This is a genomic window from Methylomonas sp. LWB, from assembly GCF_001856095.1.
Classification (GTDB): domain Bacteria; phylum Pseudomonadota; class Gammaproteobacteria; order Methylococcales; family Methylomonadaceae; genus Methylomonas; species Methylomonas koyamae_A.
The window spans coordinates 1-46,588 of the sequence record NZ_MKMC01000021.1; the positions used below are offsets into that span (position 1 = coordinate 1).

Genomic DNA, 46,588 nt, shown 5'->3' on the forward strand with positions numbered 1-46,588 from the left:
GGCGGGCCGAGCAGCCGGATGCGCGCCGATGCCGACCGCTACCCGCGCCCGCCATCAAGCCGACCGGCGTCGGCCGGGCAATCCGACGAATCCCAGCAGCGCGCCCGCGAACATCCATAGCGAAGCCGGCAGCGGCACCGGCGCGACCACGGAATAACCCAGGTCGCGGAACGACTGTATCGTGGTATTACTCAAAAAGGCAGGCGCATTCAGCCAGCCGGTCATCAGTTCGTAACGCATGTCGTGGCCTTCGGTATCGACGATGCCGGTATTGGCGGCACCTTTGTCGACCTCGTTCCAATGGCCGTCGGCGGTACCGCTGCCGCCGCCCTGTTCCACCGGCACGTAAGTCGCGCCGGCTTGACCGAATTCGCTACGGTAGGCCGCCACCCCATATTCGCCGGTGTATTGGCCGCTGCCGCTGGCGTATAAGCCATTGGCTTCCCACAAGGTACCAAAGCCCAGCACGTGAGCCATTTCGTGCTCGATCACCGATAAGAACGTGCCGTTGCTGATCATATTGGCGATGTCGGCGGTATCGAATTTCATGTCGCCAAGCCGGGTAAGCGAGTAGCCGCCGGTGTTGTAACGACTGCTTTGCCAGGTCTGGGTAGGTCCGGCCGAGCCGAGGGTTCCGCCGCTACCGTCGATGGCCGCCGCCGAGGCGCTGATCGTGACGCCGTTGATGCGTTGATCAGTTACCGCGCTATCGTAGCCGGTGATAATGGATTCCCAAAAACCGGCGGCGTCTTGGAAATAGCTTTCCTGTTCGCTGGTCAAGCCGCTAAAGTTCAAATTGATCTGAAACGACGCGGCGTCGGCCTGACCGGCCGCCAGCATCAAACCGGCGGCAACTCCGGCCCATTTCCTTTCACTGCACATGCTTCCTCCTGATTGTTAAAGTCGATCGCAAACGCCGCCCCCTGAATATCCGCTACGGAGCGACCGTGGATGAATTTTAACCGGCAAGGCGCGTAAAACCATGCCTGGAAAGGTAAATTTTGGTAAACGCGGCGCTGAAAAGTAGCCCGGTTGGCGAAAACCGTCCGGCGTGCCCGACCAGTGCCGCGATTGCCGGGTTTATAGTACAATTTGCGCCCGATTCTCGCCGTAGCGGCGCGCTAACACTCAACAACACAGCAGGTTCAGACGATGACAACGATGGATGACAGAGACGGTTGGATATGGCTAGACGGCCAATGGGTCGCTTGGCGCGATGCGAAAGTGCACGTGCTGACTCATACCCTGCATTACGGCTGCGGCGTGTTCGAAGGTTTGCGCGCCTATAAAACCGACGCCGGCACCGCGATCTTCAAGCTGGCCGAGCATACCGACCGTCTGTACCGTTCCGCGCATATCATGAACATGAAAATGCCGTACGCCAAGGACGAGATCAATCAGGCCCACAAGGACGCGGTCGCCAAGAACAACCTGGACAGCGCTTATATCCGCAGCATGGTGTTCTTCGGCTCCGAAGGCATGGGTTTGCGCGCCGACAACCTGAAAGTCCACGTCATGATCGCGGCCTGGACTTGGGGCGCTTACCTGGGCGCGGAAAACATGGAAAAAGGCATCCGCATCCGCACGTCCTCCTATACCCGCAATCACGTCAACAGCACGATGTGCAAAGCCAAGGCCAACGGCAACTACATCAACTCGATTTTGGCGTTGCAAGAAGCCCTGTCCACCGGTTACGACGAAGCCTTGTTGTTGGACCACGAAGGTTTCTGCGCCGAAGGCAGCGGCGAGAATTTGTTCATCGTCCGCAACGGCAAACTGTACACCCCGGAAACCACCTCGGCGCTGGAAGGTATCACCCGCGACACCTTGATCACGATCGCTCGCGAGCAAGGCTACGAAGTCATCGAAAAACGCATTACCCGCGACGAAGTTTACGTGGCCGACGAAGCCTTCTTTACCGGCTCGGCCGCCGAAGTCACGCCGATCCGCCAGTACGACAACCGCGACATCGGTTCCGGCAGCCGGGGACCCGTCACCGAAAAACTGCAAGCCTTGTACTTCGATTACGTTCACGGCCGCCGCGCCGACCGCAAGGAGTGGTTGAGCTTGGTGTCCTAAGCCGACGTGCCTTCCCCGCATCGCATCCTGGTCGTCGGCCCGTCCTGGGTCGGCGACATGGTGATGGCGCAAAGCCTGTTCATCGCCCTCCAGCAACAACACCCCGAGTGTCACATCGACGTCCTGGCGCCGGCCTGGTCGCTGCCTCTGTTGGCGCGGATGCCGGAAGTGCGCGCTGGCATCGCGATGCCGTTGGGGCACGGCCAATTCGGCTTGGGCGCGCGTTTTGGTTTGGGTAGGCAATTGCGGGGGCGTTACGATCAAGCCATCATATTGCCCAATTCCTGGAAATCGGCGCTGGTGCCGTTTTTCGCTGCCATTCCCCAACGCACCGGCTATCTCGGCGAACTGCGCTGGGGCTTGCTGAACGACGCTCGCCGGCTGAATAAGCGCCGCTTGACGATGACGGTGCAACGCTTCGTCGCGCTGGGCCTGCCGGCCGACGCCGAACAACCGCCGGCCTATGCGTTTCCGAAATTGGCGATAACCGCCGAACAACGACAGCGAGTCGTAGACCAGTTTGAGGTGGCGACCGACACTAACATCTTGGCGCTCTGCCCCGGTGCCGAATACGGTCCGGCCAAACGCTGGCCGGCCGAGCATTTCGCCGCCGTCGCCAAGGCCAAACACGCGGAGGGTTGGCAGGTATGGCTGTTCGGATCGGATAAGGACCGCGAAGTGGCTAACGCCATCAACGATCTGACCGGCCAAGTTTGCCGCAATTTCGCCGGCGCAACCGCGCTGGCCGAAGCGGTCGATTTACTGTCGCTGACCGATACGGTCGTCAGCAACGACTCGGGCTTGATGCACGTCGCCGCCGCCCTGGACAAGCCGGTCGTCGCGCTGTACGGCTCGTCCGATCCGGGATTCACGCCGCCTTTACACCCCAACGCACGAATTCTGACCCTGGGCCTGGATTGCTCGCCGTGTTTCCAGCGTGACTGCCCACTCGGTCACACCCGCTGTCTGGCCGACATCGCGCCGGAGCGGGTATTGGCGCTACTCGCCCCCTGAGCGGATGAAAATCGCCATCGTCAAACTGTCCGCTCTGGGCGACATCGTCCATGCGATGGTCGCGCTGCAATTTATCAAGGCCGCCCTGCCCGATAGCGAAATCGACTGGATCGTCGAGGCTGGCTTTGCCGGCGTCATCGAGCACAATCCGCACGTCAACCGAGTCCTGACCGTCAATCTGAAAGCGCTGAAATCGAACAAAGCCGCGATTTTTAGCGAAATTGCCAAGGTGCGCGGCTATGCCGCCGCGAATTACGATCTGGTCATCGACGCCCAGGGGCTGATCAAATCGGCGCTGGTCGCGCGCCTGTTGTCGGCCAACTGCGTCGGCTTCGACCGGGATTCAATTCGGGAGACATTCGCGGCCTGGTTTTATCGGGAAACCGTGGCGTTTCCCTACGATGCCAACACGATAGACCGCAACGTCGCGGTGCTGACCCAACCGCTGGGCCTGGACATCGGCCCCGAGCGGATTTTAGCCAAACAACCCTTTCTGTACTTCACGCCGCCGACCGCCGAGTTGAACGAGTACTTCGCACCGGACCAAGCCAACGTCATTTTGGTGATCGGCTCGACCTGGGCCAGCCGCAATTATCCGCTGGAGCAGTACCTGCGGGTCATTTTCGGCCTGGAAGCCAATATGCTGATTTGCTGGGGCAGCCAGCAAGAACACTGGATGGCGCAATGGCTGGCCGAACGCAGTCTGGCGCGGCCGCTGCCGAAACTGAGTTTTAACGACCTAAAGGCCGCGATTGCCCGTTGCGACCTGTTGATCGGCAACGACACCGGACCGACCCACATGGCCTGGGGTTTGAACCGGCCATCGATTACGCTGTTCGGACCGACGCCGGTCAGCCGGGTTTACCAAACGGCCATCAACAAGGTGTTGAAGTCGCCGTCCGTCGTCGACCCCTTCAAACTGAACAAGCTGGATTTCTCGATCAATCAAATCAAGGCCGACAGTGTCGTGGCGTTGGCGAGAAGCTTGCTGCCGGCCCGCGCTAAAAGCCAGCCGGGCTAAGTTTCGCCGGCGGCTTTAATGGCCCCCGCATTGCCGCAGGTAATAGCGGACAAATCGGGTAATCGGGTCGGCCAACGACAGTATTCGGACGATTTCACTCGCCGATACCCTCACCGTGCGATCGGGATCGGCGGCAAAATCAAGCAACTCCTTCGCCGAATTGGTGACCGGCCTTAGGCTAAGCGCGCCGAATTCGGATGCCGGAATGTCCCCAACCACGGCTAACTCGCCGCCGGCCAGTTCGACCAAACAACCCGGCGGCCAAACGCCTAGCGCCCGCACGAAATCGGCCGTCAAATCGCCGTCGAATAGCCGCGCTCCGGCGTTATAAATGCTTGCCAAGGCTTGTAAACCGCTCATCGCCGGGCGACCGGCGTGTTCCCAGCACAAATCCTCGCACTCGGCGGCCATCGCCGCGATTTGCCCCGCTCGGCTCAAATCTCCCCCGCCGAGTCCGCGCGGATAGCCGCTGCCGTCCGCTCGTTCATGGTGATTTAGCACGATGTCCAATACCTCGATCGGTACGTCGGAAGCCGCCAGCAACATATCGCGTCCGCATTGCGGATGTTGCCGAAACAAAGCCGTTTCGTCGGCATCGAAGGGCCGCTCGGCCGTTCGTATCGCGTCCGGCAAACGTTGTAGGCCAATGTCGAGTAACAGCGCGCCGCTACCCAAGTGTCTTAAGGCCTCGGCCGACAGTCCTGTCGCCAGCCCCCAAACCAACGCCAACGCGGCGGCATTGACCGCTTTCGCGGCCGGGTCCGGTTGGGTAGCGCGCATCAAGCCTCCCCAAACCCGCCCGGAGCCCGGCGAAATCCCCTGCTCCAGCTCCGCCGCCAGCTTATCAACCGTCGCAAAATCCAGCGTATTTTCCGCCGCCGCGCGCCGCAAAACGTCGGCGTAGCCGAGACGAACCGCCGCGTAACAGCCTTCCCAAGTCGTCGTATCCAGATCCGCGCTCGAGGGAATCGCGCCGGCCGGCGGCGAATCGCTAATATCCTTGCCTTTGGCGGTGTCAATGCACACAAACCGGCAATACTCGCGCAAGGTCGCGACTTGTTTGGCCGAGGTCACGGCAAAGCGGGTTCGAAAAAACGGCAAGTCCAACCATTTTCGATCGGTATCGACGATATACATCCCGATCTCCAGCTGCTCGGCGTTAATTTTTTTTATCATGCCAGCCGTCCGCCGCGCCCCTAGGCTCCGACTATGGCGTAGTCCTTGACGAACAAGCCATCCCGGTAATATTCGTTCAAATCCAGCTGATAATCCTTGGCTCGCACCACTTGCTTGACGGCATAGCGGTTTCCCTGTGGATCGACCACCGGTTTGGCCAAGTCCAGCAACCGGGGCTCGATGTCGTTGCGCTGGCTATCCTTGACGATCAATATCTTTGGTTTCAAACGATCGGCCTTGTTTTGTTCGACCACGATGCCGATTTCGCCGCTACTCAGTTCGACGGCATTGCCCTGCGGATAAAAGCCGATACAGTTAATGAAATGCGTGACGTAATGGGCTTCGTAACGTTGGCTCATCCCCTTGACCAGCGTGCCCAACGCAATCAAATGCGGTTGACCGTGCTGATAAACCCGGTCGCTGGTCATTGCGTCGTAGGTATCGACGACGGCAACCATTTTGGTGAAATCGGACAACGCCGATTTATCCAAGCCGCGCGGGTAACCGCCGCCGTTTAGTTGTTCATGGTGATTGTGCGCGACATCGACCGCGCCGGGGAATGCCCCTCTGGCCGACATCAACACGTTGCGGCCGTAGACCGTGTGATTGCGCATGATGTCCAGTTCGAACTTGTCGAGCTTGCCGGGCTTGTTCAAAATCTCCAACGGCACCTTCATTTTGCCGACGTCGTGCATCAACCCGCAAAAGCCGATCTTGTTGAGGTCTTCGACCGAATACTTCAATTCCCTGCCGAGCAGGATCGCCAAAATGCACACATTCATACAGTGTTGAGCGGTGTATTGATCCTGGTCCTTCAACTGGGTCAGCAATAACATGGTTTCGGGATGTTCCAGCACTTGGTCGACACATTCGGCAACCGCTTGCTTGACTGCCTCGGTATTGAATTGATTGCCGAAGCGAATATCGTCCAGCACGGTCTTAATCAAATTGCCGACGCGCTGAAAGGTGACGGCGGTCTGTTCGAAAGAACGGGCAAAACTGAGCTGTTTGCGCGCCTCGGTCGAGCGAGTCGGAATGGCTCCGGTATGGTCTTTTTGAAACTTGACGTCGATATAAACGTAATCGCAAACCGCCTGTATGGCCTGAATATCCGCATGGCTTTCGATGACAATGCGATCCAGCATAAACGGATTTTCGCCTTTCGGTGCTTCCAACTCGCATACGCACATTCCGACTCTGAGTTCGTAAACATGCATTCTGATTATTCCAGCTTTATTCGCAGACATAGACCCCACCAAAATCGAGCCGGCATTGTGCAATAGATCGACCGGCCTAACACGCTTGGATGCCACAAAATATTGATTTGTCTCGCACATTTTGCGAATCCGCCGCCGTGCTATTCCAAGACCGCTCACATCGCGGCGCACCGTGGGCGAGCCAACGCTTCTCCCCTTTCCCCATCCACCGCTATTCCCGGCGGCGCGCAAACGCCCATCGCAATACATGAATAGGACTATAGCCGACGCATGTCGCCCGACAACCTGGAAAACCCGATTACACTCGCCGCCGATTGCGTTACACTGCGTACCTCGGCGGACCTCCCTGCCCTTTCCAGCCACGCCGGCGATCTTCCGGCGCCTTGCTTCGGCCTAGCTCCACCGCACGGTCCGGCACATGCGCCGACCGCAAGAACCACCGTAATTTGTGCCGACATGAGGAGAACACAGCGATGTTTCTCAAATCGTTCCGACAATACGCTAACGCGTACCCAACACCGCCATTAAGAATTCCGCAGCGCATCAGCTTGTTTTTGCTGGCCTTCCTGCCGTTGTTTACGATTTCTCAAATTCTGATTTTTATGCAACCGGCCATATACCGTAGCGAGGCTTCGGTATTGACCAGCGAATCAGCCCAGGTCGACCAAGCGCCGGCCGAGGCCGATCCGCAACAGACCGGCATCCAGGCCCAGGTCTTGCTCGGCCAGGACATCCTCGAAAAAACCGCCGCGCATCTCAGCGAGCGGTCCGCGCCGACAGACGTCGCGGATCTGCATAAGATGCTGGGCGCCACGCCGGTGGCCGACAGCAATCTGATTAAATTACACGCCGAAGGCTACGACCCTGGAAAACTGCAGGTGATTCTGAACGCCTGGATAGAAACTTATCGACAACTCCGCGAAGACTACATTCGCCAAGTCACCGCTCAATCCACGGCGACTCTGGACGGCGAACTGGATCGGGTGGGACTATTGTTGTCGGCAAAACGCCGCGAATTGGATCAGTTCCGACTAACCCACAATATTCTGTCCCAAGATAGTAGCGACAACCAAGCCCACGCCCGCCTGCAGGGTCTCAACGCCTCCCTGAATAACGCGCTGGAAGAAGAAGCCAAGGCGAAAGCGAAAGTCGGAGCGATCCGCGCCGCGATCGAAGAAGGTCGGCCGGTAATTCCGAACCAAGACAGCCGCAGTTTGGCGGTTCTGCAAGAAACCGCGGAGCGCTTGCGCGACAAACTGGAAAACCTGCGCGGCCGCTACACCGAGCATTACATCGATTTTCATCCGACCATGAAAATCGTCAAACAGCAGTTGAGCGAACTCGATGCCAAGATCAGCGAAAAAGAGCATAGCGGCACCGATTTCATGTTGCAGGAAGCAAACACCGCCTACGTGGCCGCCCGACGCACCGTCGCGGATTTGCAAAAGCAACTGGCTCAACACAAGCAAAAAGCCGCCGAATACACTGGACAATTCGAAAAATACCAAGCGATGCTGCAAGAACTGGAAGGCCTGGAAAAACTGCAGCAAGACACCAAGCAGCGCTTGGCGGACATCGAAGTCAAACAGCGCCAGACCCATCCGCAATTGAGCGTGATCGATTGGGCAACCCTGCCGACCGAACCGATTCGACCGGATTATTGGCTGGCCGCCGCGATCGCGTTGGCCGCCAGCGTGGGGGCGGGTCTGTTCGCGGTCTGGCTGGCGGACTATCTGAATCCCAATCCACAATTGCGCAACTTGCAAACGATAACCGGCATTCGGGTTTACCCGCACCGGCCGTCTCCAAACGATCGCCGACAATTGCTGGACAGGCGCCGACCGCCCGACGCACTGGGCTTCGATCCGCTACAAGCCATTAACGAATCGCCGCGCGAAGACGGCGAGGACCGCCGCCGCGACCGGCGCTAACCTAACGGTCTCGCCCCCTGCATCCCCACGAAAAATGAAAGCCGGTGGCGTAGGCCGGGATTTAGCCGTGCTGGAAGGCTCTCCGGCACCGGAAGAGTTTTGGTCTTTCCGACGAACGCCGCGCACGACAAGTGCCCTTCTCCCTACAAATCCTGCCTTTTCGAGCGGTCTCCGCTGCCGAGCGAGTACCAGAACCTTGGTCAAGATAGAGTCGGCCGCCGACAGTCTAGCGTCAGGCACTCGCCAATTGATAGTAAGCCTCCGCGCGCGCCGCCAACTTGCCGACTACGTCCGGGTCCAGCTTGCCTTCCGCGACGCGCCGGCGCAAATCAGCCAAAGCCTCTTCCGCCGTCACGCTGGGACGGTAAGGCCGCACTTGAATCAAGGCCTGAAAAATATCGGCCACCGCGATGATCCGGCATTCCAAATCCAATTCCTTGGGCTGACTACGGAACGGATAACCGTCTCCCACCAGGGTTTCATGGTGATAGCCGGCCCAAATCGGGATTTTGGAATCGGCGAACACCCGCAGTAAAATCCTGAAGGTATCGTAACTGTGCCGGTGCATCGTCGCCCGTTCGGACGGCGTCAAGCCTCCCGGCTTATTGATGATGTCCTCGGACACGCGCAGTTTGCCGATGTCGTGCAGCAAGCCGGCGATTTCAATCTGCTCCAGATGGCAACCGGATAATCCGAAATCGGCGCCCAATTCGCGGGCTATCAACGCCACCCGTTGCGAATGCTCGTCGGTAAATGGGGTCTTGGCGTCGACCACGCGGGAAAACAAAGTCGCCAAATCTTTAAGCTCGGCCATGTCCAGCAACACCGGTTCCAAACCGGCGCCGATCACGCGCAAGTCCTCGTCGAGGTATTCCGGCTCCATCGCCAGCCAGAACGCCTCGACCTCCGCCAACTCGGCGAACGCCTCGACCAATTCCGGGCAAAACAGCAAGCCGGCCAATCCGCGAATCCGGGCGATGATGTTCGAAAACTCGTTCAGAATATGCTCGCTATTCAAGAACGGCGCCTGCAGCACATCAATACGATCGGCCAGAAACAGCAAATTGGTCCGCAAGCGCAAGTCCGGCGCCAGCGGCAATTCCAGCAAGGTCCGCCAACGGGTGTGGTGATAACGAATGTCGTCGGCCAGATGGGCAACCGGCCGGCAGGCCGCCAAATACTCGGCGCCGCGGATGCAATGATCTTCCGCGCCGTCCCATTCCAGCGTCTCGGTCAACTGACGGTGCTCGTGAATCCGCGACACGCCGCAATCGTGCAACATGCCGGCATGCAACATCGCCATCCGATCGGTGGCCGACCAACCCAGACGATCGGCAACGCCGCGCGCGATCATCGCCACCCTTTTACCGTGGCGGACTTCGTCGACGCCCACCAGGTCCAGAGCGCCGCTCAACGCGGCGATCGCCTCGTGCATATTGACGTGTTGTAGAGTCTTCAAAATCGGCCCCCGCCCGAAATGTGCCGGACTCGAACTGTGACGCCCGGCCCCGCTTGACTAAAATTACCGAGCCATTCTAGCACGCGGCCGCGTGGCCCCGCGCCGCCGACAATGGTAGAATCAAACCCTCTTACCACCCGAACCCGAAAGGAAGTCATGAGTCAGATTATTATCGAACACAATCCCAGCGAGGAGCGTTTACAGGAATTGGGCGTCTCCGAATGGCCGATCTGGGAAAAAGAAGTATCCAAATTCACGATCGATTTCGACGAAACCGAAACCGCCTACGTCCTGGACGGCGAAATCTTGGTCACGCCGACCGGCGGCGAAGCGGTGCGCATCGTCCCCGGCGATCTGGTGATCTTTCAAGCCGGTTTGGACAGTCATTGGGAAGTAGTCAAACCGCTACGCAAACACTATCACTACGATTAAGGCGCGGCCGGCCCGAGGTTTGGAAAAGGCATCCACCGGATGCCTTTTTTATGACAACGCCTCGAAGTCGCCGGGCCACTCCGCCCCGCCGACAAGGACACCACGGTAAGCCCGCATGGACAATCCACGACCTCCCGAAACCCGTTCCGCCGGCCGGTCAGGTTGGCCGACCGCCGCGCTGCTGTTCGCGCTGACCGCCGGCTACGCTTACTGGCGCCTGCACGCCACCGAAGAGCCTAGCGAGCGACCCGGCTCGACCGGCGCTGGGGACACACCAGCGGCCAGCGTCACCACCGCCACCGTCGACCAAGGCGACCTGCCGATTTATCTGCACGGCCTGGGCACCGTCACCCCGCTACAAACCGTGACGATCAAAAGCCGAGTGGACGGCGAACTGGTCAAGGTAGCCTTCCGGGAGGGCCAAACCGTACAAGCCGGCGAACTGCTGGCCGAGATCGATCCCCGCCCTTATCAGGTGCAATTGCACCAGGCCGAGGGCCAACTGATGCGGGATGAAGCGCTGTTGAGCAATGCCGAGCAGGATTTGCAGCGCTATCGTACCCTGCTGGCACAGGATTCAATCGCCGCCCAGCAAACCGCCACCCAGGAGGCACTGGTACGCCAATACCGGGGCACCGTCGAAATGGACCGAGCGCAAGTCAACAACGCCAAGCTCCAACTCGACTACACCCGCATCGTCGCGCCAATCGCCGGTCAAATCGGCCTGCGGCTGGTGGATAAAGGCAACATCGTCCGCGCCGGCGACACGACCGGTCTGGCCGTTATCGCCCAAATTCAACCGATCACCGTGCTGTTCACGCTGCCCGAGGATCAGGTGCCGGCGGTGATGCGCCGCTGGCGTAGCGAACGCAATCTGACGGTGGAAGCCTTCGACCGCTCCGGCCTGCGCAAATTGGCCGACGGCAAATTGCTGGCGGTGGACAACCAAATCGATACCGCCACCGGCACCCTGAAACTCAAGGCCTGGTTCGACAACGCCGAACGCGGACTGTACGCCAACCAGTTCGTCAATATCCGGCTGCGGCTGGACACCTTACCCGCCGCGACGCTAGCCCCGGCCGCCGCCATTCAGCACGGCGCCAACGGCGATTTCGTTTACTGGGTTAAACCCGACCGAACCGTCACGATTCGGCCGATCAAGACCGGGCCGGTCGACGCCGACCGCGTTGCCGTTTTGGAAGGCCTCGCTCCCGGCGATGTCCTGGTCGTGGGCGGCAGCGACAAATTACGCGAGGGCAGCCGAATCAAGCCGGCCGACGCCGCCGCTTCCCCAGAGACCGCGCCGGTTCCGGCCCGATAAGCCTCTCGGTCCAATGCACACCCCGGTTTCCAAATATTTAAACGGTTATCCGGCCGAATTGGTCGAGCGCGCCGAGCAATGGCTGAGCAGCGGCAAGCTGGGCGACTGGCTGGCCGGCAAATACCCGCGGACTCACCACGTCCAGACCGACAAGGCGCTTTATCACTACGTGACGGACTTGAAAAGCCAATATTTGCGCCAATCCGCTCCGCTCAGCAAAATCGTCTACGACGACAAACTGGACATCGTTCATCAAGCGCTGGGTTTGCACAGCGTCGTCGCCAGGGTGCAAGGCGGCAAACTCAAGGCCAAAACCGAAATCCGCATCGGCGCGGTTTTCAAAACCGCGCCGGCCGCCTTCCTGCGCGCCATCGTCGTCCACGAGTTGGCGCATTTGCGCGAAAAAGACCACAACAAAGCCTTTTACCAACTGTGCCGCCACATGGAACCGGACTATCACCAACTGGAGTTCGATCTGCGCCTGTATCTGGCGTTTCAGGAAAGCCGGCGCGGGAACTGAATCGCGAGCCGCGACTTCGAGCGGTACGCGGTGCGTAGCCGGTCCAAGCCATTCCGCCCCGTCGCTATTGAAGATTCAACACGCCGCCGGTACCGGCACCGCCCTTGATTTCCTGCGCCTTGTAGTTTTTAACCGCGACGACCAGTTGATTGTAGGCATCCAAAAACGCCGCCGCCGTGGACAAACCTTCGGGCGTGTTTTTGAAACTCGCCAAGCCGACCACCGCGCCAACGCTGTCCCCCAAATAGCCGCCCCAGCCGTTGGTTTGCAAACGGTTGGCGGTGGCGCTGCCTTGCGAGATGCCGATCTGCACGGTCGAGCGAATATCGGTCAAGGTCAGGGTCACATCGGTGGTCCGTTTATCGGCGGCGTCCGCCATCGTGGCGGCCAGCGAGTCGGCCAGAATGCCGCCCAACGAAATTTGCCCCGGCGGCGAGTAATGGCGGTAGCCGGCGCCAAAGGCGCCCGCCCGATGCCCTTCGGTCGATTCGTTCAGCACGATCACCTGCGGTTCCATCAGATAATCGGCGGCGACCCGTTGGCCTTTATGCTGTTTGGAGCCGGCCCGGTATTCCCCGGAATTGCGCTGTTCGCCGACGATTTCGTTAATCAATGCTCGAGTGGCGGTGTTACCGATCGCGGTGATCGCAAAACAGTTCGACTGTTGCACCGCCAAGCGGATCAACGGATCGACCGTCGTCACCGCCTGAGCGCCGGTAATACGGCCATCGCTGACCGCCAAAGTCCCCATGGGACTGGCGCAGCGCTCCAGCGATTTATTCGCATCGACGCTGGTCCCGCCCGCCGCCGATCCGGACACCAGATTACCGCTGCCTCCGGTCTGCAAGCCGGGTTTAGCACATCCCGACAGCAAGACCACCAAGCCGATTTTCAAAGCCATACCTCGATTCATCAGACACCCTCGCCGAAAGTTGGAGCTTGATCCAAGCGCGAGAATCATAAGACAATTTGCCGCCGACGTCTGCATAACAAATACGCTAGAAAGCTTCCATTGCCCACTAGCGCCACAAGCGCCTCGGACCGAGTCGGCGTATGCCCCCTTGGTCCGGACAACCCGCACAGCTCGGAAAACCGCATTGGCGTGAGAATCGATGTCGGAATCGGCTATCGCGACGTTGAGCATCCACTGATCGGAACGGCGCCAAATGCCTTGCTCTTAGCGCATTGAGCCTAGTTTCGTCCGGTCCGGCCGGGTGGGCGACCGTCAAGTCGCGGCATCGATGAAGCGCTCCGCGTCCGCGGCGACCTGTCGCAGCAGCGGCTCCGGAACCCAAGGGCTTAAGCTTAGCGATACGGCTTGCACAATCAACGCAACCTGTTCGGCCGTCAGCGACGCGCGCGGCACAATGTCGGCGTAAAGCCAGATCGCCGCTTCGTTGGGCGGCGGCGCGCGGTCCGCCCCGGCCAGCGCGGCGACCTTGTCGAGCAGGGCTAACGCCAGCAAATCCATCACGCCGGCCGTGCATTGTTGTTCCAACAACACTTGCGCCGAGCGCAGTTTTTGCAAGGCCGTTTCATGCAACGGATTGACGGGCGCGGGCTCGGCGGCGGCCTCGTACACGGCCCGCGTTTCGGCCAATGGCGAGGCGGAGCCCAACCGCTGCAAACTACGCCAGGTACGGCGGTCGATCACCGCGACCGGCAAACCGCCGTCAGACACGTTTTCGGCGGCCTCTTCGTCGCCTTCCCGCCAGCTTTCGACCACGACCAGCAAGCCGCCGGCCTTGGCCAGCACGCGTTCGATGCGCGATCCAAAGGCGGTCTGGATGCCGGCCACGGCCAGCCTTACGCTGTCTTCGTCGTCGGCACCAGTTTCGAGCGGCACATGGACGGCGGCCGGACGCGGCGGTTCCGCTTCGGTTTCCGGAACCGCCCGCGGCTCGGGCGTTTCCACCCTCGCCGCATCGTCGGCCGGCGGGCCGCCCGCCAGATCGTCGATCAGGGTTTCCAGCATTTTCTTGGTCAGGCCGACCACGTCCTCGCTGGCGTCCGGCTCGATGACGTTGTCGAACAAATCGCGTTTGCCCTTCACCAATTGCGCGACGCGCTGTTCGTAAGAATCCTCGGCCAGTAAAATAAAAATCTGCACCTTGTGTTTCTGACCCAGGCGGTGAATCCTGGCGATGCGTTGATCGAGGATCGCCGGGTTCCACGGCATGTCCAGATTGATCAGCACCGTGGCTTCCTGCAGATTCAAACCGGTGGCGCCGGCATCGGTGGAAATGAACACCTGCACGGAATCGTCGCTACGAAAACGCTCCATCAACTCGCCGCGCCGGTTGCTCGGCACGCCGCCGTGCAAACGCACGCAACCCAGGCCCATGCCGCGCACCAGCGACTCGACCATCTCGGTCATCAGCGCCCATTGCGAAAACACCACCGCCTTGCGGTTGCTTTGCAGACACAGCTCTTCCAGCAGCCGCGCCAGTTCGTCGAGTTTCGGCGAACCGACGGTTTCCTTGTCCACCAGTCCCGCCGCGTTGCAAGCCATCCGCGCTTGTTGTAAGGCCGCCAGCATCCGATTGCTTTCGCCCGGCGTCAGCGGCCGGCGCTTGGCGATCTGCGCGATCTGGCTGGCGGCTTGCAGAGCCGAACCGTGCAGCTCCAGTTGTTTGTCGGTCATCGCAATGTCCAGCGTCACTTCGGTGCGATCCGGCAACTGGTCGGCGACCAGTTTGCGGTCGCGACGCAGCAACACCGGCGCGATGCGGCGGCGCAGCTCCGACAGGTTGCGGTAGCCGATGACCTTGCCGCGTTCGTCGGTGACGTGAAAATCCAGCAGACAGCGCCACAGCGGCCCCAACACTCGCGCGTCCACCAACTGCAGCAGACTGTACAAATCTTCCAGGCGGTTTTCCAGCGGCGTGCCGCTGAGCACGAACACGTAGCGAGCCGGAATCAGTTTGACGGTCGAAGCCAGTTTGGTACGCCAATTCTTGATGCGCTGGGCTTCGTCGAGGATCAGCAAATCCGGCTTGAGCGCTTCGCCGATCAAGCTCAGGTCGCGCAGCACCAATTCGTAATTGAGGATGAAAAAGCTCGCATCGGCGCGGTATTGCACGCCGCGCTGCTCCGGGCCGCCGCTGACGATTTGGGTGGAAAGTCCGGTGAACTTGGCGATTTCCCGCGCCCACTGGTGTTTCAACGACGCCGGGCAAACCACCAGGATGCGTTTGACGCCTTCATGCTCGGCCAACCAACTGCCGGCGGCGATGGCTTGCAGCGTCTTGCCCAATCCCATGTCGTCGGCCAACAAAGCCCGGCCGCGCGAAGCCAGAAACGCCACGCCGTCGACCTGATAGGGAAACAGTTTGACTTTCAACCCCGGCAGCACCCCGTTGCCTTGCTTGATTTGCCGAATGATTTCCTGGCCGCGCAAGGCTTGCGCCGCGTCTTCCGCGACTTGCCGGACGTATTGCACCGTGTCGTCGCCCAGCAGGAAGTCGTCGCGACCGTAAACGAGTTGCGAGCAGCGGAAGAAATCCTCCGGCAAGCGCCCCGAGAAGCGGTCTTGTTCGTCGAAGAACTCGGCCAGCAACGCCGCCAAGTCTTCGGCCATATCGGCGCGGCGCTGCAGTTTCAGCACCGGCCGGGTCGCCGATTCCCAGGCCAAATAAACGAAGGACAGCGGGCAACCGGCGTCCTTCAAACGTTGGTAATGCGGTTGCTTGCGAGCATGATGCAGCACTGCCTCGATGTGCTTGCAGGTGCCGAGCCGGTTGCTGGCTAGATCGGGGCAAGTGCAGTAATTGACGCGCTGGTCCAGCGAGCGAATCTGCACCTGGTAGGAACGCTGCCAATGCGTCGCCGACACCAACGACGTGGCCTGCCAGATGCCGAAACCCAGATTGCCGCTCAGCAATTTGACCCTGACTTCGTTCCGGCCCTTTTTAACGCGCTCCTGTATCGCCTCGTCCACCGCGCTATCCAGACCGGTGGTGTCGATAGTCGCGAATTGGTCGGCATAGGCATACAACGCCGCGACGGCATGGACACAGACTGTGGCTTCGGGGTGGCAATCGCAACCCACCAGCAAATTACCGTCGGCATCGGCCGCGAGCTCCAGCCAATATTGCTCGCCGTTTTCGTCCTCGACCTGAGCCGTCAGCCGACCCTCTTCCAGTCTAACGCCGATCACCCGGTTGTCGTTGAAATAGCGCAAACCTTGCTTGACCAAATCCTCCGAGGCGATGGCGTGCAAACGTTCGGTGTCGTAAAGGTAAATGTCGTTGTCCATGACGGGTCCGCGGCTGGCAAAATTGCCCCGATTTTACCGCCAAGCGACAGAGAGGCGAAATTCAAATGTAGGGCACGCATCGCGTACCTTTTGTGACGTTGACGTTGCGAAACTCCGACAAGGTACGCGGTGCGTACCCTACGCTTTATTCACCGGCGGTCTCGATCTTAAAGCTTGAACCATCCATTACCGCTCCCCAATTGGCCATATAAACGCCTTGCTCGACCCAATGGTGAAACGATGAATACGGCCAGTCGGCGACATTTTTCACCAAGCCGTGTTTGACGGGATTGAAATGCAGGTAGTCGAAGTGGTTTTGGTAGTCGCGTTCGTCGCGCAGCAGATGATCCCAAAACCGCCGTTGCCACACGCCGCGCCGCCGGTAACGCAAGCGGGATGCGCTCAGGTTTTGCTCGGCGCCGCCGAGCATCAACCAATGTTGGGTGAAGTGTTTTTTGATAACCCCCCAGCGTTTGGAAAAATCGCCGTCGTCCGGCGGCAAAGTCCAAATGGTATGAATGTGGTCGGGCATCATCACCAAGGCATCGACGGCAAACGGCAAGGTTAGCCGGCAATGCCGAATCGCCTCACGCAAGCAATCCCGCGCCGTATCGTTCGCCAGTATCCCCTCCCGCCGTTCGGTGACGACGGTAAAGAAATACGATCCGCCCGGCACATAACAACGGCGACAATCGGCCATGTTTCCTCCAGGAAAATGTTGTCGTTATCCCGCGGGTACACATCGCGTACCTTGTCGGACGTCTCGATTGGTAATGCCGCAAAAGGTACGCGGTGCGTACCCTACGAGGCTACGCGGCTGTTTTAAATCCACGTGGGCACAAAAACCGTGCCCACCCTACGCCGCCAGATAGTTTTATCCCCTGATGCCGCGCCGAGCACCTGAGGGTTTGGACGGATCAGCCCGGCAGGGGCGCGGCAGGGATGCCGCGCGTTTTCGGAGGGCTAGGAAAGCCCTTCCGAAAACCCCGTTCAAACCCTCGGGAGCGCAGGATCAAAGCGGCATGGGGTGGCCTTTTCTTTGGATACTTTCTTTTGGTCAAACAAAAGAAAGTATCGCGGTTGCCGGTCCGCGAACCGGCGTTAAATTGGGCTTCGCGAAAGCGAAACAAATAAACGAAAGCCCAAAAAGGTACGCGGTGCGTACCCTACGAGGCTACGAGGCTTCGTTCGCGAGTATCCCCGCCCGTCGCTCGGTGACGACGGTAAAGAAATACGATCCGCCCGGCACATAATAACGGCGATAATCGGCCATGCGTCCTCCATGAAAATGTAGTCGTTATCCCGCGTAGGGTACGCATTGCGTACCTTGTCAGAGTTTCGTGTCACCAACGCCGCAAAAGGTACGCGGGCGTACCCTACGCAGCTAGATTGTATCTGTTGAGCCATGATTTAAGGGCTTCAAAGTCATATAACCCGATGCCATATTTCAGTGGCGATGCAAAAGCAATGGCATCTTTCGAGAACGAGGAAGTAGTCACAATTACACCTTTTGTAGCGCGTTCGGCATTTGTAACACCATGAATCGCTCGGACCACTTCTACTCCGACCTTATTCTTTGGTGCATATCGTTTGCACTCAACCAGATAAAGTAAACTCCCAAGTGCGTCTGATCTCGCGGCAAGGATGTCTCTGCCACCATCACGAGTTCGTGGGGTGAGCGTAGGCTCGAAACCTTGAGCCCGAAGCAGTTCAGCAACAAGTTCCTCAAATCTCCGAGGATGCAGCTCATAAAGAAGTTCGGGATGCTTGGCGAGGTAACGAATCAGTTCGTCATTAACTGCTGTTACTGTACGCACCAACTGTGGATTGGCAGCATCACTACCAACAGAATAGAGAAGCGGATAAACATCTGAAAGGGGTGCATAGGTCGTGTATCCCTGTGCAAAATTCTGCTTAGAAAAGGGATAACTAACAAAGCCTCTCGGTTTTCGCTCGCCTTTTGCTTCGCGTTCGTTTAGTTCCATATGCTCATTGCAAAGAAAAGGGCATGTGTAGTCTTGTTCGAAAAATTCCTCGTTTTGAAAAGGGTAAAAATCATAGAGGTAGACTTCATAGTCAGCCGGGAGAATGCATCCGTCAACGGAGCACTTTTGCCCGGCTTCATAGCTAATGTGCTTGGTAGGTTCGGTCATTGATAGGAGGCCCAACAAAAGATTAGATAATTTTTACACATCATCCTCGATCCTTCCCCATCAACACAACCCATCACCCAGCCAAATACTCCACCTCAGCCAACACCACCTCCCACCTCTCGCATCGCAAATCACCCGAGTCGCCCGGCTTACGATTCCTAGCCAAAATCCCCGCAACGCGAACCGCGACGATAGCGCCTTGCGGCGGAACAAAGGCTTGCGCCATGCGACTGACGGTCGTGCCGTTGGCGTCGGCCAGTTCCCAGCCGGGTTTGCCGTCGCCGCGCGGGCGCAGGGTCAGCGGATCGCCATAGTCGAGTGCGGCGATGGCGCGGTGGATAGTGTGGCTGGCGGCGAAGTAGCCGGGCCAGGATAGGAAGACGTGTTCCGGTCCGGCCAACCAGCGGCGCTGGCGGACTTCCGGTGGTTCACCGATTGTTTCGATAGTGCTGGTCAGGCACAGCGGCGCGCAGTCGGCGGCGAAGGCGTGGCGGCCACTCTGGCGTTGGCATAGCGTCAAGGTGTTGCGGGCACGGGTCATCGCCACGTAGAACAGGCGGCGTTCGTCGTCGCCGGCTTGTTGCCAGCCGCCGGCATCAAGGATCAGCACGTGATCGAATTCCAGGCCCTTGGCGCGGTGGGCGGTCAGCAGCAATAGCGGTGCGTGCGGGCCGTCGGCGAAACGGGCTTGGCGACCGCTGCCGAATTCGTAGAGGGCTTCGATCAGGTCGGCGGCGACTAAGCGGCCCTGCCCCCTCACCCCCGGCCCCTCCCGGCAACCGTTCCGGACGTTGCTCTCACTCCTGCTTCCTTGCAGTCGTCCCCCAGGGAGAGGGGAGATGAAAGGCACGTTGTCTGTAGAACTGACTTCTGAGTCTGCGATGAATTGTGCCAACATCGCCCGGTAGGGATGGCTGATAGCCTCGGTAACCGACTGGCCGTAGCGGCGTTTAAACCAGCGCGACAAGGCGCCATGACGAATCAACAGCCGCCGGCCACTGCTCTCCCGACGGTGCCCTGCTTTTAGCTGCCACCCTTCGCCGGGCCTGTCCTGAGCGAAGCCGAAGGGCTCAGGGCGAACGGATTTCCGGGACTGACCCGACAGCAAAGCCAACAACGCCGCCCCTTCGCGAGTGCCGTGCAAGGCCGGCAACTCGTCGTCGCGCAGCATTCGGGCCGGAATTGCCTGACTGCGGCACAGCGCTGCCAAGGGTTCCAGGGCTTGCCAGTGACGGGCGATCACCGCGAAGCGGCCCCAATGAGCTGGGCGTTCGCCAAAACGCAACGCGTTCAAGCGCTTCAATTCGGCCAGCGCTGCCGCCAATTCCGCGCCGGTTGACGACGGGGTTTTCAGGATATGCACCCGGCCCAGTGTCAACGGGTCCAGCGCCTCGAATTCGCCGCCGGCCGGCTGGTCGCGGCGGAAGTGGTCGATACGGATAAGCTGCTCGCGTTTCATGCGTTCCTTGGCGCCGGTGATGACGCGGTTGGCGCAGGCGATGATCTGCCCGGTGGAGCGGTAATTTTCCACCAGGTAACACACCTTGGCCTGATAATCGACTTCGAACTGGCGGATGAAACGCACGTTGGCGGCATTGAAGGCGTAGATGTTTTGATCGTCGTCGCCGACCGCCATCAAGGTCAATTTATCGTCGGCACCGCTCAAGGTTCGGCCGGCAAGAGCACTGATCAAGTCGTAATGGTCGGCGTTGATGTCCTGGTACTCGTCAACCAACACGTAACGCAAGCCGGCCAGCAAACGGTCGCGGCGCGCCGAGGCGCCGGCTTCTTCATTTTCATCGGCGCGGCGCAAGTTGGCGGCGGCGTTTTTGATCACCGCGGCAAAGTCCACCACTTCGCCGCGCTCGGCGGCCACCGCGCAACTGGTGCCGGTCAGGCGCAGGGCCAGCGTGTGCAGGGTTTGCACGGTGACGCCGGCGGCATCGGCGCCGGCCAAGGCCCACAGCCTGCGGCGTATTTCAACCGCCGCCGCCCGATTGTAAGTCAGCACCATGATCGCATCCGGCGCGACCAGCGCCTCGCGCAGCAGCCAGGCCACGCGATGGACGATAACCTTAGTCTTGCCGGCGCCGGGTCCGGCCAGCACCAGTAAATTGGCGTCCGGCGGCGCGGCGACGATGGCTTGCTGCTCGGGATTTTTCAGGTCGGTGAGGATGCGGCGGTGGGCGGCCTCGCTGGTTGCCATTTCCAGGATGTCCTCGCGGCCGGCGAAATAGCGGCGCACGAATTCGGCCCGTTCCATACCAAAGTAATCGACGATGAAACTCATCGCCGCCTGGATCTTGCCCAGCGCCAGCTTGGCGTATTCGGCCATCACGTGCACCTGGATGATCTTGTCCTTGTAATGCAAAGCCAGCTCGGCGTAATCGGCATTCTTAAACTGGCGGTGGCGCGCCTCGGGATTCAGTTGAATATGCATCGCCGAACGGAAAATCGCCTTGCCGCGCGCCAAGTGCAAGACCTCGTTGGCGTCCAGATACAGCAACGCGGCGGCCAGCGCCCGTTGCCAGTCGCTGATTTCCAGGTCTTGCAAGGTCAAATCGCTTTGCAAGGCGGCTTCCAACACGCCCTGTTTGCAGGTCACCAACAGATTGTTGCCCTGGCGCAGCCCGGCGAAATAGCCGACCAGGGCCTGAGCCAGCCGCATGCGCTTGGCGCGGATGTGCTCGATTTGCCGCCAGTCGCGCAACAGCTTGACGTAGCGGTGGTCCGGGCCGCCGGGGCGCAACGCAAAAAAGCCGCGCCGGGATTTGTCGCCGTCGTCGCCGAAAGTTTCGGCAAAAGCTTTCAGCAAGCGGGTCAAACGATCCGGTTCCAATTCGACGCCGGCGTCGCGGCGCAAGGTGTCGCACAAGCGGCGCATTTGCAGCATCTGCCATTGTTCCAGATCTGCATCCGGCGCGGCTTCGCGTAGGCAGTTGACCAGCGCGTCCTCCAGTTTGACAAGGTCGGCCAGCCTATCGACGGTGTCCGGGTCGCGGTAAAAGCTCACGCCGATTTCAGCGTCGTTGGACACCAGCTTGAAGCGATCCAAATCGCGGAGCAGGTTTTGCACCACCTGCGCCGGCTGGCCGGTGGCCAATATCAGGTCGTCGGTGCTGATGCCTTCGTCGTCGCCGGCGTTGAGCAATTCCGCGAGCACGGCCAGATAAGGTTCGGGATCGGCGTTGGGCCCTAGCTTTTGCTTCAACAATAATCCGGCTTCGTCCAGCGTCGCGACTTGCAAACAGCCTGGAAACACCCGGGTATGGTTTTCCTGGCGCTCCAGCAACCGCGCCTCTTCCAGCCAGGCCACGGCGATGCGCACCTTGGTGTCGGCATCGGCGGCGTCGGGGTCGATGCCATGCTTGTCGGGGATTTCTAAAAGGATTTCGCCGCTGGTGACGACTACGCTGCCCTCGCTCCTGTCCTTGCGTTCTATGCTGCGCAGGGCTTTGAGAATCGCGTAAATGTCCTGCTGGGTCAGCCTGGAATTACGCAACAACCGAAACTGCACGTCCAGGTCGGCGTCGTCGTACAGCAAGATGCAGCGCGCCGGCGCCTGATCGCGGCCGGCGCGGCCGGCTTCCTGCAAATAATTTTCCAGCGAGCCGGGGGTATCGAGATGAATCACCAGCCGCACGTCGGCCTTGTCCACGCCCATCCCAAAAGCATTGGTCGCGGCGATGACCCGCAACTCGCCGGCGATGAAGGCTTCCTGCATCCGCCGCTTGCGTTCGGGCGGCATGCCGCCGTGGAAGTGGCCGCAGTCCAGGCCGGCCTGAGTCAAGAACTCGGCCATTTCCTCGACGGTTTTATGGCGGGCGCAAAACACGATGGCGCCGCCGTCGCCGCGCAAGGCTGCTTCCAGCAAACTCAACACCGCCGGGTATTTGGCCTGGGCCGGCACCGCGTGGACTTCGTAGTTCAAGTTGTCGCGACTGACCCCGCCGCTCAGCACCGCCAACTCCATGTCCAGCCGCTGCTTGAAATGGCCGACGATGTCGGCGACCACGTCGGGCTTGGCGGTGGCGGTAAAGCAGAATACCGGCGACGGTTTATCCTTCTGCCGCGATTTGATGAAGCGCGACACGTACAGATAATCCGGGCGGAAGTCGTGCCCCCATTTGGACAAACAATGCGCCTCGTCGAACACCCAGGCGCCGACGTCGCGGTGAGCCAGGGCGTTGGCAAAGGCGCTGCTGCGGAATTGCTCGGGTGCGACGAAGATCAATCCCAAATCGCCCAAGCGCAGTTTGTCGAGCACGACCCGCCGCTCCAACGGGTTGAGCAGGCTGTTCAAATAGCCGGCGCAGGCGATGCCGCGCGCTTCCAGATTGTCGACCTGATCCTTCATCAACGATTGCAGCGGCGAAATCACCACGGTCAGGCTGCCGCTCCGGTAATAGCGGGCCAGGGCCGGCAACTGGTAACACAAGGACTTGCCTCCGCCGGTCGGCAAAATCGCCAGCATCGGCCGACTGGCGAAACCGTGCTCGACGATGGTTTGCTGCAAGGAGCGGCCGTCGGCGGTGGTGGGCGTGGCGCGAAAATCCGGGATGCCGGCGAAGTAGCGCGCCAGCAGTTTTTTCAAGTCGTGCTGTTCGCTGCACCACTCGCAAGCCGGGTCGCCGCAGGGTACGTCGCGCAGTTGCTTGATCAGGGTTTTGGTTTGCGGAAACTGGTTTCCGACCCAAGGCGGCAATACCGAATTGCCGCCGGCCACCCGCAGCCAGGCCAGCACGTAGGCCAGCGGCTTGTGCCAATTCGCATCGGGGAAACAATCTTCGGCGACGCGGTGTTGGGCGTTGCTGCAAACCTTGCCGGTGGTCGCTTTCAACCAAGCCGCCTGGGCTTGCGCCAAGGTCGGCCTTAGCGCATTGCGCAAGGTCGCGAAGAAACTGGCGACGCCGCGTCCGCTTTCCGGCGCCAACAAAAAATGCAGGCAGAGCATGTCGTCCGGCTGCTCGGCAACCCGCTGCAACAAGGCCTCGCGCTGCTCCAGAAACAGCTCGTAAGCCAGTTCGGCATCGCGTACCGGATCGTTGCGGGTGGTCGTGCAGAGTTTGTAATCCTTGACCAGGCGGTGGTAAGGGTTTTGCGGAAAGGCCAGCGGCGACAGTTCCAGGGTATCGACCAGCGGCAAGCTGTGCAGGAATAAACCCGGATGCAACAGCGCTAAGGCCGGCTGGTCGAAGGCGACAACGTTATGCCCCAGCACAAACGCCGCGCCTAGACTGATGTCGTCCAGCCGCGCGCTCAAGTCCTTAGCCTTGCCGGAAATGCGCAGTTTCGCGCCGGTATCCGGGCGGACGGCGCCGATTTCGCGCAGATGCAAGCTATCCTGGCGGGCGGTTTCGATGTCCAGGCACAGGCAGCGGGGTTTAAGAGGATGGGAAGCGAATGTCATCGGGTCGGATTGTAATAGACGGTTTCGGCACTACTTTAGTACAGCAACGCCGGTACGCGCGACAGTACCGGCGCACTCTTTCACACGGCCGGACAGACGCGCGCCAGCCGGAGACAGTTTTAGAGAATGCTTATTTTCTCTGAATTTATTGTATGATCCTGGCCCTTACCGTCGGCAGGACCGAGGAGCATCCGCATGATTGCCGCTAGAAATATCTTGAACGGACACGACGCCGGCTGGCTGATGGAGATCGCCGCCGACGCGATGTTGGTTGCCGACACGGACGGGCGGATTCTGCTCGCCAATCCGGCGGCGGAGCGCCTGTTCGGCTACGGCACCGACGAATTCACCCGGTTGACCGTCGAAGACCTGATCCCGCGCCGCTTCCGGCTCGCGCACACCGAAAAGCGCGCCGCTTACGCCGAGCATCCTGAATACCGCAAAATGGGCAGCGGTCTAACGCTGTGCGGACTGCGCAAGGACGGCAGCGAATTCGCCACCGACATTAGCATCACCCCGATCGAAAGCGGCCGCGTGCTGGCCACCGTTTACGACATCACGCCGCGCAAACAGCTGGAAGAACAAAAACTACGCATGATCCACGAACTGGAAAGCGTCAATGAGGAATTAAAGAATTTCGCCTACGTGGTCTCTCACGATCTGAAAGCGCCGTTGCGCGCGATCGGCTCGCTGGCCGACTGGATTGCCGCCGACCAGTCCGAACGCCTGGATGCCGAAGGCCAGGAACACTTGCGTCTGTTGATTCAGCGGGTGCGCCGATTGGACGGCTTGATCGACGGCGTGCTGCGCTATTCGCGCATCGGCCGTATCCACGAGGCGGTCAGCGCCGTCGATTTCAACGAATTGGCGCGCGAGGTGATCGATGCGCTGGCCCCGCCGTCCCACATCGCGGTCTCGGTCGGGACCGATCTGCCGACGCTGGCCGTCGAACGCACCGGCATGCAGCAGGTCCTGCAAAACCTGCTGTCCAATGCGATCCGTTATCTGGACAAACCCGAAGGCCGCATCGCCATCGACTGCGCCGAACAGCCGGACGCTTGGCAATTCAGCGTCGCCGACAACGGCCCCGGCATCGCCGAGCGCCACTTCGAACGCATCTTTCAATTGTTCCAAACCCTCCACCCACGCGACCGGGTGGAAAGCACCGGCGTCGGGCTGTCCATCGTCAAAAAAATCGTCGAACAAAGCGGCGGACGGGTCTGGCTCGACTCCGAGCCCGGCCAGGGCAGTATCTTTTATTTCACGGTACCCAAACAAGCACCCGCAACCCAATTGAACCCGTAACCATGAGAATCAAGAGCAATCCCATCCTTCTGGTGGAAGACGACAGCGTGGACGCGATGACGGTCAAGCGCGCCTTGAAAGAGCTGCATGTCTCCAACCCACTGACCCATGTCGAAAACGGCGAGGAAGCCCTTGCGCACCTTCAGGATGCCAGTCAAGAACAACCCTGTTTGATTCTGCTGGACTTGAACATGCCGGTGATGAACGGCATCGAGTTTCTGCATGCCGTCAAATCGCTGCCGGAACTCAAACGCATTCCGGTCGTCGCGTTGACCACCTCCGACGAACAGGAAGACAAGGTGGAAAGTTTCGAGTTGGGCGTGGCCGGCTACATGCGCAAGCCGGTCGAATACCAGCAATTCGTCGAGATCGTACGCGCCATCGACGCCTATTGGACGATCAGCGAGTCGCCGCTATGACCGATTTAAACGGTAAACCGGTCATCCGTCTGCTGTTGGTGGAAGACGACCAAATCGACCGGATGGCTTGCAAGCGAGCGCTGGCCCAACACCACGACTGCGAGTTCGTATTGTTCGAAGCCGAAACCGGCAACCAGGGCTTGAAGCTGGCGCGCGACGAGAAGATCGACTGCATCCTGCTCGACTACCATTTGCCCGATTTGAGCGGGGTCGAGTTTCTGTCCGAATTGGCCGAAGAATCCGGCGAACTGCCGATGCCGGTGGTGATGCTGACCGGCTCGGATAATGCCATGATCGCGGTGGACGCCTTAAAACTGGGCGCCCGCGATTACGTCGTGAAAGGCTCCAACGCCAACGGCGAAACGCTGCAATGGCTGCCGGCGGTGGTGATGCGGGCCATGCGCGAACAACAAGCCTTGCTGGATAAAACCGAAGCCGTCGAACAATTGCGCGAAGCGGAAGCCAAATACCGCTGCCTGATCGAGCAAATGCCGGCCATCACCTATATCGCGTCGCTCGACACGCCGGGCAAACTGCTGTACGTCAGCCCACAGATCCGGCAACTGGGTTTCGCGCCGGACAGCTGGCTGGAAGGTAGCGACGGCTTCTTAAAACGGGTGCATGCCGAAGACCGCGATGCCGTCGTCGAAGCCTATTCGGCGACCTACGAACACTACACCCCGCTGCATTGCGAATACCGTTTGCTCAACGATAACGGTCAAGCCCGTTGGTTTTTGGACGAAGCCAAGGTGGTCCGCGACGAAGCGCGCGGCGCGCTGTGTTTGCAAGGTCTGTTGATCGACGTAACCGCCGATAAGGAAACCGCTCAGGAATTGTATTACTACCGGCGCCGCCTGGAAGAACTGGTCGCGCAACGCACCGAGCAATTGGAAAAGCAAAGCGCGATTCTGGAGGCGGCCAATGCCCGCATGGACCACGAGCTCTGCGAACGCAAGCGAGCCGAAGCGGCGTTGCGCGCCAGCGAAGCCCGTTTCCGACTGTTGCTGGAGTCTGCCGGCGACGGCATCGTCGGCGTGGACGGCAAGGGTCTGTGCCACTTCGTCAATCCGGCGGCCCTGGCGATGCTCGGCTACAGTCAACAGGAGCTGCTCGGCCGGAACGCTTGTACCACGATCCACGGCGATACGTCGGTCGCCGAAGAGCAATGCGGCATTTACGCCGCCTGCCACGACGGCACGCCTCGCCACGGTACCGACCTGTTCCGGCGCAAGGACGGCAATACCTTTACCGTGGAATGTTCCGCTCACCCGATGCTGGTCGACGGCAAACTGGTCGGCGCGGTGTTGACCTTTCGGGAACTAACCCCGCCCGGCGCTTAGCGCCGATCCGGCGGCGCGCCTGGCATCCCAAAACGCTCCGCCACCGGAAACGCTCCATCCCGGCCGCCATAACCCGAATCCCTCCCAATTGCGGTATCATGGCCGCCGTTTAGCCGCCGGCCGGTTTGACCAATGCCGGCGCCGGAGCAGCGAACAATCTCTTCCCGCCAACGCCTTAATCGAACTCCTATGAAAGCAGTCATACTGGCCGGCGGCCTCGGCACTCGGCTCAGCGAAGAATCGCATTTAAAGCCCAAACCGATGATAGAAATCGGTGGCCGGCCGATACTCTGGCACATCATGAAGCTGTTTTCGCATTACGGCATCAACGAGTTCATCATCTGCCTAGGCTACAAGGGCTACGTGATCAAGGAATACTTCGCCAACTACTTCCTGCACATGTCCAACGTCACCTTCGATATGGCCGCCAATCGGATGGAAGTCCACCAACGCTACGCCGAACCCTGGCGGGTCACGCTGATCGATACCGGCGAAGCGACGATGACCGGCGGCCGCCTGAAACGGGTGCGCGATTACCTGGACGGCCAAGCCTTTTGTTTTACCTACGGCGACGGATTGTCCGACGTGGACATCGGCGCATTGATTGATTTCCACCGCCGCCACGGCAAATGGGCGACCGTCACCGCGATCCAGCCGCCCGGCCGCTACGGCGCGTTGGACATCGCCGACACCGCCGTGAAGGGCTTTCAGGAAAAGCCGGCCGGCGACGGCGCATGGATCAACGGCGGCTTTTTCGTGTTGGAGCCGGATATTTTCGAAGTCATCGATGGCGATCAAAGCAGTTGGGAAGGCCAACCGCTGGCCGATCTGGCCGCCAAGGACCAACTGCGCGCCTACAAGCACGCCGGCTTCTGGCAGGCGATGGATACCTTGCGCGACAAGACCCAATTGGAAGAACTGTGGCGCCTCGATCCGCCCTGGAAGGTTTGGGCATGACGCTGTTCAACGGCCAGTATCGCGGCCGGCGGGTGCTGGTTACAGGCCACACTGGTTTCAAGGGCAGCTGGCTGAGCCTGTGGTTGCGGGAACTGGGCGCCGAGCCGATCGGCCTGGCCTTGCCGCCGGAAACCGCGCCCAACCATTGGCAGCTACTCGGCCTGGACATGGTCGAATACCTTCAGGATATGCGCGTCAGCGCGGCGGTGGCCGAAATCGTCGCCGATGTCCAACCCGACATCGTCTTTCATTTGGCCGCGCAACCCTTGGTACGGCGCGGCTACCGGCAACCCCTGGACACCTGGACCAGCAACGTCGTCGGCAGCGCCAATCTGTTGGAGGCCTGCCGCCACGTGCCGGCGGTGAAAGCCATCGTCGTCGTCACCACCGACAAGTGTTATCAAAACCGCGAATGGCCGTGGGGCTATCGGGAAACCGATAGCCTAGGCGGCCACGACCCTTACAGCGCCTCCAAGGCAGCCGTGGAACTGTTGGCGGCCAGTTATCGCGATGCTTTTTTTCAACGCGCCGGTACGCCATTACTGGCCACGGCCCGCGCCGGCAACGTGATCGGCGGCGGCGATTGGTCGGAAGACCGGCTGATTCCGGATTTGGTCCGCGCCGTCGCTGCCGGCGAGACCCTGGAAATCCGCTCCCCGCAAGCCACCCGGCCCTGGCAACACGTGTTGGAATCGTTGAGCGGTTATCTGCTGCTGGGCCAACACTTGCTGGAGGAACGGCGCGATGCCGCCGACGCCTGGAACTTCGGCCCGGACGCCGAAGGCAACCGCAGCGTGGCCGACGTATTGACCGAGTTGCAGCGGCATTGGCCGGAACTGCACTGGCAAATCGGCAGCGATCCGCAACCGCACGAAGCCGGCCTACTGTATCTGGACAGCAGCAAGGCCAAAAGCCGACTCGATTGGCGGCCGGTTTGGCCGCTGGATACCGCGCTGGCCGCCACGGCAGCTTGGTACCAAGCGCCGCTGTCCGCCAAGCCGGCGGTCAGTCGGGCCCAATTGCAGGACTATTCGGCGGCGGCCAAGCAAGCAGGCATCGCCTGGGCACGCTCATGAAGCAGCTGCCGACCCCGCTGGCCGGCGTCGTCGTTGTCGAGACGCAAGCGTTTCAAGACTCGCGCGGCGGGTTCGCCCGCTGGTTTTGCGAGGACGAACTGGCGCAAGCGGTCGGCGCGCGCCGCATCGTCCAGATCAATCATTCGCTAACCCACTCGGTCGGCGCGGTGCGCGGCCTGCACTATCAGCGGCCGCCCCATGCCGAGACCAAACTGGTGCGCTGTTTGCGCGGCCGGGTCTGGGACGTGGTGCTGGATTTACGGACCGATTCGCCGACCTTCCTGCAATGGCACGCCGAGGAATTGAGCGCGGACAACGCCCGGATGCTGGTGATTCCGGAAGGCTGCGCCCACGGCTTTCAAGTCTTGGAAGCCGCCAGCGAACTGCTGTATCTGCATACCGCCGCCTATTGCCCCGAGGCCGAAGCCGGCGTCTCGCCGACCGACCCGGCCGTGCAAATCGCCTGGCCCTTACCGATCGGCGACTTATCCGCCAGAGACAGCCAACACCCCGCCCTGCCCCCCGACTTTCGCGGAATCGCCTTATGAACTGCCGCCACTGCCACGCGCCGCTCGAACACGTATTCCTAGACCTGGGTTTCGCACCGCCGTCGAACGCCTACTTGAATGCCGCCGACCTGAACAAGCCCGAACTGTATTACCCGCTGAAACTCTACGTCTGCGAACAATGCTGGCTGGTGCAAACCGAGGATTACGCGGCGGCCGAGCAATTGTTCGATCGCGACTACGCCTATTTTTCGTCGGTGTCGCAAAGCTGGCTGCGCCACGCCGCCGATTACTGCCAGACCATCCGCGAGCGCTTGGCGTTGGATGCCGACAGCCTGGTCATCGAAGTCGCCGCCAACGACGGTTATTTGCTGAAAAACTTCGTCGCCGCCGGCATTCCCTGCCTGGGCATTGAACCCACCGCCAGCACCGCCGCCGCCGCCGAAGCCCTGGGCATTCCGATTCTGCGCGAGTTTTTCGGCGACGCGCTGGCCCACCGTCTGGCCGACCAGGGCCGACGCGCCGATCTGATCGTCGGCAACAATGTCTACGCCCACGTGCCGGACATCAACGACTTTACCGCCGGCCTGAAGTCGGCGTTGAAACCGGCCGGCACGATTACGCTGGAATTTCCGCACCTGTTGCGGCTGATCGAATCGGCCCAGTTCGATACCGTGTACCACGAACACTATTCCTACCTGTCGCTGCAAACCGTCAGCCGCATCTTCGAACGGGCCGGCTTGCGGATTTGGGATGTCGAGGAATTGACCACCCACGGCGGCAGCCTGCGGGTGTACGGCTGCCACGCCGAAGATGCGCGCGAGCCGACGGCGGCGGTCGCCAAGGTATTGGCCCACGAGCGCGACTTCGGCCTGGCCGACTTGACCGTTTACCGGGCGTTTCAGCCGCGCGCCGACCGCATCAAAAACGATTTGCTGGCCTTTCTGATCGAGCAACGCCGGCTCGGTCGGCGAGTCGCCGCCTACGGCGCGGCGGCCAAGGGCAACACCCTGCTGAACTATGCCGGCGTCAAACCGGATTTGCTGGCCTATGTCTGCGATGCCGCGCCGTCCAAGCAAGGTAAATTCCTACCCGGTTCGCACATCCCGATTCTGCCGCCGGCCGCGCTAGCGGAGCGCCAGCCGGACATCCTGCTGATTCTGCCGTGGAATATCCGCGCCGAAATCGTCGCCGATTACCGGCAAATCCACGACTGGGGCGGGCAATTCGCGGTCGCGGTACCGGAACTGAGCGTGTTTTAGGCCGCCGATGCCGACGCGAATCCAGCCAAGACTCGCCCGGAGCCGACCATGAAGGTCCTGGTCACCGGCGCCAACGGCTTCGTCGGCCGCCACGTCGTCACACAATTACTGGAACGCGGCCACCGCGTCACCGCGCTGGCTCGCGACGCCGGCAAGGCGCAAGGTTTGGCTTGGTTCGACCGAGTCGAATTCCTGAGCGGCGACGTGCACGCCGACCGCTTGCCGGACGGCTTGGGGCAACCGGACGCGGTGATCCACCTGGCTTGGCCGGGACTACCCAATTACCGCGATCTGTTCCATTTCGAACAAAACCTGATCGGCGATTACCGCTTCCTGAAGTCGTTGGTCGAACAAGGCGTCGGGCAATTATTGGTCGCCGGCACCTGCTTCGAATACGGCTTGCGAAACGGCTGCCTGGCCGAAGATTTGCCGACGCTGCCGGCCAATCCCTACGCGCTGGCGAAGGACAGTTTGCGAAAATTTCTGCAACAACTCCAACGACATCAGCCCTTCACGCTGCAATGGGCTAGACTGTTCTACCTGTACGGCGAAGGCCAGCACGCCAACAGCCTGCTGGCGCAATTGGAGCGGGCGATTGCCGACGGGCGGCCGACGTTCGATATGTCCGGCGGAGAACAGCTCCGCGATTACCTGCCGATCGAAGTCGCGGCCCGCCGCCTGGTGCAATTAGTCGAACGCCCGGACGCCGACGGCGTCTACAACGTCTGCAGCGGTACGCCGATTTCGATCAGAACGCTGGTCGAGCGGCATATTCGCAAGCGAGGCGCCGACATCGCGTTGAATCTGGGCTACCATGCCTACCCCGATTACGAACCGATGGCGTTTTGGGGCGATCCGCGCAAACTGACCCAGTTGTTGGGACTGCTCGACTGAGTCGTCGGGCGCTATCGACACCGCAGGAGCCAACCCTAGGAAAACCTTGATGAAAGCACAAATCAAACCTCGCATTAACCTCGACGAACGCACCCCGCTGCAAGACGTGATTCCGCTGGAAACGCCGTTCGTGTTGTTCGTCGATCCGGCCAGTTCCTGCAACTTTCAATGTACGTTTTGCCCGACCGGCGACCGCGAACTGATTAAGCAAACCGGCCGCTACCAGGGCACGATGAAGCTGGAGCTGTTTAAAAAGATCATCGACGACTTGGCGGACTTCCCGCAAGACATCAAAGTGTTGCGGATGTACAAGGACGGTGAGCCGCTGCTGAACAAACACCTGGCCGAGATGGTGGCCTATGCCAAGCAAAGCGGCAGGATACCTTACATCGACACCACCACCAACGGCACGCTGATCGATCCGGACCGGATGGGACCGCTGATCGAAGCCGGCCTGGATAAGATCAATATCTCGGTCGACGGTATGAACGAGGAGCAATACCAACGCTTCACCAAGTTCGACTTCGAGTTCCAGCGCTTCGTCGATAACATTCATTGGTTGTACGAGCACAAGGGCGATTGCGAAATCGTCATCAAAATTCCCAGAGAGTTGATTACCGAAGCTCAGCAGCAAGAGTTCTACGATACCTTCGGCGACTACTGCGACCGGATCTTCATCGAAAATTTCGCGCCATGCTGGCCGGAATTCGACGTGGAAACCCGCACCGGCTTCAAGATTACCGAAGGCATTTACCAGCAACCCATCACGCCGACCGACACCTGCCCGTATATTTTTTATTCGATGTCGGTCAATGCCGACGGCTTGGTCAGCTCCTGCTTTCTGGATTGGGGCCGCAAGTTAATCATCGGCGACGCCAGGGAACAATCGATCCGCGACATCTGGCATTCCGACGCCTTCAACCGCTTGCGGATTCAACATTTGGAGGGCAAACGCCGGCAAAACCCGGTGTGCTCGCAATGCGGCCAGCTGACCCATTGCCTGCCCGACAACATCGATCCTTACCGCGAGCAATTGCTGCCCAAGCTGTTGCGACGCAGCGTCCTGGAAACCGCTTGAACCGACGGCCTCCAGCCAACCATCGATGATCCGGGTCCTGCACATCACCCCGCACCTGGGCGGCGGCGTCGGTAAAGCCCTGTCGGGCCTAGCCCGGCAAGCGGCCGGCGAGAACGCCGGCGTATCGCATCGGTTTATTTGCCTGGAAGCGCTGGAAAAGACCCAATTCGTCGAGGCCATCGCCGCGCTGGCCGACCCGAATTTCGCGGTCGAAGTCTGTCCTTCGCCCGATAGGCTGCGCGCGGCGATCGCCGAAGCGGACATCGTGCAATTCGAATTCTGGAACCACCCGCTGTTGCCCAAGTGCTTATGCGAAGCCGAGCTCCCGCCGCACCGGGCTTTGTTTTGGTGCCATATTTCCGGCCTGAGGAGCCCGCTCATCCCGGCCGGTTTAGCGGCGATCGCGGACCGCTGGGTGTTCACCTCGGCATGCTCGCTGGATAACCCGGCCTTCGCCGGTTTAAGCGATGCCGAGAAACAACACCTCGGCGTGGTCTCCAGCGCCGGCCTCGCCGACTTGCCGCCGCTCCCGCAACGCCAAGGCCGGCCGCCGCGTCTGGGTTACGTCGGCACTTTAAACTTCGCCAAGCTGCATCCGCGCTTCGTCGAGTTTCTGGCGGCGGTGCCGCTGGCCGACCTACGCGTTAAATTGCTCGGCGACATCGCCAACCGCGCCGAACTGCAAGCGCGGTGCGCCGCCGTCAGCCGGCCGGATTTATTCGAATTCGCCGGTTATTCCGAGGACATCGTCGCCGAATTAGCCGAACTGGATATTCTGGTATACCTGCTGAACCCGCTGCACTACGGTACCGCCGAGAATGCGCTGATCGAAGCGATGGCGATGGGCGTCGTGCCTATCGTGTTGGACAACCCGGCCGAGCGCCGAATCGTCGCACATGGCCGGACCGGTCTGGTCGTCAACTGCCCCGCCGACTTCGCCGAGGCGCTTAGCGATCTGATCAACCAGCCCGAACGACGCCGGGCCTTGGCCCAGCAGGCCGCCGAATTCGCCAGAACCCGCTACACTTTTGCCGAAATGACCGCCGGACTCAATGCGTATTACCTGGATTTGATGAACGCCGAAAAACGCCAACCTGCTTACGCCGCCGTATTCGGTAACTGCCCCTGCGACTGGTTTAAAGCCTTCCAAAACCCGAACGGCCCGTATGCCGACGACGGTAGTATCCCCGCCGGCGCGGACTTGGCGCACGGCGATTTCGAGCGCTCCAAAGGCAGCGTGTTTCACTTTTTGAAGTACTTTCCGGACAACCCGAGACTGCGGTCCTGGAGCCGGGCGCTCGCCGAGCCGCTCCGTTCCGCACCGCGCAATGCCCGGCAAACCCTAGCGTAAGTTTTATGCTCACCAAACAAGAAGCCAAAAACATCGACATCGCCGCAACCCGGGTCGACAATCTGCTCAAGGCGCTGGCCGAAAAACGCATCTTGAGCCTGATCGTCGAGCCGACGTCGGAATGCAATCTGAGCTGCACCTTCTGCGACATGCACTCGGGGCGCTACGACACCGATCACCGCAAGGGCATGATGAGCGACGCGGTGTTCGACAAACTGCTAGCCGATCTGCAAGCCCTGCCTTACAAAATGGCGATGATTCAGTTTCACGGCTACGGCGAACCGCTGCTGAACAAAAAGATCGCCGCGATGCTGGCCGCCTGCAAGTCGCGGGGGCTGGCCGAAAAGCTGCGCATCATCACCAACGGCACCGTCCTGAAACCCGAGATTCTGGAAGAACTGTTGAATTCCGGCGTCGACGAAATCCACATCAGTCTGGATGCCTTCAGCCGCGAGGAATACCAAACCATCAAGGGTAAGGACTTCTTCGACAAGTTGATGCGCAACATTTACGCGGCGGCCGAAGCCGTCGAACAGCGTCAAACCGTCCAGCTTTACATCAAACTGGCCTCGTCCGACGCCGAGTTGTACGGTATCACCGACGGCCTGTTCCAGCGGGGCTGGGACGGGCTGAAAACCTTATGCGAGCATTCGCAGGTGGTCCATCTGAAAGACATGCCGGTGTTCCACACCCACGACGGCCAAAAGATCGGCTTCGCCGGTTCCAACGCGCCCTGCGAGATGCCGTTTTACATGGCCTACGTCAAATTCGACGGCAAGATTTCGGCCTGTTGCGCAGACATCTTCGGCGAATTGGCGATCGGCGATCTGAGCCAACAAAGTCTGCGGGAGATACTGGAAGGCCGCGCGCTCAACGACATTCGCAAAACCATGCTGGGAGGCGATCTCAAGCACCAGAAACCAATTTGTTATTACTGCGGCGCCAAAACCGTCGTCGATCTCAGCGCCCATGCCGAACAAATCCGGACGCTGTTGGACGATTAAAGCGCCCCGATTCGTCGTGTTCCCGATCGCAAATCCGTCCAGCCGATGATCTTGCAACATCCCATCGCCCGGCAATTTAGCCGCCTACCCGATCCGGCCGAAGCCCGCCGAATGCTGCGCCGGTTACAGCAAGTACCGAGTCACGCAGCCCCTCGCCGAGTAGACAAGCCGGTAACGTTGTACGGTGCCGGCAATTTAGGCAGACTGGCCCATGCCTACTTCAAGCGGATCGGCGTGACCGTGCAAACCGTCGTCGACGCCAACGCCGGCACGCTGGCAAACACCCCGTTCTGGCAACAAACCCGGTTGATCGCGCCCGAGGACGTCCCGAACAAACTCAAAACCAAGACCTTGCTGGCAATCAGCATCGCCAACGATCCTTTTACACCGGTGGCCGAATATTTGACTCGGCAAGGCTGGCAGGATGCCGTGCCGTTTTACGACATTGCCGAAGCCTACCGCGATCGCCATCCGCTCTCCAACGGCTGGTTCGCCGACCCGTTCAGCGACATTGATCTGGACCGCATCGAAACGGTATTGGACGGCTGGCACGACGCCCTGTCCCGCGCGCACCACCTGCAATTCATCGCCTGGCGGCGGCTGCGCCAGGAATGGACGTTTTCCGCCGCGCCGGTCACGACCGACGACCGCTTCTTTATCCCCGAAGTGTTGGACTGCCTAAACCACGAGGAGCGTTTTATCGATTTGGGCGCCCATACCGGCAGCGTGACTCGACGTTTTTGCCAGTTGACCGGTGGCCGCTTCGCCGAACTATGCTTGATCGAACCTGACCGAACCAGCCTTGAGCAACTCGAAGTCACCATGGACGAACTGGGGCTTTGCGACGATTCCCGGTTGCGGGTCATGGATTGCGGAATCGCCGCTCGAACCGGGATGGGGCGGTTTTACGAAGGCTTGGACTATGCCTCGCAACTGACTCCGCTCGGCAAGCGCAAATTGCCGGTCGTCGCGCTGGACGATTTGGAGTTTACGCCGACCTTCATCAAACTACATCTGGAAGGCGGCGAGCTCGACGCGCTGAAGGGCGCCGAGCAGACCTTGTTGAGTCATCGGCCTATCGTCGTCGCCACGTCCTACCATAACATCCAAGGACTCTGGGAATTGCCGCTGTGGCTGATGCAAACCTTGCCGAATTACCGGTTCTTGCTGCGCCTGCACAGTTGGTGCGGCACCGGCGCGGTGATCTACGCCCTGCCCAACGAACGGAGCAGCCATTGAGCGATTTTTGGGCGCGCGCCGCCGATCTCCGCGCCGAGCAACAGCCCTTGATTAGCCGCTTTCAGGCGGCATTCTCGACGGGCATCGTCGTCTACGGCGCCGGATTCGTCGGCACCTGGGCCGTCCAGTATCTGCAAGGACTCGGTGCCAAGGTCGTCTGCGTGGCGGACCGCAATCCCGCCAAATGGCACACGGCGATACGCGGCGTGCCGGTGGTCGCGCCGGAAGACCCCGCCGTCGCCGAAACCGGCTGGGTGCTGGTGGCCGCCCGCCACGCGGCTAAAGCCGTCGTCGAGCAATTGACCGCGACCGGCCTGACCGCGCTGAGCTTCGATGCGTTTTTCGCGGTCAGCCGCTATCCAGACATTCTGGAAATCAACAACGCCTTTCTCGCCGACGAGTTATCCCGGCAAACCTTGGGCGCCGTGGTGTTGGCCTGGCTGAGCGGCTCGCCGGCACCTTGCCGCGACGTGCAAGCCCCCGATCAATATTTTTGCCTGCCGGGATTTGCCGACGACGACCGCCACATTTTCATCGATGCCGGCGCCTATGTCGGCGATACCGTCGAGAAGTTCATCTGGGCCTGCCACGGCGCCTTCAAACGCATTCACGCCTTCGAGCCGGGCGAGCGGCAATTTGCCGCGTTGCGCCAACGGACCGAGCGCTTGGCGGCGGAGTGGGCATTGGACGACGGTCAAATCGCGCTGGTCAACGCCGGCGTTGCCGAGGCCAGCGGCCGGATGGCTTGCGTCAACGTCAGCGGACCGGCACAAAGCTTGAATCTGGTCGAGGCCGCCGCCGATCGCGACGATCTGCCGACTAGCGCGGTTTACAGCCTGGACGACTACCTGCAAGGCCAGCCGGCCAGCTTAATCAAAGCCGACGTGGAAGGCCTGGAACTGGCGCTGTTGCGCGGCGCGGCCGCCACGATTCGCCGTTATGGCCCCAAAATGGCGCTCAGCGTCTACCATTTCCCCAGCGATATTTTCGAGATTCCGGCATACGTGCGCCGCCTCGATCCCGGCTACCGCTTTGCGTTGCGCCACCATTCGCCGCTGCTGATGGAAACCGTGCTGTATTGCTGGAAAGATTAACCAACCGATTTCGCCCCCACCACACCGAAGCCTCTCATGGACGCCAACAAGCAATTCGAAACTTACGTCGCCGACAACATTCGCCGGATCGGCACCGACCGCGATTTCATCGGACTTTCCAACATCTGGGTGCGCGAATCCATCCGCCACAACTACGCCCAGAACTTTACCTGGCTAGGCCGGCCGGTCATCCAGGTGCCGCAGGACGTTTACGCGATTCAGGAATTGATTTGGCGGGTCAAGCCGGACTTGATCGTCGAAACCGGCATCGCCCACGGCGGCTCGCTGGTGCTGAGCGCATCGATGCTAGCCCTGCTGGATTACTGCGACGCGGTCGCCGCCGGCCAAGCCTTGGACCCATTGCAAAGCCCGCGCAAGGTGCTGGGCATCGACATCGACATCCGCCCGCACAACCGCGCGGCCATCGAAGCCCATCCGCTGGCGCATAAAATCGAGACCCTCCAGGGATCGTCGATCGCCCCGGACATCGTCGCGACCGTCAAGGCCCGCGCCGCGCAAGCCCAACGCATTTTGGTTTTCCTGGACTCCAACCACACCCACGACCATGTGCTGGCCGAACTGGAAGCCTACGCGCCGCTGACCTCGGAAGACAGCTACTGCGTGGTCTGGGATACCGGCGTCGAAGATCTGCCGGAAGGCTTTTGCCGCGACCGTCCCTGGGACAAGGGCAACAACCCGAAGACCGCGGTTTGGGAATATCTGCGCCTGCTGCGCGGCGAAGGCCGCCAAGCCGCCGACGGCAAGGTGCTGAATTTCGAGATCGATAAAACCCTCGAACATAAAATCGCCATCACCGCCTCGCCGGACGGCTTTCTGCGCCGCGTACCGGCTTGACGCCAACCATGCTTCTATACCTCACACCGAACGCGCCATGACTCACGAAGTTCCGCTCATCGCCACCGGCGGCCGGCACTTTCCGCCATTGCCCGCCTCCGCGCAAGCCGCGATTTTATTGCCGACCGCGCGCTGGACGCCGATGGCGCGCTCGGTGATCGCCTCGCTGATCGGCACGGCCAACGAGGAAACCGTGGTGCTGGTCGCCGACAACAGCGAAACGCCGGAAAAACGCGAATTTCTGGAACGCATCCGCGCGCTGAATCCCTATATCTTCGCGATCGCACACCAGAAGAACGTCGGCGGCGCAGGCAATTTGAGCTATCTGTTCGAGTGGTGCGGCGACTTGCCGTATTGCGCGATGATGGCCGACGACGACTGGATGTCGCCGACTTATCACGCCGACGCCTTCGAATTGCTGCGCGGCGATGCCAAACTCAGCTGCGCCGAGGCCGGCAGTACCTTCGTGGACATCGGCGACGGCAAGCTGGTCAACGTCAGCCAAGCGGCGATGCAGGGTGCGACCCCGGCCGAACGCTTGCCGACCTGGCGCCCCGAGGTGGCCCGCGCGACGATGTACAACGCCTCGCGGCGCGGCGCGCTGAACCACGCCTTGCAATTCCTGGCCGTGACACCGCTGCACGGCCTGACCTTGGCCGAAGACTTGTGGGAATTGAATCGGCTGGCCTTGGGCGATTTCGTCAGCCAGCCGGGGCCGGGCTGCTTGGTACATTATCCGGCGAACGGCTCGCAAAACGGCGACGGCACCCAACGCTTCTACGAACTGATCTGCAAAGGCGTCGGCCTGCAGTTTTCGTTCGTGTATTTCACTGCACTGAGTACCGCGGTCCAATGCGCCTTGTTCTTGGGCGGCAGCCACTCGCCGATTGCCGACCCATTGCAACGCGCCGTCTGCGCCCAACAGGTATTCGCCAAAATCTACGCCGCCGGCTTTCTACCGATGGTCAGTGCCGAATCCAGCCACGCCGCCGCCCGCATGCTGTTCGCAGAGCACCCGCGAGCGCTGGCCGGCTACCTGAAATTTTGCGCGCCGCCCTACAGCTTGCAACCGGTGTTTGCCGCCGACGTCGTATGCTGGTTCATCGAGTTGATCGAAGTCTTCGAGGATAAAACGCCGCCGGCTCCCGAGCGGCTATCACGCCGCTTCGCCCACTTCGTCGACGGTCTGATGCCGGGCTTGCTGAATGCCGCCGGCGATTGCTGATCCAAGATTCTCAGACCCTAAAAGCAGCGGTTAGGCAAAGTTAGGCCCACCGATGGCGGGACGCTCTCGATCGCGGCTAAAGCCACCCCACCCGCCTTTTTCAGTATCCTGGGTGACAAATCACTTCATGACCATTAGGGCGAACCACCGCTATCGCACCACCCATTCACTTGTGATTGCTGGAGTTGTTATGTTAGTGTGCAAACACGCGTTGACAGACACTGAAAATTAGTGCCGCAATTCGAAGGAATTCGGCGGACAATGAACGCCAGACGAACTCCATCGGCAATCGCAAGCCTTGGTTGCGGCGTTTCACATTGGTTTTCCGGAAAAGATAGCGGTGGGCGTCGCAAAGGCTCCGAGGCACAAATTAGTGGGGCGAAACCCACCACCACGGGCACGATAATCTCGGATCGGCGTCCGCTCAATCACACTGCGGCGGTGCTTACATCCCTGTGAAAACGGATCGCAAAACCTTGAGTGGCCGGGCGCGGAATATCGGTCGAGACCGCCGAATTCCGCAGTATTCCATTTGACACAAGTAGATCGGACTGTCGCTACCGATGCCAGATAACTTCAACATTACGATGGATCAGCTTCGGGTCGGGTTATATATCCACCTCGATCTCAAGTGGTTTGATCACCCGTTCTCGTTCAGCAATTTCAAGATCAAGAACGAGGCACAGATCAAGACCATCCAGAGTCTCGGGCTCAAGTCGATTCGTTACGATCCGGCCCTCAGCGATGTCAATCCGCTCCCTCAAAAGACACAGCCGGTACAGCAAACACCGGAAGCGGCCAAGCCTGATATTTCGCCGGTGTTGGCGGCCAAGGTCGCGCTGGTAGAACGCATCCAGCGGCAGCGAGAGGCAGCGGCGCGGATTGAAAATGCCTTTATCGATACCGCTAAAACGATACACGGCATCGAGAAAAGCCTGTTTACCATGCCGGCGGAAACCGTGCGAAAGGCGGGACAATTGGTGGATCAAATTATCGACTCCCTGCTTTCCGCGCCGGAACTCGCCATACACGTCATGATAGGCAAGGCAGGTGCCGAGGAAATGTATTACCACTCGTTGAATGTCACCATGCTGTCGCTGATGATGGCGCGCGACATCGAGTTGCCCCAAGAAGTGGTCGGCACTTTGGGCATAGGCGCGCTATTTCACGATATTGGTCATAAGGAGATTCCGTCCAAGATCTTGATGAAAAAGGAGCCGCTCAATCAGGCCGAGCGGCATTTATTCGAAATGCATTGCCAGTATGGCGCGGATATCGGCCAGCGACTGGGGCTCGCACCCGCCGTCTTGACCATCATCAGCGAACATCACGAATTGTTCGATGGGACCGGCTACCCGAGCAGACTCAAGGGCGAAGCGATAGGCTTGCTTTCCCGCATCGTCGTCATTGCCAACCATTATGATGAACTTTGCAACCCGGTGAACATTAACAACGCGCTGACACCTCACGAGGCTTTGTCGACGATGTTCGCCAAGTTGCGCAACAAATTCGATCAGAAATTGCTCCAGGTCTTCATCCGTTGTCTTGGGGTGTATCCGCCAGGCACGATCGTGCAGTTTTCCAACGGCGTGATCGGCATGGTCGTCACCGTCAATACCGCCAAGCCGATGAAACCGCTGGTGCTCATTTACGACGCGGATATCCCCAGGGACGAGGCTATCCTGGTGGACATGGCCTGCGAAGCGGATGCGAATATCGCGAAGGCGATCAGACCGGCGCAGGTTCCGAGGGAAATATACAACTACCTCAGTCCTCGCAAACGGGTCAATTATTATTTCGACCCGAGCAGCCCCGGCCAGGAGCAAGCCAGATGAGCAGCCTCGAACATCTGATGATCGATTACTGCCAGCATATGATGCTGCTGGTTGAACCCGGTGAGTTGCGGATCATCGTCGCCAACAAGATGGCAGAGAAAATGCTCGGCTATTCGGAACTGGATTTGCTGGCCATGGCGATCACGAATATCGAAAGTTCATTGCAGGACGTGTTTTATTGGGAAGACGTCCGCAACGGCCAATACCAGGATATCGAGACCCAGGATGGGCTTTATCAATGCGCCGACGGTTCGCTGCTGACGGTGACCAAATCGGTCAAGATCATTCACCACGAAGGCCGTCCGCTGATTCTGATCCAAGCCAGGGATGTCCAAAACGAACACAAGGCCGAGGATGCCCTGGCCCAGCTATTGTCCCAGCTCAGGGCCACGCTGGAATCAACCGGCAACGGCATACTGGTCATCGATTGGCACGGCAAGATCGCCAACATGAACCGCCAGTTCAGTAGCATGTGGGGCATTTCGGACGACTTGCTGTTCGAGACAGAAGAAGCCGATATTCTTGAGTTCATTGCCGGGCAGGTCGTCGAGCCCGAGGCATTTCGTGTGCGCTTACAAGAGCTCGTTGGGGACGGGGAAACCGAAGATATCCTGAGTCTCCAGGATGGCCGGGTTTTCGAATGCCGATCGCGGCCGCAATATCTTGGCGAACACATCATCGGTCGCGTCTTCGGCTTCAACGATATCACCGAACACAAACGCGCCGAGGAAGCGTTGCGCGACTCCCGAGATAAACTCGAAGAGCAGGTGCAAAAGCGCACCGCCTCGCTGCAAATGGCCAATACCCAACTGCTGGCCGAGAAGGCGCGTCAAGAGGACCTAATCAAGCAGCTTGAAGAAACCCAGATGCAACTGCTGCAATCCGAAAAAATGGCTTCGATCGGTCAGCTCGCGGCCGGCGTGGCTCATGAGATCAACAACCCCATTGGCTTCGTCAACTCCAACTTGAGCACGTTACAAGAGTATGTGGATGGAATGCTCAGACTGCTCGCGGCTTACGAAGACGTCGAAGGTAAGCTGGTGAATGAGGCCTTGCAAGACATAACGCTTCTGAAGCAGGAAATCAATATCGGCTATCTGCGCCAAGACATCGGCGAACTTCTGGCGGAATCCCTCGATGGTTTGCAGCGAGTGCGGCGCATCGTTAAGGATCTAAAGGATTTCTCTCACGTTGGCGAATTGGAAAAGCAGTCGGCGAATCTGGAGGCGGGTCTCGACAGCACGCTGAACGTGGTATGGAACGAAATCAAGTACAAAGCCGAGGTCGTCAAGGAATATGGCGCAATCCCCGAGATCAACTGCATCGCGTCCCAACTCAACCAAGTGTTCATGAACCTGCTGATCAATGCGGTGCAAGCCATCGAGGATCACGGCCGAATTACGATTCGCACCGCTTATGACGAGAACAGTGTCTGGGTTGAGGTGGAGGATACCGGCAAGGGCATCAAGCCGGAACAGCTTGGAAAAATCTTCGATCCGTTCTTTACCACCAAGTCGGTCGGCATGGGCACCGGCTTGGGTCTTTCCTTATCCTACGGCATCGTGAACAAACACAACGGACGCATCGAAGTGAAAAGCACGGTCGGCAAGGGCACTTGCTTTCGAGTCTTGTTGCCCAGGGCCGGCTGACAGGCTAATTTGGCGAGGTCGCCCGTGGTTGCTTTGCCGTCTCAAGTTCGCTGAAGTTGGACCGACCTAGCAAGCCGCGTTGGCGAAGCGCAACCTTAAAAAAACGGATCGATAGCGACAGTTTGCGTGCCCAATCAACCGCCTTATTAAAAGTCCGCTCACGTCCAAAACGCAGAATCCGAGCGTCTTGATTGCTCAAAAAAGCCCTCCCCGCTACACCCCCAACTGCGCCCGCCAAAAGTCGTTCAGTACGTTGGTTTCCTGACCGCCGCCTTGGTAACGGTCCTCGAAGCGCTGAAACTCCTGCTCCAACGCGCTGAATTCCTGGCGTTGATGGTAGGACAGGCCGGCCGATAAATCGTTGGCGGCCCAGGTCGTGGTCCGGTAGCGCTGGAGTTTTTCGCGGGAAAACTCGTAATCGAAATAGCGCAAATGAATCAGCGTCAGGTCGTCGGCTTTTTCGCTGCGTTCGTAGCATTGGTGCTGGCCCGGCGTGAACGACACGGGGTCGCTGAGGATGGCCACCTTGTCCAAGGCGGTGTTGCGCAACAAGGCCCGCCGCTGGCCGACGATGGGCTGAGATAGATCGATCGCCGCATCGCTACCACGCAGATGCACCAAATCCCAACCGGTCGGGATTAACCGCCTGGGCGTATCGACGGACAAGCGGGTCACGTAATCGGCCAGACTCGAATACGCGGAGCGGGTCGGCACGATGAATTCGTCCGAATCGGTCACCACCACCAAGTCGTAAGTCTCCAGCAGAAAATGTTGGAAAATGCCCAGACTGCGCGACAGCCGCCACGAATCGAAACTGGTGCGGGGCTGGCGAATCACATTTACAGCCGTCGGCAGATAAGTGCGCGGATCGCGGTCCGAGCCGTCGTCGATCACATACAGATTTTCCAGACCGAACTGGCGTCCGTAGTAATCCACCCATTTCGGCAGCACGAAGTCCTCGTTATAGGCAATCGTCAGCGCCGCCACCCGCGTGACCGTACTCGGCCTAGCCCGGTAAACCCCGGCTTGCAAGGCTTGCCGGGCTAACAGCGTGGCGGCCAGATTCAACCGGTGCGCGACCGCCCGTTGCGTGTCGCCGTTGTATTCGTGGAACACCAGGCGCTCCAACTCCTCGCTCCGCTCGGTGCCGATCGGTATCGCGATCGGCAAGGCCGCGCCGGTCAGCGGAAAGCGGCCCAGCACGACCTCGGCGCCGGCTGCGTCGGTCTGGCAAACCACCAGCACGCCGTCGCGAGGCGTCTCCGACAACATGACCTGGCACTGCTCGTAATTCAAAAAAGTAATATCGATTTTCATAGGCTACTCAAAATAGGCCGGAACCCTGCCGGCGGTGACGCCAAGTCGGCAACGCAGCCGACCGCCAACGCGCAAGGCCGCGACCGGGAAACAGATCGCCGGCGAGATGATGCCGGTTATGGCGCGGCATCTTTCGGGAATTTGTGAACCGCGTTAAACGCCACCGCTCAGGAACCGACGCTAAGCATAATCGGACGGCCCAGCGATACTAAGCGACTCAAAGAAGTCGGCGAACTGTTCCGAGAACGCCCGTCCCTCATGTAAACTTCCATGGCTTGAGAAAATAGTACTCTCCGTCACTAGCTCAATAATCTCTGCGTCGAAATCACCACTTTCCCAATATGTAATCCGAGCCACCAGCGTAGGCGTATCTATATCGAGTCGCGCTGATGGATTGTGTGACATTTCGCTTTCTGTGACTCTCGCCTCGACATCATTGCCGAGAGCCTTATCTGTGATTTGCTTTGCCCAGCCGATAAAGGTGTCCAACACGCTCTCTCCTCTCATGGAAGTTTAGTTGCCGAGTGTAGGATATCCGTTGCTTCGGGCATTTAAGGAATTGACATTCCTTTTCGAGCCGCAAGCCGCCCCTCTAGAGAGTTGGGGCCAATAATTTTAGCCCAACCTTCATTTGTTGCCTTCAACGATGACGTCGGGACGTTGAACTCAACGTACATACTTCCCGGCTTCGCCTGGTTTATAAAAGCCGAAGCATCCTCTGGATCCGCAACATGGGTGGTTCCAGAAAAGCTTTCCTGCACCTTTCCAGACGCCTTCATGGCATCATGCTCAGCCTGCGACATCCACCGCCCGACTCTGGTTGTTTCCTTTACAACTTTACTCGTATCCCAAATTGTATCGGTAATCTTGCCAATTTTTCCTAGGAGACCTCCACCCGTCGCCCCCAAAGCAGCGGAAATACCGACATCTCCCCAGTTGACGGCGCCAATATCACCACCGTTGCTGTACATTTGCAAACCAAAATCAAAGGTTGCGCCAACAAACGCCCCGAACAACCCGAAAGTCCCCGTCGGATCCGTATAGCCGACCGGATTGCCGAACACCCCAATGCCCTGAAGTTCAACGGTTACAGTCCATATAAGCCGCCGGCCGAATGAAGTCGAAGCCAGCCATTTTGCTTCGACTTCGCTCAGCCAACGGCTTAACTTAAAGACATTACTTCCAAGCAATCTACCAGATGTATCTATCCCGCCGGCCGAAAACCTCCCGTTCCGGCTCAAACCTCGGTAAGCGGTCCTTTAACAGCATCTGTATAAACAGCTCGAAAGGAACGAAGATAGTGTCCACTTATAATCAGGTGGACACCTATGAAGGAGCATAACACGCGATTATCGCGGCCATTAATCGTGGGGCACGGGCGAGACGGCCGTTGCCTTTATGATCCGGAAGCCAAGCGGGAGCTAGTGAAAGTTTGCTTGCATTCGGGCACATCGGTTGCCAAGATCGCTCTGCAATACGGTATCAATGCCAATCTGCTGCGCAAGTGGATGGGGCATTACCGAGAAACAGGACATCCGAATCCGAACAGTCCATTAACGTTGCCGGCTTTTGTGCCCGTTCAGTCGCTGAGCGCAGAGAAACCGGCTGAGTCAGCGCTCAGTGCGGAGTTGCCCAACGGCGTTAAACTCGCGTTACAGCCTGTCGAGCTGAGCGACCTGCCGGTGATTTTGAAGGCGTTGGCCGAGCTGCCATGTTTCGTTTCGACGCAGGATTGAAGGTCTACCTGCACCGCGAGCCGGTCGACGGCCGCAAGGCCATCAATGGTTTAGCGCTGCTGGTTGAGCAGGCATTAGGCTTGAATCCGTTCGAGCCGGCCATCTACGTGTTCAGCAATCGCCGGCGGGATCGGATCAAACTGCTGTTGTGGGACCGCACCGGTTTTTGGTTGATGCTCAAGCGGCTGGAAGCCGACCGTTTTCACTGGCCGAAAGAGGCAGCAGTTGTGACGTTGACGGTCGAGCAACTCCACTGGTTGTTAGCCGGTATTGACTTGGCCGCGATGCGGCCGCATCCGGCACGAACCTATACCCAAGTAGGCTGAAACGCGGATGTAAAGCCGGTAAAATAACGGCATGACGCCCACCATCACGCTGTCCACCGAAGACTACCAAGCCTTGCTGGCCGAGCAGCAACGGCTGGCGAGTCAACTGCGGTTGGTGACGGTCGAGCG

38 protein-coding genes are annotated in these 46,588 nt (G+C 59.7%); 26 read left to right on the forward strand and 12 right to left on the reverse strand.

The window, feature by feature from the left end:
• Positions 1 to 54: 54 nt before the first annotated feature.
• Complete coding sequence (locus BJL95_RS10330) at positions 55 to 882, reverse strand: leishmanolysin-related zinc metalloendopeptidase (protein ID WP_071157732.1); 828 nt, start codon at positions 880 to 882, stop codon at positions 55 to 57.
• Between the two features lie 270 nt (positions 883 to 1,152).
• Here BJL95_RS10330 and BJL95_RS10335 point away from each other — a divergent pair, with 270 nt between their 5' ends.
• The 3 genes from BJL95_RS10335 to waaC are packed head-to-tail and all read left to right on the forward strand — an operon-like array spanning position 1,153 to position 4,114.
• The gene (locus BJL95_RS10335) at positions 1,153 to 2,079 is read left to right on the forward strand and encodes a branched-chain amino acid transaminase (protein ID WP_071157734.1); all 927 of its coding nucleotides are present in this window, start codon (positions 1,153 to 1,155) and stop codon (positions 2,077 to 2,079) included.
• A 6-nt stretch (positions 2,080 to 2,085) separates the two neighbouring features.
• Positions 2,086 to 3,093: a lipopolysaccharide heptosyltransferase II gene (gene waaF / locus BJL95_RS10340; protein ID WP_139306212.1), complete on the forward strand. Its 1,008-nt coding sequence runs from the start codon at positions 2,086 to 2,088 to the stop codon at positions 3,091 to 3,093.
• A gap of 4 nt (positions 3,094 to 3,097) precedes the next feature.
• Positions 3,098 to 4,114: a lipopolysaccharide heptosyltransferase I gene (gene waaC / locus BJL95_RS10345; RefSeq protein WP_071157736.1), complete on the forward strand. Its 1,017-nt coding sequence runs from the start codon at positions 3,098 to 3,100 to the stop codon at positions 4,112 to 4,114.
• A 15-nt stretch (positions 4,115 to 4,129) separates the two neighbouring features.
• Here waaC and BJL95_RS10350 read toward each other — a convergent pair whose 3' ends face one another.
• The gene (locus BJL95_RS10350) at positions 4,130 to 5,290 is read right to left on the reverse strand and encodes an HD-GYP domain-containing protein (protein WP_071157738.1); all 1,161 of its coding nucleotides are present in this window, start codon (positions 5,288 to 5,290) and stop codon (positions 4,130 to 4,132) included.
• Between the two features lie 20 nt (positions 5,291 to 5,310).
• Positions 5,311 to 6,507, reverse strand: coding sequence for an HD-GYP domain-containing protein (locus BJL95_RS10355; protein WP_175463698.1), 1,197 nt, complete (start codon positions 6,505 to 6,507; stop codon positions 5,311 to 5,313).
• 473 nt (positions 6,508 to 6,980) lie between these two features.
• Between BJL95_RS10355 and BJL95_RS10360 the strand changes: the two genes are divergently transcribed.
• Positions 6,981 to 8,438, forward strand: coding sequence for a hypothetical protein (locus BJL95_RS10360; RefSeq protein WP_071157742.1), 1,458 nt, complete (start codon positions 6,981 to 6,983; stop codon positions 8,436 to 8,438).
• 232 nt (positions 8,439 to 8,670) lie between these two features.
• Here BJL95_RS10360 and BJL95_RS10365 read toward each other — a convergent pair whose 3' ends face one another.
• Positions 8,671 to 9,897, reverse strand: a complete 1,227-nt coding sequence (locus BJL95_RS10365; RefSeq protein WP_231883661.1) for an HD-GYP domain-containing protein — start codon at positions 9,895 to 9,897, stop codon at positions 8,671 to 8,673.
• A gap of 156 nt (positions 9,898 to 10,053) precedes the next feature.
• Here BJL95_RS10365 and BJL95_RS10370 point away from each other — a divergent pair, with 156 nt between their 5' ends.
• From BJL95_RS10370 to BJL95_RS10380, 3 genes are all read left to right on the forward strand, one after another.
• Complete coding sequence (locus BJL95_RS10370) at positions 10,054 to 10,329, forward strand: cupin domain-containing protein (protein WP_064028806.1); 276 nt, start codon at positions 10,054 to 10,056, stop codon at positions 10,327 to 10,329.
• Positions 10,330 to 10,444: 115 nt separating this feature from the next.
• Complete coding sequence (locus BJL95_RS10375; protein WP_071157744.1) at positions 10,445 to 11,650, forward strand: MdtA/MuxA family multidrug efflux RND transporter periplasmic adaptor subunit; 1,206 nt, start codon at positions 10,445 to 10,447, stop codon at positions 11,648 to 11,650.
• A gap of 13 nt (positions 11,651 to 11,663) precedes the next feature.
• Positions 11,664 to 12,170 carry a M48 family metallopeptidase gene (locus BJL95_RS10380; protein ID WP_071157746.1) on the forward strand — a complete coding sequence of 169 codons (507 nt, stop codon included), beginning with the start codon at positions 11,664 to 11,666 and terminating at the stop codon, positions 12,168 to 12,170.
• Between the two features lie 64 nt (positions 12,171 to 12,234).
• Here BJL95_RS10380 and BJL95_RS10385 read toward each other — a convergent pair whose 3' ends face one another.
• The 5 genes from BJL95_RS10385 to BJL95_RS10405 all read right to left on the reverse strand — a co-directional run bounded on the left by BJL95_RS10385 (position 12,235) and on the right by BJL95_RS10405 (position 23,991).
• Positions 12,235 to 13,071 carry a penicillin-binding protein activator LpoB gene (locus BJL95_RS10385; RefSeq protein ID WP_254786767.1) on the reverse strand — a complete coding sequence of 279 codons (837 nt, stop codon included), beginning with the start codon at positions 13,069 to 13,071 and terminating at the stop codon, positions 12,235 to 12,237.
• 324 nt (positions 13,072 to 13,395) lie between these two features.
• The gene (locus BJL95_RS10390; protein WP_071157750.1) at positions 13,396 to 16,428 is read right to left on the reverse strand and encodes a DEAD/DEAH box helicase; all 3,033 of its coding nucleotides are present in this window, start codon (positions 16,426 to 16,428) and stop codon (positions 13,396 to 13,398) included.
• 145 nt (positions 16,429 to 16,573) lie between these two features.
• Positions 16,574 to 17,128, reverse strand: coding sequence for a transposase (locus BJL95_RS10395; RefSeq protein WP_071157752.1), 555 nt, complete (start codon positions 17,126 to 17,128; stop codon positions 16,574 to 16,576).
• Positions 17,129 to 17,804: 676 nt separating this feature from the next.
• Positions 17,805 to 18,581 (reverse strand): restriction endonuclease, encoded by a 777-nt coding sequence (locus BJL95_RS10400; protein ID WP_071157754.1) that lies wholly within the window; start codon positions 18,579 to 18,581, stop codon positions 17,805 to 17,807.
• Between the two features lie 73 nt (positions 18,582 to 18,654).
• A complete protein-coding gene (locus BJL95_RS10405) occupies positions 18,655 to 23,991 on the reverse strand; it encodes a RecQ family ATP-dependent DNA helicase (RefSeq protein ID WP_083385899.1) in 5,337 nt (1,778 codons plus the stop codon).
• Between the two features lie 195 nt (positions 23,992 to 24,186).
• Here BJL95_RS10405 and BJL95_RS10410 point away from each other — a divergent pair, with 195 nt between their 5' ends.
• The 17 genes from BJL95_RS10410 to BJL95_RS25920 all read left to right on the forward strand — a co-directional run bounded on the left by BJL95_RS10410 (position 24,187) and on the right by BJL95_RS25920 (position 43,080).
• Positions 24,187 to 25,296 carry an ATP-binding protein gene (locus BJL95_RS10410; protein WP_071157756.1) on the forward strand — a complete coding sequence of 370 codons (1,110 nt, stop codon included), beginning with the start codon at positions 24,187 to 24,189 and terminating at the stop codon, positions 25,294 to 25,296.
• Positions 25,297 to 25,298: 2 nt separating this feature from the next.
• Positions 25,299 to 25,715, forward strand: coding sequence for a response regulator (locus BJL95_RS10415; protein WP_064028823.1), 417 nt, complete (start codon positions 25,299 to 25,301; stop codon positions 25,713 to 25,715).
• On the forward strand, positions 25,712 to 27,055 hold the full coding sequence (locus BJL95_RS10420) for a PAS domain S-box protein (protein ID WP_071157758.1): 1,344 nt from the start codon (positions 25,712 to 25,714) through the stop codon (positions 27,053 to 27,055). Before BJL95_RS10415 ends, BJL95_RS10420 begins: the two co-directional genes overlap by 4 nt.
• 189 nt (positions 27,056 to 27,244) lie before the next feature.
• Positions 27,245 to 28,012 (forward strand): glucose-1-phosphate cytidylyltransferase, encoded by a 768-nt coding sequence (rfbF, locus tag BJL95_RS10425; RefSeq protein ID WP_064028827.1) that lies wholly within the window; start codon positions 27,245 to 27,247, stop codon positions 28,010 to 28,012.
• Entirely contained in the window at positions 27,976 to 29,088 is a 1,113-nt protein-coding gene (gene rfbG / locus BJL95_RS10430) for a CDP-glucose 4,6-dehydratase (RefSeq protein ID WP_231883663.1), read from the forward strand. Before rfbF ends, rfbG begins: the two co-directional genes overlap by 37 nt.
• Positions 29,085 to 29,636, forward strand: coding sequence for a dTDP-4-dehydrorhamnose 3,5-epimerase (gene rfbC / locus BJL95_RS10435; protein ID WP_064028829.1), 552 nt, complete (start codon positions 29,085 to 29,087; stop codon positions 29,634 to 29,636). The genes rfbG and rfbC overlap by 4 nt, the downstream gene beginning before the upstream one ends.
• Positions 29,633 to 30,856 carry a class I SAM-dependent methyltransferase gene (locus BJL95_RS10440; protein ID WP_139306213.1) on the forward strand — a complete coding sequence of 408 codons (1,224 nt, stop codon included), beginning with the start codon at positions 29,633 to 29,635 and terminating at the stop codon, positions 30,854 to 30,856. Before rfbC ends, BJL95_RS10440 begins: the two co-directional genes overlap by 4 nt.
• Before the next feature lie 48 nt (positions 30,857 to 30,904).
• Positions 30,905 to 31,750, forward strand: a complete 846-nt coding sequence (locus BJL95_RS10445; RefSeq protein WP_071157760.1) for an NAD(P)-dependent oxidoreductase — start codon at positions 30,905 to 30,907, stop codon at positions 31,748 to 31,750.
• A 49-nt stretch (positions 31,751 to 31,799) separates the two neighbouring features.
• Positions 31,800 to 32,828 carry a radical SAM protein gene (locus tag BJL95_RS10450; RefSeq protein WP_071157762.1) on the forward strand — a complete coding sequence of 343 codons (1,029 nt, stop codon included), beginning with the start codon at positions 31,800 to 31,802 and terminating at the stop codon, positions 32,826 to 32,828.
• Positions 32,829 to 32,853: 25 nt separating this feature from the next.
• Complete coding sequence (locus tag BJL95_RS10455; RefSeq protein ID WP_071157764.1) at positions 32,854 to 34,179, forward strand: glycosyltransferase family 4 protein; 1,326 nt, start codon at positions 32,854 to 32,856, stop codon at positions 34,177 to 34,179.
• A gap of 5 nt (positions 34,180 to 34,184) precedes the next feature.
• Entirely contained in the window at positions 34,185 to 35,183 is a 999-nt protein-coding gene (locus tag BJL95_RS10460; protein WP_071157766.1) for a radical SAM/SPASM domain-containing protein, read from the forward strand.
• Between the two features lie 51 nt (positions 35,184 to 35,234).
• Positions 35,235 to 36,422: an FkbM family methyltransferase gene (locus tag BJL95_RS10465; protein WP_175463699.1), complete on the forward strand. Its 1,188-nt coding sequence runs from the start codon at positions 35,235 to 35,237 to the stop codon at positions 36,420 to 36,422.
• A complete protein-coding gene (locus BJL95_RS10470; protein ID WP_071157770.1) occupies positions 36,419 to 37,516 on the forward strand; it encodes an FkbM family methyltransferase in 1,098 nt (365 codons plus the stop codon). The genes BJL95_RS10465 and BJL95_RS10470 overlap by 4 nt, the downstream gene beginning before the upstream one ends.
• A 36-nt stretch (positions 37,517 to 37,552) precedes the next feature.
• Complete coding sequence (locus BJL95_RS10475; RefSeq protein WP_071157772.1) at positions 37,553 to 38,371, forward strand: cephalosporin hydroxylase family protein; 819 nt, start codon at positions 37,553 to 37,555, stop codon at positions 38,369 to 38,371.
• A 37-nt stretch (positions 38,372 to 38,408) separates the two neighbouring features.
• Positions 38,409 to 39,596: a glycosyltransferase gene (locus BJL95_RS10480; RefSeq protein ID WP_071157774.1), complete on the forward strand. Its 1,188-nt coding sequence runs from the start codon at positions 38,409 to 38,411 to the stop codon at positions 39,594 to 39,596.
• A gap of 563 nt (positions 39,597 to 40,159) precedes the next feature.
• Positions 40,160 to 41,431, forward strand: coding sequence for an HD domain-containing phosphohydrolase (locus BJL95_RS10485; RefSeq protein WP_071157776.1), 1,272 nt, complete (start codon positions 40,160 to 40,162; stop codon positions 41,429 to 41,431).
• Positions 41,428 to 43,080, forward strand: coding sequence for an ATP-binding protein (locus BJL95_RS25920; RefSeq protein WP_071157778.1), 1,653 nt, complete (start codon positions 41,428 to 41,430; stop codon positions 43,078 to 43,080). Before BJL95_RS10485 ends, BJL95_RS25920 begins: the two co-directional genes overlap by 4 nt.
• A 213-nt stretch (positions 43,081 to 43,293) precedes the next feature.
• Here the strand turns inward: BJL95_RS25920 and BJL95_RS10495 are convergent, their stop codons facing one another.
• From BJL95_RS10495 to BJL95_RS10505, 3 genes are all read right to left on the reverse strand, one after another.
• Positions 43,294 to 44,397 (reverse strand): glycosyltransferase family 2 protein, encoded by a 1,104-nt coding sequence (locus tag BJL95_RS10495; protein WP_071157780.1) that lies wholly within the window; start codon positions 44,395 to 44,397, stop codon positions 43,294 to 43,296.
• A 180-nt stretch (positions 44,398 to 44,577) separates the two neighbouring features.
• Positions 44,578 to 44,889, reverse strand: a complete 312-nt coding sequence (locus BJL95_RS10500; RefSeq protein WP_139306214.1) for a hypothetical protein — start codon at positions 44,887 to 44,889, stop codon at positions 44,578 to 44,580.
• A gap of 59 nt (positions 44,890 to 44,948) precedes the next feature.
• Positions 44,949 to 45,587 carry a hypothetical protein gene (locus tag BJL95_RS10505; protein ID WP_139306215.1) on the reverse strand — a complete coding sequence of 213 codons (639 nt, stop codon included), beginning with the start codon at positions 45,585 to 45,587 and terminating at the stop codon, positions 44,949 to 44,951.
• A 138-nt stretch (positions 45,588 to 45,725) separates the two neighbouring features.
• Here BJL95_RS10505 and BJL95_RS10510 point away from each other — a divergent pair, with 138 nt between their 5' ends.
• Complete coding sequence (locus tag BJL95_RS10510) at positions 45,726 to 46,133, forward strand: transposase (RefSeq protein ID WP_254786668.1); 408 nt, start codon at positions 45,726 to 45,728, stop codon at positions 46,131 to 46,133.
• The gene (tnpB, locus tag BJL95_RS10515) at positions 46,109 to 46,459 is read left to right on the forward strand and encodes an IS66 family insertion sequence element accessory protein TnpB (protein ID WP_064031840.1); all 351 of its coding nucleotides are present in this window, start codon (positions 46,109 to 46,111) and stop codon (positions 46,457 to 46,459) included. The genes BJL95_RS10510 and tnpB overlap by 25 nt, the downstream gene beginning before the upstream one ends.
• Positions 46,460 to 46,588 lie beyond the last annotated feature (129 nt).

What these genes read in the sequence shown, in the direction of transcription:
- BJL95_RS10330 (WP_071157732.1), bottom strand. Translation starts at nt 882, where the DNA reads ATGTGCAGTGAAAGGAAATGGGCCGGAGTTGCCGCCGGTTTGATGCTG.
- BJL95_RS10335 (WP_071157734.1), top strand. Translation starts at nt 1,153, where the DNA reads ATGACAACGATGGATGACAGAGACGGTTGGATATGGCTAGACGGCCAA.
- waaC (WP_071157736.1), top strand. Translation starts at nt 3,098, where the DNA reads ATGAAAATCGCCATCGTCAAACTGTCCGCTCTGGGCGACATCGTCCAT.
- BJL95_RS10350 (WP_071157738.1), bottom strand. Translation starts at nt 5,290, where the DNA reads ATGATAAAAAAAATTAACGCCGAGCAGCTGGAGATCGGGATGTATATC.
- BJL95_RS10355 (WP_175463698.1), bottom strand. Translation starts at nt 6,507, where the DNA reads ATGCATGTTTACGAACTCAGAGTCGGAATGTGCGTATGCGAGTTGGAA.
- BJL95_RS10360 (WP_071157742.1), top strand. Translation starts at nt 6,981, where the DNA reads ATGTTTCTCAAATCGTTCCGACAATACGCTAACGCGTACCCAACACCG.
- BJL95_RS10370 (WP_064028806.1), top strand. Translation starts at nt 10,054, where the DNA reads ATGAGTCAGATTATTATCGAACACAATCCCAGCGAGGAGCGTTTACAG.
- BJL95_RS10375 (WP_071157744.1), top strand. Translation starts at nt 10,445, where the DNA reads ATGGACAATCCACGACCTCCCGAAACCCGTTCCGCCGGCCGGTCAGGT.
- BJL95_RS10380 (WP_071157746.1), top strand. Translation starts at nt 11,664, where the DNA reads ATGCACACCCCGGTTTCCAAATATTTAAACGGTTATCCGGCCGAATTG.
- BJL95_RS10385 (WP_254786767.1), bottom strand. Translation starts at nt 13,071, where the DNA reads ATGGCTTTGAAAATCGGCTTGGTGGTCTTGCTGTCGGGATGTGCTAAA.
- BJL95_RS10390 (WP_071157750.1), bottom strand. Translation starts at nt 16,428, where the DNA reads ATGGACAACGACATTTACCTTTACGACACCGAACGTTTGCACGCCATC.
- BJL95_RS10395 (WP_071157752.1), bottom strand. Translation starts at nt 17,128, where the DNA reads ATGGCCGATTGTCGCCGTTGTTATGTGCCGGGCGGATCGTATTTCTTT.
- BJL95_RS10400 (WP_071157754.1), bottom strand. Translation starts at nt 18,581, where the DNA reads ATGACCGAACCTACCAAGCACATTAGCTATGAAGCCGGGCAAAAGTGC.
- BJL95_RS10405 (WP_083385899.1), bottom strand. Translation starts at nt 23,991, where the DNA reads ATGACATTCGCTTCCCATCCTCTTAAACCCCGCTGCCTGTGCCTGGAC.
- BJL95_RS10410 (WP_071157756.1), top strand. Translation starts at nt 24,187, where the DNA reads ATGATTGCCGCTAGAAATATCTTGAACGGACACGACGCCGGCTGGCTG.
- BJL95_RS10415 (WP_064028823.1), top strand. Translation starts at nt 25,299, where the DNA reads ATGAGAATCAAGAGCAATCCCATCCTTCTGGTGGAAGACGACAGCGTG.
- BJL95_RS10420 (WP_071157758.1), top strand. Translation starts at nt 25,712, where the DNA reads ATGACCGATTTAAACGGTAAACCGGTCATCCGTCTGCTGTTGGTGGAA.
- rfbF (WP_064028827.1), top strand. Translation starts at nt 27,245, where the DNA reads ATGAAAGCAGTCATACTGGCCGGCGGCCTCGGCACTCGGCTCAGCGAA.
- rfbC (WP_064028829.1), top strand. Translation starts at nt 29,085, where the DNA reads ATGAAGCAGCTGCCGACCCCGCTGGCCGGCGTCGTCGTTGTCGAGACG.
- BJL95_RS10440 (WP_139306213.1), top strand. Translation starts at nt 29,633, where the DNA reads ATGAACTGCCGCCACTGCCACGCGCCGCTCGAACACGTATTCCTAGAC.
- BJL95_RS10445 (WP_071157760.1), top strand. Translation starts at nt 30,905, where the DNA reads ATGAAGGTCCTGGTCACCGGCGCCAACGGCTTCGTCGGCCGCCACGTC.
- BJL95_RS10450 (WP_071157762.1), top strand. Translation starts at nt 31,800, where the DNA reads ATGAAAGCACAAATCAAACCTCGCATTAACCTCGACGAACGCACCCCG.
- BJL95_RS10455 (WP_071157764.1), top strand. Translation starts at nt 32,854, where the DNA reads ATGATCCGGGTCCTGCACATCACCCCGCACCTGGGCGGCGGCGTCGGT.
- BJL95_RS10460 (WP_071157766.1), top strand. Translation starts at nt 34,185, where the DNA reads ATGCTCACCAAACAAGAAGCCAAAAACATCGACATCGCCGCAACCCGG.
- BJL95_RS10475 (WP_071157772.1), top strand. Translation starts at nt 37,553, where the DNA reads ATGGACGCCAACAAGCAATTCGAAACTTACGTCGCCGACAACATTCGC.
- BJL95_RS10480 (WP_071157774.1), top strand. Translation starts at nt 38,409, where the DNA reads ATGACTCACGAAGTTCCGCTCATCGCCACCGGCGGCCGGCACTTTCCG.
- BJL95_RS10485 (WP_071157776.1), top strand. Translation starts at nt 40,160, where the DNA reads ATGCCAGATAACTTCAACATTACGATGGATCAGCTTCGGGTCGGGTTA.
- BJL95_RS25920 (WP_071157778.1), top strand. Translation starts at nt 41,428, where the DNA reads ATGAGCAGCCTCGAACATCTGATGATCGATTACTGCCAGCATATGATG.
- BJL95_RS10495 (WP_071157780.1), bottom strand. Translation starts at nt 44,397, where the DNA reads ATGAAAATCGATATTACTTTTTTGAATTACGAGCAGTGCCAGGTCATG.
- BJL95_RS10510 (WP_254786668.1), top strand. Translation starts at nt 45,726, where the DNA reads ATGAAGGAGCATAACACGCGATTATCGCGGCCATTAATCGTGGGGCAC.
- tnpB (WP_064031840.1), top strand. Translation starts at nt 46,109, where the DNA reads ATGTTTCGTTTCGACGCAGGATTGAAGGTCTACCTGCACCGCGAGCCG.